This window comes from Scandinavium sp. (assembly GCF_032012665.1).
Classification (GTDB): Bacteria; Pseudomonadota; Gammaproteobacteria; order Enterobacterales; family Enterobacteriaceae; genus Scandinavium.
In genome coordinates this window covers 83,586-128,672 of sequence record NZ_DALZVG010000001.1, presented here as the reverse complement: position 1 = coordinate 128,672, position 45,087 = coordinate 83,586, and the positions used below count along the sequence as shown (strand labels likewise).

The 45,087-nt window shown below is 58.8% G+C and carries 35 protein-coding genes and 1 pseudogene; 19 read left to right on the top strand and 17 right to left on the bottom strand.

All coding sequences use genetic code 11. The annotated features are described in order from the left end of the window. Positions 1-302: 302 nt before the first annotated feature. Positions 303-1,268: an FAD:protein FMN transferase gene (locus RTU33_RS00590; protein WP_312624595.1), complete on the top strand. Its 966-nt coding sequence runs from the start codon at positions 303-305 to the stop codon at positions 1,266-1,268. Here RTU33_RS00590 and dcuR read toward each other — a convergent pair. Then, positions 1,249-1,968 (bottom strand): two-component system response regulator DcuR, encoded by a 720-nt coding sequence (dcuR, locus tag RTU33_RS00585; RefSeq protein WP_312624594.1) that lies wholly within the window; start codon positions 1,966-1,968, stop codon positions 1,249-1,251. The genes RTU33_RS00590 and dcuR overlap by 20 nt on opposite strands. Further along, positions 1,965-3,584, bottom strand: coding sequence for a sensor histidine kinase (locus tag RTU33_RS00580; RefSeq protein WP_312624593.1), 1,620 nt, complete (start codon positions 3,582-3,584; stop codon positions 1,965-1,967). The genes dcuR and RTU33_RS00580 overlap by 4 nt, the downstream gene beginning before the upstream one ends. A 172-nt stretch (positions 3,585-3,756) precedes the next feature. On the opposite strand from RTU33_RS00580, the gene RTU33_RS00575 reads away from it, so the two are divergent. From RTU33_RS00575 to pheP, 4 genes are all read left to right on the top strand, one after another. After that, positions 3,757-4,674: an N-acetylmuramic acid 6-phosphate etherase gene (locus RTU33_RS00575; RefSeq protein ID WP_312624592.1), complete on the top strand. Its 918-nt coding sequence runs from the start codon at positions 3,757-3,759 to the stop codon at positions 4,672-4,674. A 279-nt stretch (positions 4,675-4,953) separates the two neighbouring features. Continuing rightward, positions 4,954-6,027: a YncE family protein gene (locus RTU33_RS00570; protein WP_312624591.1), complete on the top strand. Its 1,074-nt coding sequence runs from the start codon at positions 4,954-4,956 to the stop codon at positions 6,025-6,027. Positions 6,028-6,084: 57 nt separating this feature from the next. Next, the gene (locus tag RTU33_RS00565; protein WP_312624590.1) at positions 6,085-8,280 is read left to right on the top strand and encodes a TonB-dependent siderophore receptor; all 2,196 of its coding nucleotides are present in this window, start codon (positions 6,085-6,087) and stop codon (positions 8,278-8,280) included. A 104-nt stretch (positions 8,281-8,384) separates the two neighbouring features. After that, a complete protein-coding gene (gene pheP, locus RTU33_RS00560) occupies positions 8,385-9,776 on the top strand; it encodes a phenylalanine transporter (protein WP_312624589.1) in 1,392 nt (463 codons plus the stop codon). A 42-nt stretch (positions 9,777-9,818) separates the two neighbouring features. Here the strand turns inward: pheP and RTU33_RS00555 are convergent, their stop codons facing one another. Together RTU33_RS00555 and RTU33_RS00550 are read right to left on the bottom strand one after the other, a co-directional pair. Then, entirely contained in the window at positions 9,819-11,060 is a 1,242-nt protein-coding gene (locus RTU33_RS00555; protein ID WP_312624588.1) for a mechanosensitive ion channel family protein, read from the bottom strand. 64 nt (positions 11,061-11,124) lie between these two features. After that, positions 11,125-12,543 (bottom strand): MFS transporter, encoded by a 1,419-nt coding sequence (locus tag RTU33_RS00550; RefSeq protein ID WP_312624587.1) that lies wholly within the window; start codon positions 12,541-12,543, stop codon positions 11,125-11,127. A 108-nt stretch (positions 12,544-12,651) separates the two neighbouring features. Between RTU33_RS00550 and RTU33_RS00545 the strand changes: the two genes are divergently transcribed. The 3 genes and pseudogenes from RTU33_RS00545 to RTU33_RS00535 all read left to right on the top strand — a co-directional run. Then, positions 12,652-13,521 carry a helix-turn-helix transcriptional regulator gene (locus RTU33_RS00545; RefSeq protein ID WP_312624585.1) on the top strand — a complete coding sequence of 290 codons (870 nt, stop codon included), beginning with the start codon at positions 12,652-12,654 and terminating at the stop codon, positions 13,519-13,521. A gap of 26 nt (positions 13,522-13,547) precedes the next feature. Then, on the top strand, positions 13,548-14,585 hold the full coding sequence (locus tag RTU33_RS00540) for a DUF2157 domain-containing protein (RefSeq protein ID WP_312624584.1): 1,038 nt from the start codon (positions 13,548-13,550) through the stop codon (positions 14,583-14,585). An 80-nt stretch (positions 14,586-14,665) separates the two neighbouring features. Beyond that, positions 14,666-14,758, top strand: a pseudogene (locus RTU33_RS00535) (XRE family transcriptional regulator); the annotation flags it as partial. Between the two features lie 71 nt (positions 14,759-14,829). Here the strand turns inward: RTU33_RS00535 and nfsB are convergent. From nfsB to RTU33_RS00520, 3 genes are all read right to left on the bottom strand, one after another. Next, the gene (gene nfsB / locus RTU33_RS00530) at positions 14,830-15,483 is read right to left on the bottom strand and encodes an oxygen-insensitive NAD(P)H nitroreductase (RefSeq protein WP_312624583.1); all 654 of its coding nucleotides are present in this window, start codon (positions 15,481-15,483) and stop codon (positions 14,830-14,832) included. A gap of 118 nt (positions 15,484-15,601) precedes the next feature. Then, complete coding sequence (locus tag RTU33_RS00525; RefSeq protein WP_312624581.1) at positions 15,602-15,970, bottom strand: MmcQ/YjbR family DNA-binding protein; 369 nt, start codon at positions 15,968-15,970, stop codon at positions 15,602-15,604. Continuing rightward, a complete protein-coding gene (locus RTU33_RS00520; protein WP_312624579.1) occupies positions 15,967-16,548 on the bottom strand; it encodes a TetR/AcrR family transcriptional regulator in 582 nt (193 codons plus the stop codon). Before RTU33_RS00520 ends, RTU33_RS00525 begins: the two co-directional genes overlap by 4 nt. A 192-nt stretch (positions 16,549-16,740) precedes the next feature. On the opposite strand from RTU33_RS00520, the gene RTU33_RS00515 reads away from it, so the two are divergent. The 3 genes from RTU33_RS00515 (at position 16,741) to RTU33_RS00505 (ending at position 19,902) form a co-directional block, all read left to right on the top strand. Further along, on the top strand, positions 16,741-17,841 hold the full coding sequence (locus tag RTU33_RS00515) for an MBL fold metallo-hydrolase (protein ID WP_312624578.1): 1,101 nt from the start codon (positions 16,741-16,743) through the stop codon (positions 17,839-17,841). A 33-nt stretch (positions 17,842-17,874) separates the two neighbouring features. After that, positions 17,875-18,216, top strand: a complete 342-nt coding sequence (locus RTU33_RS00510; RefSeq protein ID WP_312624577.1) for a RamA family antibiotic efflux transcriptional regulator — start codon at positions 17,875-17,877, stop codon at positions 18,214-18,216. Between the two features lie 126 nt (positions 18,217-18,342). Then, positions 18,343-19,902, top strand: coding sequence for an alpha/beta hydrolase-fold protein (locus tag RTU33_RS00505; protein WP_312624576.1), 1,560 nt, complete (start codon positions 18,343-18,345; stop codon positions 19,900-19,902). Here the strand turns inward: RTU33_RS00505 and RTU33_RS00500 are convergent. Beyond that, on the bottom strand, positions 19,888-20,136 hold the full coding sequence (locus tag RTU33_RS00500) for a DUF1158 domain-containing protein (protein WP_312624575.1): 249 nt from the start codon (positions 20,134-20,136) through the stop codon (positions 19,888-19,890). The two genes, RTU33_RS00505 and RTU33_RS00500, sit on opposite strands and share 15 nt — an antisense overlap. A gap of 500 nt (positions 20,137-20,636) precedes the next feature. On the opposite strand from RTU33_RS00500, the gene RTU33_RS00495 reads away from it, so the two are divergent. From RTU33_RS00495 to RTU33_RS00485, 3 genes are read left to right on the top strand one after another with little or no spacing between them, the layout of a single operon-like run. Continuing rightward, positions 20,637-23,348, top strand: a complete 2,712-nt coding sequence (locus RTU33_RS00495) for a cation-transporting P-type ATPase (protein ID WP_409438215.1) — start codon at positions 20,637-20,639, stop codon at positions 23,346-23,348. A gap of 52 nt (positions 23,349-23,400) precedes the next feature. Further along, on the top strand, positions 23,401-24,480 hold the full coding sequence (locus tag RTU33_RS00490; protein ID WP_312624573.1) for an efflux RND transporter periplasmic adaptor subunit: 1,080 nt from the start codon (positions 23,401-23,403) through the stop codon (positions 24,478-24,480). Positions 24,481-24,489: 9 nt separating this feature from the next. Beyond that, positions 24,490-27,585, top strand: a complete 3,096-nt coding sequence (locus RTU33_RS00485; RefSeq protein ID WP_312624572.1) for an efflux RND transporter permease subunit — start codon at positions 24,490-24,492, stop codon at positions 27,583-27,585. A gap of 21 nt (positions 27,586-27,606) precedes the next feature. Here RTU33_RS00485 and RTU33_RS00480 read toward each other — a convergent pair whose 3' ends face one another. The 6 genes from RTU33_RS00480 to RTU33_RS00455 form a co-directional block, all read right to left on the bottom strand. Further along, entirely contained in the window at positions 27,607-28,311 is a 705-nt protein-coding gene (locus RTU33_RS00480; protein ID WP_312624571.1) for an ABC transporter ATP-binding protein, read from the bottom strand. Then, entirely contained in the window at positions 28,298-29,134 is an 837-nt protein-coding gene (locus RTU33_RS00475; RefSeq protein ID WP_312624570.1) for an ABC transporter ATP-binding protein, read from the bottom strand. Before RTU33_RS00475 ends, RTU33_RS00480 begins: the two co-directional genes overlap by 14 nt. Continuing rightward, on the bottom strand, positions 29,127-29,960 hold the full coding sequence (locus RTU33_RS00470) for an ABC transporter permease (protein WP_312624568.1): 834 nt from the start codon (positions 29,958-29,960) through the stop codon (positions 29,127-29,129). Before RTU33_RS00470 ends, RTU33_RS00475 begins: the two co-directional genes overlap by 8 nt. After that, on the bottom strand, positions 29,960-30,970 hold the full coding sequence (locus RTU33_RS00465) for an ABC transporter permease (RefSeq protein WP_312624567.1): 1,011 nt from the start codon (positions 30,968-30,970) through the stop codon (positions 29,960-29,962). The genes RTU33_RS00470 and RTU33_RS00465 overlap by 1 nt, the downstream gene beginning before the upstream one ends. Before the next feature lie 65 nt (positions 30,971-31,035). Then, on the bottom strand, positions 31,036-32,604 hold the full coding sequence (locus RTU33_RS00460) for an ABC transporter substrate-binding protein (RefSeq protein ID WP_312624566.1): 1,569 nt from the start codon (positions 32,602-32,604) through the stop codon (positions 31,036-31,038). 144 nt (positions 32,605-32,748) lie between these two features. After that, on the bottom strand, positions 32,749-33,864 hold the full coding sequence (locus RTU33_RS00455) for a YbdK family carboxylate-amine ligase (RefSeq protein WP_312624904.1): 1,116 nt from the start codon (positions 33,862-33,864) through the stop codon (positions 32,749-32,751). A 134-nt stretch (positions 33,865-33,998) separates the two neighbouring features. On the opposite strand from RTU33_RS00455, the gene RTU33_RS00450 reads away from it, so the two are divergent. Further along, positions 33,999-34,700 (top strand): GNAT family protein, encoded by a 702-nt coding sequence (locus tag RTU33_RS00450; RefSeq protein ID WP_312624564.1) that lies wholly within the window; start codon positions 33,999-34,001, stop codon positions 34,698-34,700. On the opposite strand, the gene entD is transcribed toward RTU33_RS00450, so the two are convergent. Next, positions 34,671-35,333: an enterobactin synthase subunit EntD gene (gene entD / locus RTU33_RS00445; RefSeq protein ID WP_312624563.1), complete on the bottom strand. Its 663-nt coding sequence runs from the start codon at positions 35,331-35,333 to the stop codon at positions 34,671-34,673. The genes RTU33_RS00450 and entD overlap by 30 nt on opposite strands. A gap of 113 nt (positions 35,334-35,446) precedes the next feature. Beyond that, positions 35,447-37,672 carry a TonB-dependent siderophore receptor gene (locus RTU33_RS00440; RefSeq protein WP_312624562.1) on the bottom strand — a complete coding sequence of 742 codons (2,226 nt, stop codon included), beginning with the start codon at positions 37,670-37,672 and terminating at the stop codon, positions 35,447-35,449. Between the two features lie 211 nt (positions 37,673-37,883). Here RTU33_RS00440 and fes point away from each other — a divergent pair, with 211 nt between their 5' ends. The 4 genes from fes to RTU33_RS00420 all read left to right on the top strand — a co-directional run bounded on the left by fes (position 37,884) and on the right by RTU33_RS00420 (position 44,124). Continuing rightward, positions 37,884-39,092, top strand: coding sequence for an enterochelin esterase (gene fes, locus RTU33_RS00435; protein WP_312624560.1), 1,209 nt, complete (start codon positions 37,884-37,886; stop codon positions 39,090-39,092). A gap of 24 nt (positions 39,093-39,116) precedes the next feature. After that, entirely contained in the window at positions 39,117-39,332 is a 216-nt protein-coding gene (locus RTU33_RS00430; RefSeq protein WP_312624558.1) for an MbtH family NRPS accessory protein, read from the top strand. Further along, on the top strand, positions 39,325-43,191 hold the full coding sequence (gene entF, locus RTU33_RS00425; RefSeq protein WP_312624556.1) for an enterobactin non-ribosomal peptide synthetase EntF: 3,867 nt from the start codon (positions 39,325-39,327) through the stop codon (positions 43,189-43,191). The genes RTU33_RS00430 and entF overlap by 8 nt, the downstream gene beginning before the upstream one ends. A gap of 111 nt (positions 43,192-43,302) precedes the next feature. Next, positions 43,303-44,124: a DUF817 domain-containing protein gene (locus RTU33_RS00420; RefSeq protein WP_409438214.1), complete on the top strand. Its 822-nt coding sequence runs from the start codon at positions 43,303-43,305 to the stop codon at positions 44,122-44,124. A gap of 85 nt (positions 44,125-44,209) precedes the next feature. Here RTU33_RS00420 and RTU33_RS00415 read toward each other — a convergent pair. Continuing rightward, a partial coding sequence (locus tag RTU33_RS00415; RefSeq protein WP_312624554.1) for a YadA-like family protein occupies positions 44,210-45,087 on the bottom strand: 878 nt, incomplete at its 5' end.

Sequence of the window (45,087 nt, the reverse complement as noted above, 5' to 3'; positions counted from 1 at the left end):
CACAATCAGTCCCCTCTCCCTCAGGAGAGTGGGAGAAAACCAGACTGGCGCTGTTATTAATTGCGTGCACAATCAGTCCCCTCTCCCTCAGGAGAGTGGGAGAAAACCAGACTGGCGCTGTTATTAATTGCGTGCACAATCAGTCCCCTCTCCCTCAGGAGAGTGGGAGAAAACCAGACTGGCGCTGTTATTAATTGCGTGCACAATCAGTCCCCTCTCCCTGAGGGAGAGGGTTAGGGTGAGGGTCAACCCATCCGGCAAACGCCACCAAAAGAGCCACCACCATGATGAGGGCAACCGCCATGCCAACAGACGATTCGGTTTACAGCTATTCCGCCGTTCTGATGGGGTCGCCCATCCTGCTGAAGCTCTTCTCCCACAACGAACCGCTGGCTTCCCGCGTATTTGGCCTTATCAAACAGTACGAAGATTTGCTGACCGTTAACCGCGCGCAGTCGCAGGTGATGGATATCAATCACGCTGCCGGGGAACGTCCGGTGGCGGTCAGCCGTCCGGTGTATCAGCTGATTAAATGCGCCAAAGCTGCGAGTATGCTGCCCGGCAGCGCGTTCAACCTGGCGATTGGCCCGCTGGTCAAACGCTGGCGCATTGGTTTTAAAGGCGACAGCGTGCCGCCTGCAAATGAGATTGCGGTCCTGCTGGACGTCACCAGGCCAGAAGACGTCGTGCTCGACGATACCGCGCTGAGCGTGTTCTTAACCCGCAAAGGGATGGAAATCGATCTCGGTGCGATCGCCAAAGGCTACATCGCCGACCGCGTGCGCGATCTTCTGCAAAAAGAGGGCGTGACTGAAGGGCTGATCAATCTGGGCGGCAACGTCCAGACGCTCGGCACGCCGCAGGGCTGCTGGAGCATCGGGCTGAAAAAACCGTTCTCGAATGCTGATGCGCTGGTGGGTGCGATGGAAATCGCCAACAAATCGGTGGTTACCTCCGGCACCTATGAACGCTACTTCGAGCAGAACGGCCAGCGCTATCATCACATCCTCGACCCGCAAACGGGTTACCCGCTGGATAACGAACTCGACAGCGTGACCATCATCTCCACCGACTCACTCGACGGTGATATCTGGACCACGCTACTGTACGGTGCGGGCGTGGAGAAGGGCTGCCGGATGCTGAAAGGACGCGAGGATATCGAAGCGATTTTCGTCACCAAAGCGCGGGAAGTGGTGCTTTCTTCCCGTCGCCAGTTCCGCTTTACCCTGCTCGACGACAGCTATCGCCTTATTGACCGTACTGCTTGAGCAGGCCGTACTGTTCCGCCACAAGACGATAGCGATAGACCGGCCGCCCGGTGGCGCCGTAGTGAATGCTGGTGAACAGAATGTTGATCTGCGCCAGCCAAATCAGATACTTCCTGCATGATACCCGCGAAATATTGACCGCATTTGCCAGATCGTCGGTCGAAAACTCCGTGCCCGGATGGGCGTCAATCCACTGGCAAATGGTGCGCAGCGTCTGTGGCGTTAAGCCTTTCGGCAGCTTTTTGCTGTCGGCCACTTCCGGCGTGCCGCCGTGCAGTAGCCTGTCCACGTCAGCCTGCTCGTAATAAGCGTGCGCCCCCATCAGGTTTTTCTTCTCACGCCAGGCGGTAAGCGCCTCTTCAAACCGCGGGAACTGGAAGGGCTTGATCAGGTAATCGACCACGCCGTAGTGAATGGAGGTCTGGATCGTCGCGGCGTCGGCGGCAGAGGAGATCATGATCACATCAATCGCCCGCCCGGAGGCGCGGATCGCCGGCAGCAGATCCAGACCGTTGTCCTGCTGCATGTAGACATCCAGCAGGACCAGATCGATATCCAGCGCGGGATCGTTGACCATCAGCGTAGCCTGCGCCAGCGTGGAAGCGGTGCCGCAGCAGTGAAAACCGGGCACCCGGGCAACATACATCCGGTTCAGCTCGGTGACCATCGCGTCGTCATCAACAATTAATACATTTATCACGCACTCTTCCTTTCACTGTCCCACGGGAGACTGACAAAAAATTGGGTAAACACGCCGGGCTCGGATTCTACCGTAATCGTTCCGCCCAGTTCATCTAACTGCTGGCTGGCAAGGAACAGGCCGACGCCCCGGTTCTCGCCTTTGGTGGAGAAGCCCTTGGCGAAAATGGCCTCCAGATTGGCTTCGGGAATGCCGGGGCCGTCGTCACTGACTTCAATGGTCAGCCAGCCTTGCTGATAATGCATCAGCAGGCTCACTTCGCCTTCTTCCTGCTGGCTCATGGCGTCCAGCGCGTTTTCAATCAGGTTGCCGAGCACCGTCACCAGCACCGTCACCTGTTTTTCATTCGGGTTATCCGGCACCAGGCTTTCATCGGCCAGCTGGAGGCTAAAGCCACGCTCTTTTGCCCGGTTGATTTTGCCGATCAGGAAGCCTGCCACCACCGGTGATTTCACCCGATGCTGAATGGCGCCGATATCGGTCTGATACGTCTGCGCGGTCTGCAATACGTACTCTTCAAGCTTATCGTAACTTTTCATGCTGAGCAGGCCAAGGATCACGTGCAGCTTGTTCATGAACTCGTGCGAGGTGGTGCGCAGGGCATCGACGTAGTTGACCATGCCGTCAAGACGCTGCATCAGCTGGCTGACTTCGGTTTTATCGCGGAAGGTGCTGATCGCGCCAATGACGCGACCCTGGCTGCGAACGGGCACGGTATTGCTGAGCAGCAGGCGACCGTTGCAGCCGAGCTCTCTGTCCTGAATGGGTTCGCCGCTGGCGACCACTTCGGTGAGGTTGTTGAGCAGCTGGGCCTGGCCCGGCTCGCCCTGGGCAATGCTTGATGAGGAGAGCAAAATCTGGCGAGCGGCGTGGTTTATCACCGTCACGCGACCCTGGGCGTCCACCGCCATCACGCCTTCCTTCAGCGACTGGAGCATCGCCTGGCGCTGCTGAAAGAGGCTTGAAAGCTCGGATGGCTCAAGGCCCAGCAGCTCACGCTTGAGCACCCACACCAGAAAACAGATGCCGATGCTCCCGACGACCATGCTGAACAGGACGCTCCAGATCACGCCCCAGCGTCCGCGGCTTATCTGTTCATCCACTTTGCTGAGCGAAATGCCGATGGCCACCACGCCAATCTGCCGGTGATTATCGTCATAGACGGGCGTAAACACGCGTAGCGCTTCGGCCAGCACGCCGTGGTTAATCGCCACGCTCTCGTGACCTGCCAGCGCCGGGTGGAGATCGTCGCCGATAAAGGGTTTGCCGATGAGGGTGTTATCCGGGTGCGAATAGCGAATGCCGCGCATGTCCGTTACCACGGCGAACAGCAGATCGTTGCGCGCCTGCACCGCGTGAGCGAGCGGCGCGATGGGGCTATCCTGCGGCGGCTGAAGCAGGCCCCGTTTTACTTCGGGGGAATCCGCCAGCGTTCTCGCCACCGCCAGCGCCGTTTCTTTTACGCCATCGCGCGTGGCGTTGCCAATCTGTCCGAGCCACAGGGCCCAGACGAGGATCAGCACCGTGCCTACCACGCTGCAAACCATCAACGTCACCAGGGTACTGAGTTTCATCCGCCGCTTTAGCGGGGCGGCGGCGAGGGGGGAATCGCTCATGTCGATCTCACGGCTAACCTCAAAGGGGTAATTATCGCCGCCGGGGCAGATTTTTTAAAGCCGCGTAAAAAAAAGGAAATTTACCATGCGGGCGGGGAAGCGTGACGGCACTCGCAGGCTGTCGCTCAGAATAACCTTATAGTGAATAAGGACGCTAACCAAGGAGGTTGTCATGAGCATTAAGCCAATGAGTTCTGCGATGGAACGTCGCAACGCCGAAACCACCGGGATCGACAAGCTTTCGACCCACGATATGCTGGCGATGATCAACAGGGAAGACCGACTGGTCACCGATGCCATTGCCGCCTGTTTGCCGGAGATAACCCGTCTGGTGGACAACGCGACGGCAACGCTGAGCCGCGGTGGCCGCGTGATACTGGCTGGTGCAGGCGCATCGGGCCGTGCGGCCGTGCTGGCGGCGGGGGAATTTGCGCCGGACAATAAGCACTCGCTGCTGGCGCTGATGGCGGGCGGGCTGCAGTCGATGGTGCAAACCTCGGAGCTGGCGGCTGCAGATTACGATCGCGGGGTAAAAGATCTGGAAGCGATTGCCTTTAGCAACAACGACATGCTGATCGGCCTGAGCATCAGCGGTAAAACGCCGTGGGTCTGGGGCGCGCTGCGCCATGCGTGGTCGTTGGGTGCGAGAGTGGCAATAGTGACTCAGGATGCCAGCAGCGAAGCTGCTCAGTTAGCGGATATCGCCGTCGTGCCGCCAACCGGGCCGGAGGTTGTCGCCGGGTATAACAACCCGAAAGCGCAGCTGGCGCAAAAACAGATCCTCACCATGCTGACCACCGGGATAGCGATCCGCAGCGGGCGCGTTTACAGCAACCTGCGGGTTGACGTGCAGGGTAACACCACGCGCTGGCAGGAGCGGCAGATTGCCCTCGTGATGGAATTGACCGGCTGCCCGCGCGCGCAGGCGAAAGTCGCGCTGGCGAACGGCAACAACCATTGCCGTACGGCAATCCTGAGTATCATGACCGGGCTCGACGCCTGGCGCTCGCGTGAGCTGTTAAGTGACAACAACGACAACCTGCGTTTAGCGTTAATGGAGGCGCAGGAGAAGCAGTTGCACAACGCCTGACAGCCTGCCCGACGGGCCCGGTAAGGCAAACAGCAAAAATCCTCTCCCGAGAGGATTTTTTTTTGTATCAGCCTCCCTCGCCATGTGGCAGGTTGGCCGGGGAGAGGGCATCAGGCCGCACAGCTTACCTGCAGACGACACCTGCTTACCTCCATTCTAAAAACCGCTCAATACCTGATTTCCATCCATTCTCCCCGTGAATGTTTATGCTTGAAGAAATAAAGATAATACGTATAGTTCTCATTCTCTTTTTTATTTATCTTTTGAAGGGAACTTTTCATGAAACGTCAACTCACCGCGATGGCACTGGCCTTCATTCTGGCGGGCTGTGCTGCGCAGAGCACGAAAGCCCCGCAACCCGCACCGCAGCTACAGGCTGCCGCACAAGCTGAGCAGCTGATCCAGCGCGATCTTGCCGATGGCCTGTACGAAATGGCGCTGAGCCCGAAAGGCGATGCGCTGTATGTTTCCAGCGCTGAAGGCTTTAAGGACGTGCAGGGCGGGGTGGTGTATAAGCTCGACCCACAGACGCTGAAGACCCTCGGCGCGAGCCACACGGATCTGAAAAACTTCGGCATGACGATTTCTGACGACGGCCAGACGGTCTACGTCACTAACTCGCTGGACGGCGGCATCAGCGCGCTGAACACCGCTGACGGCAAGGTAAAAGCACGCCTGCTGTTCCCGGAGCGTAACGAAAAAGGGCTGCCGTACGGCGCACGCCAGGTGCTGCTGCATAACGACACGCTGTATGTAGGTGCGGTGGCCGATCCGGCGGTGATTTGGGTGGTGGACGCGAAAACGCTCAAATTAAAAAACCGTATCAAAAACACCGGCAAATGGATGACCGGGCTGCACTATTCGGCCAGTACCGGACGCATATATGCGGCTAACGGCGGTGGGGAAATCCTGGTCATCAATCCACGCAACAACCGCATTGAGCATCGCTGGAAGCCGCTGGGCGACAAACCTGCGCTGCTGCTGAACATCGCCGAAGACAGCGACACCGGCCGCCTGTTCGTTACCGACAACTCAAAAGCCAAAACGACGCTGGTGCTGGATATCCATAGCGGCAAGGTAATTAAGCAGCTGGATATCGGTGATTCGCTTGGGGTGGTGTTTAACCCGAAACGTCACGAACTGTACGTGTCACAGCGCGAATCTGGCAAAGTGCTGAGCCTCGATGCCACCTCTTATGCGGTGAAAAAGAGTTGGGATCTGAAGCCGAATCCAAACAGCCTGCTGCTCTCCGCCGATGGCCAGACGCTGTATGTCACCGTCAAGCAGGCCTTCAATAAAGATCACTCGACCGATGGGCCCGATCGCGTCGTGCGCATCGCGCTGAATCACTAAAAAAACCGGCCCGGCAACGGGCCATTTTGTTTCACTTAGCCTCGTTAAAAGTCAATTATGCACAACACCAACTTTACGGCGTTTCGTAAAACGCTGCTCGCGCTTGCCATTGGCGCGGTTTCACACTCCGCTCTTGCGGCGGACACCTCAACCCCTGGCCCGAAAAAAGGCGAAGAAACCATGGTGGTTCAGGCCACCGAAGGCAGCGATTTTAAAGCAGGCGGCAACGATCTGGTGCCTGCGTTCCTCGACGGACAGGTTGCCCACGGCGGACGAATGGGGATGCTCGGTGAGCAGAACGCCATGGACGTCCCGTTCAACGTTATCGGCTATACCTCGAAGCTGGTAAAAGATCAGCAGGCGAAAACCATCGCTGACGTGGTCAGCAACGATGCCAGCGTGCAGCCCGTGCAGGGCTACGGCAACTTTGCGGAAACCTACAAAATTCGCGGCTTCGAACTCGACGGCGATGATATGACGATGGGCGGCCTGCCGGGCGTGGTGCCGCGTCAGGTGATGGATACCCAGATGCTTGAGCGCGTGGAAATCTTCAAGGGCGCGAACGGCCTGATGAACGGCGCGGCGGGTAGCGGCGTCGGTGGGATGATCAACCTTGAGCCGAAACGTGCGGAAGATGCGCCAAACGCCAGCGTCGGCGTGGATTATACCTCCGATTCTCAGGTCGGCGGCACGGTTGACGTGGGCCGTCGCTTTGGCGACAGCAACCAGTTCGGCGCGCGCGTGAACCTCGTGCATCGCGAAGGTGAAACGGCGATCGATGCCGATAAGCGCCGCACAACGCTGGCTTCTCTGGGGCTGGATTACCGTGGAGATCGCCTGCGTACTTCACTCGATTTAGGCTATCAGAAGAAAACCTTCCACGGCGGCGAGATGGGGCTCAACATCACCGGCGTGAACTTCATTCCCGAGGTGCCGGACACAACGAAAAACTACAGCCAGAAGTGGGGCTACAGCGACATTGAAAGCGAGTTCGGCATGGCGAAGGCCGAATACGATCTGACCAGCAACTGGACGACCTACGCGGCGTTCGGTGGGCAGCACTCCCATGAAATCGGCAGCTACTCGGCGCCGAAGCTGATTGACGAAAGCGGTGACGCCACCGTCGGGCGCCTCGATACCAACCGCATTATCGATGCGTGGAGCGGCATGGGCGGCCTGCGCGGTAACTTCGACACAGGCCCGGTATCGCACCAGGTGAACGTTGGCTATTCCGCGCAGATCAAAACGGATAAAACCGCGTGGCGCATGTCGGCCAACAACCCGACCACCAACATTTACGATAACCACGATGTTGCCAAACCGGACAACGCCTATTTCGGCGGAGACTACTACGACCCGCTGACGACCGCCCGCAGCCGCACGCAAGGTTGGCTGCTGAGCGACACGCTGGGCTTCTTCGACGACCAGGTGCTGCTGACGGGCGCTGCACGTCATCAGAAAGTGGTGGTGCGCAACTACAGCAATGTTACGGGCCTCGAAGATACCTCTTCCCGCTACACCGAAAGCCGCTGGACGCCAACTTACGGCATCGTCTACAAGCCGTGGAAAGAGATTTCACTTTATGCCAACCACACCGAAGCGCTGCAGCCGGGCGATAACGCGCCGAAAGGCGCGGCGAACTACGGCGAAAGCATGGGGATCCTGCATTCGAAGCAGAATGAAGTGGGCGTGAAGATGGACTACGAGCGCGTGGGCGGATCGCTTGCGCTGTTCGAAATCAAAAAGCCGTCGGCATTGCTGAACGGCGACAACAAATACGTGCTGGACGGTGAGCAGCGTAACCGCGGTATTGAGCTGAACGTGTTTGGTGAACCGGTGCTCGGCCTGCGCCTGAACGGCAGTACAACCTGGCTCGATCCGAAGATGACCAAAACCGCTGGTGGCACCAACGACGGCAACGACGCGATTGGCGTCTCCCGCTTCTACGCGGTGCTTGGCGGCGAGTATGACATCAAGCCGATTGAAGGCCTGACCGCAACGGCCAAAGTGAACTATACAGGTTCACAGTATGCAGACGCGGCAAACACTAAAAAGCTCGACAGCTACACTACGCTCGATCTTGGCGTGCGCTACCGTATGCGCGTCAACGCTGACCAGAACGACATGGTCTGGCGTGTGGGCGTGGATAACGTCACTAATGAGAAATACTGGTCCGGTGTGGAGAGCTACGGCACCTACATCTTCCAGGGCGAACCGCGCACCGTGAAGGTGACGATGAGCTACGATTTCTGATGTGACCCTCGTCCCGGCGGGATGACTCGCCGGGGCGGAACTTGCGACATCGTGGATGAAGTGTTAAAAGGTGCCCCTTCTGAAAAATGCGACAGGGGAACGACGTGAAAAACGCGTCATCGGCATCCGGTAATCCGCCAGCGGATGCGGCGTCAGAATCACAACCGACGCTTCAGCGCGGTCTGCAAAACCGCCATATTCAACTTATTGCCCTCGGCGGTGCCATCGGCACCGGACTCTTTCTCGGTATCGGACCTGCCATTCAGATGGCCGGGCCTGCTGTTATCCTCGGCTACGCCATCGCCGGTATCATCGCCTTTTTGATCATGCGCCAGCTGGGCGAAATGGTGGTTGAAGAACCGGTTTCTGGCTCATTTGCTCACTTTGCCTATAAATACTGGGGGCCGTTCGCGGGCTTTCTCTCCGGCTGGAACTACTGGGTGATGTTTGTCCTGGTGGGCATGGCCGAGCTGACCGCTGCCGGGATTTATATGCAGTACTGGCTGCCGGAGGTGCCGACCTGGATCTGGGCGGCAGCGTTCTTCATTATCATCAACGCCGTGAATCTGGTGAACGTGCGGCTGTATGGTGAAACTGAATTCTGGTTTGCGCTGATTAAGGTGCTGGCGATCCTCGGCATGATCGGCTTTGGCCTGTGGATGCTGTTCAGCGGCCACGGCGGGGAGCATGCGAGCTTCGACAACCTGTGGCAGCATGGCGGCTTTTTTGCCACCGGATGGCACGGCCTGGTGCTGTCGCTGGCGGTAATCATGTTCTCTTTTGGCGGGCTGGAGCTGATTGGCATCACCGCTGCAGAGGCTCGCGACCCGGAAACCACCATCCCGAAAGCGGTGAATCAGGTGGTGTACCGCATTCTGCTGTTCTACATCGGCTCGCTGGTGGTGCTGCTGGCGCTCTACCCGTGGGTGAACATTACATCTGACAGTAGCCCGTTTGTGATGATTTTCCATAATCTTGACAGTAACGTGGTGGCATCTGCGCTGAATTTTGTCATCCTGGTGGCGTCACTCTCGGTGTATAACAGCGGCGTCTATTCCAACAGCCGGATGCTCTTTGGCCTCTCCGTTCAGGGCAATGCGCCGAAGTTCCTCACCCGCGTTAACCATCGCGGCGTGCCGGTGAATTCATTGCTGCTGTCCGGAGCCATCACCTCGCTGGTGGTGCTGGTGAACTACCTGCTGCCGCACGAAGCCTTCGGCCTGCTGATGGCGCTGGTGGTGGCCACGCTGCTGCTGAACTGGATTATGATTTGCCTGGCGCACCTGAAATTCCGCAACGCGCAGCGGAGAAAAGGGCGTGAGCCGACCTTCCGTGCGCTGTGGGCACCCGCCAGCAACTATCTGTGCATCGCCTTTTTACTGATGATTTTCGGCCTGATGCTGATGATGGACGATATGCACCTGTCGGCTATTCTGCTGCCCGCGTGGGTGGTATTCCTGTTTGTGGCGTTTAAGGTATTAAGAAAACGCGCCTGATCGCCTGATAAAGAAATCCCGCCATCTGGCGGGATTTCTTTATTACACTGTGACGCCAGAAAGGGACCGAATATCATTCCCGGTCGGCGTCTGGTGAATGCGTAAACCAAACTCTTCCACCACCGCGAAAATATGGTCGAAAATATCGGACTGAATCCCTTCATATTCTGCCCACACTACGGTGTTGGTAAAGGCATATATCTCCAGCGGCAAACCGTTGGCATCGGGTGCCAGTTGACGCACCATTAAGGTCATATCTTTGCGAATTCTCGGATGATTGCGCAGATATTCATTCAGATAAACGCGGAAGGTACCGACGTTGGTCATTTTACGCCGATTAAGAATCGACTCGTCGCTGCCGTGCTCTTCGTTCCACTGACTAATTTCCTCATGACGGCTGTCCATATACGGCTTCAGCAGCTTCGCCTGAATAAGGCGCTGCTGTTCCTGCTCGTCGAGAAAATGAATGCTGGTGGTATCGATATTAATGCTGCGCTTAATGCGACGCCCGCCGGAGGCCGACATACCGCTCCAGTTTTTGAATGAATCAGACACCAGCGACCAGGTCGGAATGGTGGTAATGGTGTTATCCCAGTTACGCACTTTAACGGTGGTCAGGCCAATGTCCGTCACCGCGCCGTCCGCACCGTATTTTGGCATTTCCAGCCAGTCGCCAAGGCGCAGCATGTCGTTGGCGGAGAGCTGTATACCGGCGACTAACCCGAGGATCGGATCCTTAAAGACCAGCATTAAGACCGCCGCCATGGCGCCCAGACCGCTGATTAGAATCGCCGGAGACTGCCCCAGAAGCAGCGAAATAATCAGAATGCCGACCAGAATAGCGCTGACCAGCTTGATCCCCTGAAATATGCCCTTAAGCGGCAGCTGCGATGAAAAAGTGAATTTCTGCGACAGGTTGAGCAAGACGTCGAGCAGCGAGAAAAACGCCAGCAGGGAATAAAGCATCACCCACAGCTGGGCGCAGGTCATCAGAATAGTTGCAGCGTCGCTGCCTTTTTGCAGCCAGAGTGCAGTCTGAACCTGAACGACTATCCCCTGAATCGTAAAGGCGATCCGATGAAATAACTTATTCTGGGTGATGATTTGCAGCCAGAAATGTTGACTCGCCTGTGCGCGTTTTTCGAAGGTGCGCAGTACTATCCTGTGTAATATCACGTGCAGGATAATGGCGGTCAGAAAGATAATGGCAAAAACGATCATCAGCGATGTGGTGTGGTTTATTTCAAGGCCCCATTTTTTCAGGGCAATAATAATTTCCTGCATAACTTCTCCTCTTTATCAGCGGTCATGATGACCGCTGAGAGAATAAGATGCAAATCGACGTCGATTATGATGTGAGCATTGGGCAACGGGTCAAATGGCGGCGGTAGCCCAGCGCCAGTGCCCCAAGGGCCAGCATCAGCACGACTTCAAGCGCCAGAAAGCCGACGATAGCGAGGGTGTAATCTCCCTGTGATGCCAGCGCCAGAAACGCGCTGCCAAGTACCGCAGGGCCAAGGCCCAGCGTCGATTGTTGCAGGGTGCTGAGGATGGCGCTCCCCGCGCCCGCATCCCCTGGCTGAATATCGCGCATGCCAATCCGGTAGAAGCTGTTGACGATCAGCGCCTGACCATAGCCAACCAGCGCCGTCGCCGGGGCCAGCGTCAGGGCATGGGTGCGCATGCCGAAATGCCAGAAGGTGAGCATCAGCAGCACCAGGCCGCTGATTTGTACGGTCAGACCGGTGAGCAGGATACGGCCCATGCTGTAGCGTGCGATCAGCTTCGGGGCGTACAGCGCCGAGACGAAATAGGCGATACCCAGCGCGATAAAGCTGCTGCCCGACTGCCACGGTGCCATGCCGAGGCCCGACTGCATGGTCAGCGCCATGCAGAACATAAAGCCGGACCAGGCGCTGAAAAACAGCAGCGCGATCAGAATACCAAAGCGGATGCTCGGCAATTTCAGCAACCGTGGCGGCAGCAGCGGCGTTTGCCCGCGGGCTTCTTTCACCAGCGCACTGCTGCGCATCAGCCACATCAGCGGGATGAGCGCCAGCAGCATGAGCTTCAGCGCCCACGGCCAGTGCAGCTCCATGCCCAGCGCCATTGGAAACAGCAGGCAGCAGAGGATCGCGGCGAGATACAGCGTGCCCGGCCAGTCGATACCTGAAGGCGTTTCGCTGCGGGTTTCAGGTACGTAGCGCTGGCTTAAGGCCAGTACGATAAGGCAAATCGGCACGTTAATGAAAAAGGCGTTCCGCCAGCCAAGCCCGGCGAAATCGGCCGATACCAGCCAGCCGCCGCCCATCTGTCCGACGATAAAGGCGATACCGCCAATGCCGCCGTACAGGCTGATGGCCCGGGCATGCGCGCTGCCTTTCAGCGTGACGTGCAGCGTTGCCAGAATTTGCGGCACGATAAGCGCCGCGCCTGCGCCTTGCAGCGTTCGGGCTGCCAGCAGCGAGTGAATCGACCCGGCCATGCCGCACAGCAGCGAGGCCACGCCGAACAGCGCTACGCCCCACATAAACAGCCGCCGCCGTCCGTAGTTGTCGCCGAGTTTACTGCCCATGGCGAGGCACACCGCAAAAGCAACGCCGTAGAGGGCGACGATAAGCTCCAGCTGCGTCGGGCTGGTGTGCAGCGAGCGGGTAATCGAATCCAGCGCGACGTTGGTGATAGAGGTGTCGATAAGCGGCAGCATCTGCCCGGTCAACAGCAACAGCAGACCGGCACGACCGGGTGAAACAGCAGACGTATTCATGGTGTTCTCCATTGCGTCATTCAGGGATCGGACGTAGCATCGCTGAATTAATAAACGGGTACCAGTTCCTGCTTATACTGGTACTGACGCTACCCTGCTGGAGGTAACATGTCGCTGATCGTCCCCGTTGAGGCCGCACCCGCACGGCACGATGATAACCGAAAACAGCTTGGCGCCTTTTTACGTGCGCGGCGGGAAAGCCTTGACCCGCAGCGGCTTGGGCTTCCGCGCAGCGGCAGAAGGCGCACACCCGGCCTGCGTCGTGAAGAAGTCGCGATGCTGGCAGACGTAGGCGTCACCTGGTACACGTGGCTGGAGCAGGGCAGGGAGGTGAACCCTTCGACGCTGGTGATGCAGGCGATTGCCCAGGCCTTGCAGTGCAGCGCGCTGGAAACCCGACATCTGTTTGTGCTGGCCGGGCTGCCGCCGCTGGAATCCCTGCAGGCACCGCAGTGCGAAGGCATCAGCGCCGGAACGCGCAGAATGCTCGACAGCCTGATGCCGCAGCCTGCCAGCATTCAGAAACCCAGTTTTGATATCGTCGCCTGGAATGAGAGCTTCTGCCGCCTGATGGGCGTCGATTTCGCCTCAATCCCGGACGAAGATCGCAACTGCATCTATCTTTATCTGACCAACGATGCCTGGCGGACAAGGATTGCGAATCCTGACGTCCTGCCAACGTTTGTTTCTTATTTTCGGGCGGCCATGGCGGAGCATCGCGGTGAACCGGAGTGGGAGAACAAGCTTGCACGTTTCTTTGCCGCTTCTGCTGAATTTGAATCGCTTTGGCGTCAGCGATACGACGTGCGCGGCGTGGAGAATCAGATCAAAATGTTCAATCATCCGCAGTTAGGGATGTTCAGTCTGCAACAAATGTACTGGTATTCCGCCCCGCGTAATGGATCACGATTGCTGGTGTATCTCCCGGTCGATGAAGACGGTGAGCAGGCGCTCGCGTGGCTCGATAAACAGGGTTAATCGCCCGCTTACTTTCAGGGAAAGAGATGAACGTCACCCGTAAACAGGAACGCATTATTCGCCGGGCGCTGGCCGACTGGCAGCAAACGGGCGCACTAAGCCCGGACGAAGAGGCGCGGCTTGCGGCTACCCTTAAGCCACAGCTTTTCGACTGGAAACGCCTCAGCCGCTATGCCTTCTGGACGGCGCTGGCCTGTGTGCTCATCGCGTTGGGCAGCCTGTTTGCCGACAGCTATCTGATGGCGGTGCTTTACTCACTGTTTTCACATTCTGGCCTGCTGCGCATTGGCGTGCCGCTGCTGCTGGGCGCGCTCTGCTACCTGTGGGGCTTCCGGCGCCAGCGACGCGAGAGCCAATGGCACTACAGCACCGAAGCCATTCTGTTTCTCGGCGTGGTCTTTACCGCGCTGATGCTCTGGCAGCTGGGGGAAAGGCTCGATGACGGCAGCGGCCACATTGCACCGCTGTTTCTGGTTGGCTGCGCTATTTACGGCGTGGTGGGGTGGCTCGGCCGTTCGTCGCTGGTCTGGCTGTTTTTCCTGCTCGCGCTGGGCAACTGGTTTGGCGCGGAAACGGGCTATATGTCCGGCTGGGGCGCTTACTGGCTGGGGATGAACTTCCCGATTCGCTTTGTGCTGTTCGGCGGCGTTCTGCTGACGGCTTGTCTGCTGCTGGGCCGTATTCTGCGGGGGCGTAATCTGTTTACCGTCAGCAAAGCGATGGGGCTGACGTATCTGTTTATCGCGCTGTGGATCATGTCGATTTTCGGCAACTATGATGCCGACAGCTGGTACAGCTCAACCCATGCGGAGCTGCTGCCGTGGGCGTTGTTATTTGCCGTCGCCGCTGGCGTTTGCGTGTATATCAGCCTGAAAACCGACGACGGCATGCTGCGCGGCTTCGGCCTGACGTTCCTCGCCCTCAACCTCTACACCCGCTTCTTCGAATACTTCTGGGACGGCATGCATAAAGTGGTGTTCTTCCTGATCCTCGCCGTTTCTCTGGCGGCCCTTGGCAAATATGCTGAAAAAATCTGGCATGCGGGCGGGCAGGAAAATAAGTAGTCCATCAGCTTCACTGGTTTTTTCTCGAACACGCTTCCCGCTTTGCACTTCCGTTCTGCTATGGATTGCCCGATGCGCTAATGGAGGCCAACGTGACGCGTGCCAGCCTCGATACCCTCACGCGCTATGCGCTGGCCTGCGGCGTGGAATCGCCGACCATTCAGCTTTATTAACACTGCCCGAGGGCGCTTCCTGGTAACCTGTTATCCAGGCCCGGCAAACGCAGCGCCGCCGGGCAAAGCCGTTAAATCTCGGTGATCGTAGTGCTCTGCGGCAGGCGGGATTTCGGCAGTTCGGCGTTAAAATCCTCCACGCTGTGACGGCCAACCGGAACTACCACAACGCTGGTAAAGCCTTTTTCGGTCAGGCCGAACTCTTTATCCATCACCGCGGCATCAAACCCTTCGACTGGCACCGCGTCGAGGCCCATTGCGGCTACGCCCAGCAGGAAGTTACCCACGTTCAGGTAAACCTGCTTCTGCATCCAGTGCGCGTCATCTTTCAGCTCTTTACGATGCAGGTCAGCAAAGAACGTGCGGCCTTTATGGTTGCCTGCTTTGGCTTCCGGCGTAGCAAAGCGGCCATCGGCCTCTTCCTGATCGACGACTTTTTCCAGCCAGGCATCGTCCATCGCCGTTTTGGCGCAGAACACCACGACGTGGGAGGCATCCAGCATTTTGCGTTCGTTGAAGACGAAGCCGCCCGCGGCGGATTTCGCCACGCGGGCTTTCCCTTCTTCGGTGCTTGCCACGATGAAGTGCCATGGCTGCGAGTTAGTGCTGGATGGGCTGAACTGCAGCAGGGTTTTCAGATTTTCGGCCTGCTCAGCGGTCAGCTTAAAGCCGGGGTCAAAAGCCTTGGTAGAGTGGCGTTTTAAAGCGATGGAAATGATGTCCATGATAACTCCTCAAGAGATAACAGCCCCTTAGGGCAGATTGATGGGAGGAGAGTACAGGGAGAGCGGGCGTTTGATAAGAGAGAATAGTGCGAAAACACTTGTTGTTTTTAGCTATAAATCAGGCGGGCCGCATCATCTTCTGCTGACGTTTTGGCAGCTTATCCACCACGCAGTGCCAGGAGTCGGTGATTAACCCTTCGATCAGCTCCGGGCTGATATCATCGCCGCCGTAAACGGTTATCCAGTGTTTTTTATTCATGTGATAGCCCGGCCCGATACTTTTATAAATCTCCTGATGCAGCAGCACGTTATCCGGTTTGGCTTTGAGATTGATAATCGGTTGCCCGCGTAGCGTCATGGCAAGCATAAACATTTTCCCGCCGACCAGATAAACGTCACACCCCGGCCCGAACGGCCAGGAGGGTTCGGTGAAGGGAAGCTCAAGGGCGAACTGATGAGCGTGTTTGGCTAATGCCTCGCCGTTCATGCGGGATTTTCCTCGGCCAGGGCCAGCCACATGGCTTCAAACCCGAGTGCGGTTAAGTCGCTGGCGCGCTCCGGCTCGTGGCTGGCAAATTCGATGGTCGTTTCGGCAAGCGATAAAAACAGCGCATCGCCAAACGCCTGAAACTCGGAGGAGAGAAACACGCTGCGCACCGAGCGTTGGCAGAGTTTATGCAGCTCAGGGAACATGTCCGTGACCTGCTGTTTGGTGTCGGCGGTGATTTTCTCGCTCACGGCCATGCGGCGAATGGCTTTGTGGCCGATCGGGTTACGCACGCCCCAGGAGATGTAGCTGTTCCAGATGCAGCGTGTGAGCTCTTTCGGCGTAACGGCATCCGTAATGCCCGCCAGCATGGTTTCACACAACGAACTCTTCAAGTGCAGATAAAGCGCGTTGAGCAGATCGTCTTTCGTGGCAAAGTAGCGAAACAGCGTTCCTTCAGCAACGCCCGCGTTACGGGCGATCAGGGCCGTTGAGGCCGCTATACCCTGCTGGGCAATAGCCGATGTTGCGGCTTCCAGTAAGGCCTGCTTTTTATCTTCACTTTTAGGACGAGCCACTACACTTTACCTCTCCGACGATAAAAAACACCGATTGAAACACGCTCCCTGAAGTACTTCAACGTTGAACGTCAAAAATTGAAAATCGCCTTGACGACTTTCGCTCGCTTTCTATAATGAGTGCTTACTCACTCATAAGCAAGTTTTCTCCTAAGTACGTTCTCCAGGATGGAGCGGTTCTTCGGTTCGGATATGCAGCGTCTTCTTCTAAGTGTGGTCATCATCATGTTAATTGCCAGTGCAGCAAGTTTACCGTTCGTGTTGAATGCCGGTTTTGGCAAAGCGCCGCAGGGCGAACAGCTCAACGCCGTGGAAGGTTCCGCGCACTATCGCGACGGGCAGTTTCATAACCAGCAGCCGACGCCGAGCTGGTCCGGGCAGAAAAGCATGCCGCGCGCTATCTGGGAGTTTTTAACCGAAAAGCGCCCAAACGCGCGTCCGGAGCGGCCGTTGCCGATGGTTAAAACCGATCTCGCCAGCCTGCCGCTTCAGCAGGAGGTCATGATCTGGCTCGGTCATTCATCCTGGTACTTACAGCTTGCCGGGAAACGTATTCTGATCGACCCGGTCTTCAGCAGCTATGCCGCGCCGTTCTCCTTCATCAATAAGGCGTTTGAAGGCGAGTATCCATGGCGTGCTGAAAACATGCCCGAGATCGACCTGCTGATTATCTCTCACGACCATTACGATCATCTGGATTACGCGACGATCAAAGGCCTGATGCCGAAGATCAAACGCGTGGTCACTCCGCTTGGCGTCGGGTCGCACCTGCGCTACTGGGGTATGGACAGCGCCATCATTACCGAAGCCGACTGGAACCAGCAGGTCAAGATAAGTGATGAGCTGGTGGTACACGTGCTGCCCGCTCGCCACTTCTCCGGCCGTGGCCTGAAACGCAACCAGACGCTGTGGGGCAGCTTTATGTTCGTCACGCCAGAGCAAAATATCTATTACAGCGGCGACAGCGGCTATGGCCCACACTTTAAGGCCATCGGCGAGCAGTTCGGCCATGTGGATTTGGCGATCATGGAGAACGGCCAGTATGACCAGGACTGGAAGTACATTCATATGCTGCCGGATGAAACGGCACAGGCCGCCGTGGACCTGAACGCTCGCGCCGTACTGCCGGGCCACGCCGGGCGTTTCGTGCTGGCCAAACACACTTGGGACGATCCGTATAAACGGCTGGCACAGGCGAGCGCCGGGAAAAATTATCGTCTGTTAACGCCGGTTCAGGGTGAGCCGGTGTGGGTCGCCAATCGCGATCAACAATTCCGTGCCTGGTGGGAATAACCACCGCGCAGTTTCACAAGAGGGGAGGAAGGTATGACGATTTCCGCTCAGGTTATTGACACCATCGTCGAGTGGATTGACGACAATTTGCACCAGCCGCTGCGCATCGACGACATTGCCCGTCATGCGGGATATTCGAAATGGCATTTGCAGCGCCTGTTTCTACAGCAAAAGGGGGAAAGCCTTGGACGCTATATCCGCGGGCGCAAGCTTAAGCTCGCGGCAGAAGATTTACGGGATACCGATCAGAAGGTATACGATATCTGCCTGAAGTACGGTTTTGACTCACAGCAGACCTTCACTCGAGTCTTCACCCGCACCTTCAAACAGCCGCCCGGTGCCTGGCGCAAAGAAAATCAAAGTCGTGCGCACTAGCGTATAAAAACAGAGCCTGCGTAAGCGGGCTTTTTTACGCCTGCTTCCTGGAATACTCAAGTGATATTGCAAACCATTCCCATTTGCATTAGCGTGTTGCCCTCTCACAACAGGAACGTTAACGTAATGAAGATGGCGTGGAGTGGTTTACTGATTGGGTTAAGCGCGCTGCCAGCGGCGGCCTGCGAATCCTCTTCTCTTCAGGGAGAGCAAAAGGGCAAATTTGACGCCAGCGGCGAGGTCTGTTTTGCCCTGCCGGAGCTGGGGGAAAACTACGTTCAGGCAACGCTGGTCGGCGTGACAGACGCCCGTCTGCTCGACCGGGACAACCGCCGTATTCGTACGCTGATTGAGGGCGGTCCGGCGGACGGTACTCAGACGCTGCTGTTTTCACTGCCGGTTCATCAACCCTCGACGCTGGTGCTGAACGGTAATGAGGGGGCACGCTGGCATTTTCAGTGGCGTATGAAGGAAACTGAGGCGCAGGCGTTGGCAACCAGCCCGGATCCGGCAAGCCCCACGCTTCAGCGGCTGGCGGCCTCGCTTGCCGCTGGCGGCAACACGGAAGCCTTCTGGCAAAAACGCCAACTTGAAGGCACGCCAATGATTGAACCCGTGGATGCGCAGCACAAGCGCGTGACGTTTCTCTGGCGCGGGGCACGGCAAAACGTATTTTTGCTCGGCTCGCCTGCAGGTGAGCACGATCCGCTGTTCCGCCTGAATGATTCTGACGTCTGGTTTCGCAGCTACGTCGTGCCCGTCGATACCCTGATGCAGTACAAGCTCGCGCCTGACGTACCGCACATCGGTACCGATCCTCACCAACAGCGCCGGGCTCTGTTGGTCAGCGCCCAGGCCGATCCCCTGAACCCCAACACGCTCCAGCCGGACGGCGATCGCTGGAACCGCCATTCGCTGCTGGCGCTCAACCCTGCCCGTTACTGCACGCTGGCCAGGATGAAAAAGCCCATTCAGTATGGTCAGTTGACCCACCATGCGTTCGACAGCGATTTTCTCGGCAATACCCGCGAGATAAAAATCTATCGCCCGCGACTGCCGCAGCCCGCACGCTGGACGCTGCTGCTGTTCGACGGCAGGCAGTATCAGGATGATTATCACTTTGCCAACGTGCTCGACGATCTTATTGCCCGTCACGTGCTGCCGCCGGTGAACGTGGTATTCATCGATACGCTCGATCACACCCGGCGCAGTGCTGAGCTGCCCCCAAATCCGCGCTTTGCCGATTTTATGGCACACGAACTGCTGCCGTGGCTGCACCGTCAGGGGCTTAACCTGCAGCGGCAGAAAACGGTGCTGGCGGGGTCGAGCTATGGTGGCCTGGCGGCATCGTGGGTGGCGCTGCGCTACCCGCGCCTGTTTGGCAACGTGCTGAGCCTGTCCGGCTCTTACTGGTGGGCGCCGAAAGGTGAAGCTTCCGACTGGCTGACGCACCAGTATCAGCAGTCTCCGCGCTATCCGATTCGCTTCTGGCTGCAGGCGGGCACGTTCGAAACCAGCGGCCCCGGCGGCGGCAATTACTCTAACACTCTTGAGTTTGAACAGGTGCTGCGCGACAAAGGCTATCGCGTCAGCTTCCACCCTTACGCCAGCGGGCACGACTATGCAGCATGGTGTGAAGCGCTGGTGGACGGGATGCGTGATTTCGCAGGCTTAGTTCGCCAGTGAGAACCAGCGACGCCAGATAAAGCGCAGGACGAAAAACTCGATGGCACCGAGCAGCAAAAACCAGATGCAGAACAGAATGGTGTAGAGCTGGCTCAGATCCATCAGGTGGAACACGCTGACCAGCTTTTGCGCCACCGTCAGCCCCAGGGAAGGGGCGGGCAGCAGCAGGCAGGAGAGAAAGGCCATCAGCAAAATGCCGCCAGCGGTGATGAGGGGGTCGAGCGGATGTTTCATTATGATGTTAATCGGTAGTTAAAAAATACATTGTCCGGGAAATTCCTCCGTAACGCAATATTCATCTCTTGTGCGATATTTCGCACGGCAAAAAGATGAAATCTCATCTCTCTCTATAAATAAAGTTTTAAATTCGCCAATATAAATTGATATGTAAACTAACGTTATAATTAAGTTAGCAGCTTTACGAACATATAAGTGCTGTATCCCACCAGAGTGGCAATCACGATTGCAGCTGCAATAAATAGTGCCAGGCGGCGTGCAGGGTAGGTTCCTGACATAGATAACCTCGTTTAATAATGGTTTAAAAAGTCGCGGTATTATATCAATCAATAAATTGATGAACGCAGTTTTGAATATTGTCCGGGATTTATTATTGCGTTGGATCAATTTTTTTTCACAGCAAGATAAACGTTATTTAAACATTTTAAATGTCGGCCCGAAATTGACTTCAGGTTATTTGCTTCCGGGAAATTATAAGGAATCGTATTTTGACTAAAATGAATACCTCGCAAAGCCGGCCATCTGGCGATGGCCGCCCTGAACACGCTTATCAGCAAACCTGCGAGCAGGTCCTGAGCGAACAACAAAGCCAAAACGAGGGCCTGATGGCCGCAGAGGCGCAGGCGCGACTGAACGCCGTTGGGCCAAACTCGCTGCCGGAACAGAAAGGCAAACCGGCGTGGCTACGCTTCCTCGCGCACTTCAATGATGTGCTGATTTATGTCCTGCTGGCCGCAGGCGCGCTGACGGCGGCGATGGGTCACTGGATTGATACCCTGGTTATTCTGGGCGTCACCGTCATCAACGCCCTCATCGGCCACCTTCAGGAGAGCAGCGCGGCGAAGTCGCTGCAAAGTATCCGCAATATGCTTTCCAGCGATGCGGTCGTGGTGCGTGAAGGCAAACATGAAACCGTCTCCACTGCCGATCTGGTGCCTGGCGACATTGTCCTGCTGCGTGCGGGCGACCGCATTCCGGCGGATATGCGCGTGCTGGAAGCCCACAATCTGCGGGTAGAAGAAGCGATTCTGACCGGCGAATCCACCGTGGTGGACAAACATACGCAGGCGCTGAGCGGCGAACTGCCGCTGGGCGATCGTACTAACATGCTTTTCTCCGGCACGACGGTCAGCGGCGGAGGCGGGCGCGGCGTAGTCACGGCAACGGGCCAGCAAACGGAGCTGGGCCACATCAACCAGATGATGGCAGAGATTAAACCTTCCCGTACGCCGCTGCTGGTGCAAATGGACAAGCTCGGCAAAGCGATTTTCGTCATTATTCTGGCGATGATGGTGGCGCTGTTTGTCTTCAGCCTGGCGCTGCGTGATATGCCGATGAGCGAGCTTTTGCTGTCGCTGATTAGCCTCGCCGTCGCCGCCGTGCCGGAAGGGTTACCGGCCATCATCTCCATTATTCTTTCGCTCGGCGTACAGGCGATGGCGCGCAAGCGGGCCATCGTGCGCAAACTGCCGACGGTAGAAACCCTTGGTGCAATGACCGTGGTGTGCTCGGATAAAACCGGCACCCTGACGATGAACGAAATGACGGTGAAAGCCATCATCACCGCCGACTGCTGCTACTCCGTGGACGGTGACAGCTACGCGCCAACCGGTAACATCTACCTTGAGGGCAGCAACGAAGCGGTGCTCATCCAGCCCGGAACCCTGCTGGAGCAATATCTGCGCACCATCGATCTGTGCAACGACAGCCAACTGGTGAAGCAGGACAATGGCCTGTGGGGCATCACCGGCGGCCCGACCGAAGGGGCGCTGAAGGTGCTCGCGGCGAAAGCACAGATGGCTGACGTTGACGCACAGCTGATTGCGAAGATTCCGTTTGATTCACAGTATAAATACATGGCGACGCACCACCGCATCGGTAACGATGAGCGCGTGCTGGTCACCGGCGCGCCGGATGTGCTCTTTGCGCTGTGCCAGACCCAGCAGACGAAGCAGGGTGAAACGGCCTTTGAGCGTGAATACTGGGAGAGGGAGATAGAGCGCTTTGCCCGTCAGGGTCTGCGCATGGTGGCTGCCGCGAGCATGCCAGCCCGGCCAGGAAGCACGACGCTTGAGCATTCGGACCTGCAAAACGGACTGGTGTTCCTCGGCATTGCCGGGATGATGGACCCGCCGCGTCCGGAAGCGATTGACGCGATCCACGCCTGCCAGAAAGCAGGGATCCGCGTGAAGATGATCACCGGTGATCACCCGCAAACGGCGATGAGCATCGGGCAGATGCTGGGGATCAGCAACAGCCAGCAGGCGATGACGGGCTACCAGCTTGAACACATGGATGACGCCGAACTGGCAAAGGCCGCCGTCGGGTACGACATTTTTGCCCGCACCAGCCCTGAGCATAAGCTGCGTCTGGTGAAGGCGTTGCAGGGCGAGGGGGAAATCGTAGGCATGACGGGGGATGGCGTGAACGATGCGCCAGCGCTGCGCCAGGCTGACGTCGGCATCGCGATGGGCATCAAGGGCACGGAAGTCACCAAAGAGGCCGCCGACATGGTGCTGACGGACGATAACTTCGCCACCATCGCCAGCGCGGTGAAAGAGGGGCGTCGCGTCTATGACAACCTGAAGAAAACCATTCTGTTCATCATGCCGACCAACCTGGCGCAGGGGCTGCTCATCATCATCGCCCTGCTGGCAGGCAGCGTGATCCCGCTGACGCCGGTGCTGATCCTCTGGCTGAACATGGCCACCTCCGCGACGCTCTCCTTTGGCCTTGCCTTTGAGGCGGCCGAGCGCAACGCCATGAACCGCCCACCGCGTAAAGCGGGCCAGCATGTGATGGACGGTTTTGCCATCTGGCGCGTGGCCTTCGTCGGTTCGATGATTGCGCTGAGCGCCTTCGCGCTGGAAGCGTGGCTTGGCCCGCGCGGACACAGTCCTGAGTTTATCCGTACCGTGCTGTTGCAGATGCTGGTGGCGGCGCAGTGGGTCTACATGATCAACTGCCGCAGCAGCAACCGTTTCTCCCTCAACCGCGGCCTGCTGCTGAACAAAGGTATCTGGCTGGTGACCGGGGTTCTGCTTCTGCTCCAGCTGGCCATTATCTATCTGCCGTTTATGCAGATGATGTTTGGCACAGAAGCGCTGCCGCTGCGCTACTGGGGGATCACTCTGGCGATGGCGGGGGCGATGTTCTTCGTGGTCGAAATCGAAAAACGCCTGACGCGCCGCTTCCGTAAAACGAGCTGAACCTGTCTTAAGCGCCTCCTCGCAGAAGGGGAGGCGCAAACCGGAGATCCCGATGAACAAAATTTTTCGCCACGCCTTACTGGCCTGTGGTCTGGCCGTCTGCGCACTGAGTACGGCGATAGCCAGTGCGATTCCGGTGCGTCTGACCACCGTTGAACAGATACCACACGCCGTCGAGCGGCAGATCCCAGGTCGCATTGAAGCGATCCATACCGTCGCCATTCGTGCCCGTACCGAAGGGATGATTGAAAAAATGCACTTTCGGGAGGGGCAGTACGTTAACGCAGGCGATCTGCTGTTTGAACTGGACAGCGCTTCCCAGCGCGCCGCGCTGTCGCTCGCCCGGGCGGAGCTGAAAAGTGCGCAGGCTTCTCTGCGCCAGGCGCAACAGCTGCTGGCCCGCTATCAGAGCCTCAACAACAGCCAGGCCATCAGCCGCAACGACGTGGACACCGCCCGCATGCAGCGTGATGTGGCCGCCGCCGCCGTAGAACAGGCGAAAGCCCGCGTGGAGTCGCAGAGTATTGCCCTTAGCTATACCAAAATTATTTCCCCGGTCACCGGTCGGGCCGGGCATGCCAGCGTGCATCAGGGGAGCCTGATTAATCCTTCCAGCGGCGTGCTGGTCGAGGTGGTGCAGCTTGACCCGGTGCGCATAGCCTTTGCGCTGGACGAACAAACCTTCTGGCTGAAAAGCGGACAGCACGTGGACGTCAACGCGCTGAAGGCGGCGTGGATGCCGCAAATCCAGCTTAACGGCGAAAGAACGTCCGGCACGCTCACCTCGGTGGATAACCGTATCGACCCGCGAACCGCCAGCGTGACCCTGCGGGCTGAGTTTGCCAATCCTCAGCATCGCCTGCTGCCGGGCGGCAGCGTGGATATCTGGCTGCGTCCTCAGGAAAAACAGCCGACGATGATGATCCCTGCCGCCGCCGTGATGCAGGATGCCAACGGCTTTTTTGCCTGGTCCGTGGACGACAGCGGTCATGCGCAGCAGCGCCGACTCACGCTTGGCGCGCAGCAGGGACAACAATTTATCGTCATCGACGGGCTGAAGGCGGGCGAGCGTATTGTGACTGAAGGCGCGCAGCGCATGCGTAACGGCGTCGCCGTTCAGCCGCTGAGCTAAGGAGAGACGATGCTGACGTTTTTTATTCGCCGTCCACGCTTTGCGATGGTTATTGCCCTGCTGCTGACTTTCGTCGGTGCAGTTGCCCTCAGGCTGCTCCCGGTGGAGCAGTACCCGCAGATCACGCCGCCGGTGGTGAACGTCAGCGCCAGCTGGCCCGGCGCCAGCGCATCGGATGTGGCCGAAGCCATCGCCACGCCGCTGGAAACCCAGCTCAACGGCGTCGATCACATGCTCTATATGGAGTCCACCAGCTCGGATGAAGGCACTTACAGCCTGAGTATCACCTTTGCAGCAGGCACCGATGCAGATCTTGCCGCCATTGACGTGCAAAACCGCGTTTCGCAAGCCGTGGCACAGCTTCCGGCTGAAGCACAGCAGAACGGCGTGCAGGTGCGTAAACGCGCGACCAACCTGATGATGGGCGTGAGCCTTTACTCGCCGCAAAGCAGCCTGACGCCGCTGTTTATCAGCAACTATGCCAGCACCCGCGTACGCGAAGCGCTGGCGCGACTGCCGGGCGTGGGCCAGGTGCAGATGTTTGGTGCGCGCGATTACAGCATGCGCATCTGGTTGCGGCCTGACCGCATGAACGCCGTGAATATCACCGCAGATGACGTCGCCCAGGCATTACGCGAGCAAAACGTGCAGGGCGCAGCGGGGCAGGTCGGTACGCCGCCGGTATTCAACGGACAGCAGCAAACGCTGACGATTAATGGCCTCGGGCGGCTTAATGAAGCGGATGAGTTCAGCAATATCATTCTGCGCGTGGGGGAGCACGGGCAACTGGTGCGTCTGGGCGATGTGGCGACGATTGAACTGGGCTCGCGCAGCTACAGCTCCGGGGCGCAGCTCAACGGGCACGACTCTGCCTATCTTGGCATTTACCCGACGCCTTCCGCGAATGCGCTTGAGGTGGCAAAACGCGTTCGTGCCGAGCTGGAGACCCTTTCAACCCGCTTCCCAAACGATCTGAAATATGAAGTGAAGTTCGATACCACCCGGTTTGTGGCTGCCACCATTGAGGAGATTGCTTTATCGCTCGGCCTGACGCTGCTGGCGGTCGTCATTGTGGTATCGCTGTTCCTGCAAAGCTGGCGCGCCACGCTGATTGTGGCGCTGGCTATTCCTGTCTCGTTAACGGGCACCTTTGCCGTACTCTGGTGGCTTGGCTACAGCGCCAACACCCTGAGCCTGTTTGCGATTATTCTGGCGCTGACGATGGTGGTAGACGACGCCATTGTGGTGGTGGAAAACGTCGAAAGCCTGATGGCGGACGGGCTCGATCGCAAAACCGCCACGGCGAAAGCCCTGGGGCAAATTGCCGGGCCGGTGATCGCCACCACGCTGGTGCTGCTGGCGGTATTCATGCCGGTGGCGCTGCTGCCGGGGATTGTCGGCGAGCTTTATCGTCAGTTCGCGGTCACGCTTTCTGCCGCCGTGACGCTCTCGAGTCTTGTCGCTCTGACCCTGACGCCAGCGCTCTGCGCGCTTCTGCTGCGCCCGCGTCCGGCACGTCCGGCGGCGATTTATCGCGCCTTTAATCGTGGTCTGGATGCCACGCGCAACGGCTACCAGCATTGGGTGAAGGCATTGACCCTTCGTCCATGGCTGGCTCTTCTGGCGACGACGGTCGCGGCGCTGGTGGTGACGTTCAGCTTCCTGAACATGCCGAAAGGGTTCCTGCCGCAGGAGGATCAGGGCTACTTCTTTGCCAACGTTCAACTGCCGGAAGCTGCCTCGCTTGAACGTACTGAAGCCGTGATGAACGAGGCGCGTGAAATGATTCGACGCCACCCGGCGGTGGCCGACGTCATTCAGGTTTCCGGCTTTAACATCCTCAACGGCACCAGCGCATCCAACGGTGGATTCATGTCGGTGATGCTCAAGGAGTGGCAGCACCGTGAGCCGCTGGAGAGGGTAATGGGCGAACTGCAACGCCAGCTGATGACCTTGCCGGGGGCGACGATCATGGCCTTTGCGCCGCCGACGCTGCCGGGGCTCGGTACCGCATCCGGCTTCGATCTTCGTTTGCTGGCGCAGGAAGGGCAAACTTCGGCAGCGCTTGAGCAGACGCTGCAAAAGATCCTCTTTGCGGCGAATCAGCATCCACAGCTGAGCCGGGTATTCAGCACCTGGAGCAGCACCGTGCCGCAGCTCTCTCTTAGCGTTGATCGTGAGCGCGCAGCCCGGCTGGACGTGCCGGTATCGCGGATCTTCAGTACGTTGCAGACCGCATTCGGCGGCACCCGCGCCGGAGACTTCAGCATCAACAACCGCGTGTGGCACGTGGTGATGCAGAACGAAATGCAGTGGCGCGAGCGTGCAGAGCAAATCAGCGATCTCTACGTGCGCAGTAACAGCGGGGAGCGGGTACGTCTGAGCAATCTGGTCACCATCACGCACGTTGTGGGGGCACCGTTCCTGCAGCAGTACAACCAGTTTCCGTCGGTGGCGGTGAGCGGATCTGCCGCGGAAGGCGTGAGCAGCCGCACGGCAATGGCGGCGATGGAGCAGATTCTGGCGACGAATCTGCCGCAGGGCTATGACTATGCCTGGAGCGGCATGAGCTGGCAGGAGCGGCAGACCGGGAGCCAGGCGGTATGGATTGTGCTGGCGGCGGTGGTGATGGCGTGGCTGTTCCTCGTGGCGCAGTATGAAAGCTGGACGCTGCCGGGCAGCGTCATGCTCTCCGTGCTGTTCGCCATCGGCGGGGCGCTGATCTGGCTCTGGTTTGCCGGATACGCCAACGATGTGTACGTGCAGATAGGCCTGGTGCTGCTGATTGCGCTGGCGGCGAAGAATGCGATCCTGATAGTTGAGTTCGCCCGAACCCGGCGCGATGACGGGGCGTCGATCGTCGAGGCGGCATGCGAAGGGGCAACGCGACGTTTCCGTGCGGTGATGATGACTGCCGTGTCGTTCATCATTGGCGTGCTGCCGATGATGCTGGCGAGCGGGGCGGGTGCGCAAAGCCGTCGGATTATCGGCACTACGGTGTTCAGCGGCATGCTGGTGGCGACGGTCATCGGGCTGATATTTATCCCGTCGCTGTACGTGCTGTTCCAGCGCATGCGCGAGTGGGGGCATAAGCGGGCAGGCTAAGCTGCCCGCTCAGGGCCAACGTCAGGTCATCCGGTGCTCGCCGTTTAGCAGCGCCGGACGGTCGTAAAAGCGCTGGATAACGCCATCGGTCATATACGCTGCGCGGTCAGACATATGGGCGATGACGTCCGCGTCGTGGCTGACCAACAGGTAGGTCATGCCATGCTCGGCCTTCAGCCGGTTCAACAGGTTGAGAATTTCCGCCTGCACCGACATATCCAGCGCGGAAGTGGGCTCGTCCAGCAGCAGGATTTGCGGGCGCAGGAGCAGGGCCCGGGCAATCGCCACGCGCTGGCGCTGGCCGCCGGACAGCTGATGCGGATAACGCTGTAGCGCATCGGCAGGCAGGCCAACCTGTTGCAGGGCGGTTTTCACCTTGTCGTCGATGTGGGCTTCTTTCAGGATTTGCAGCGGCTCGGCCAGCGTCCGGTACAGGGTGTGGTTCGGGTGCAGGGAGGCGTAAGGATCCTGAAAGACCATTTGCACATTCCGGCGCAGCGCGCCCTGGAAACGCATGCCCGGCGTGAGCGCGTTGTCGAACAGACGCACGGAGCCTTGCCAGTCGCGGTTCAGCCCGGCCAGCACGCGCAGGATTGTCGATTTACCACAGCCGGAAGCGCCAATCAGGCTGAAGGTCTCCCCGGCGTTTACGGAAAAATCAGCGCCCGACACGGCCACTTTGCTGCCAAAGCGGACCTGCAGCTGGCTAAGTTCAATCAGTGCCATGGTTCACCTCCGTATAGCTGCGGCTGCGATCCAGCGTCGGCAGCATCTGCCCGAACGTGCTGGCGTCAGGGCGACAGGTCCACAGCGTACGGGTGTAAGGATGAGTGGCTTCGGGCAGCCTGCCTGCGGGCATATCATCGACCTTTTCTCCCTGATACATCACCATCACCCGGTGGCAGTGTTGCGCGACCAGCGGCAGATCGTGACTAATCAGCAGCATGGCCATCTGGCGCTGCTCGCACTGGCCGACCAGCAGATCCAGAATCTGATGACGCAGGCGCGCATCGAGGGCGGAAGTCGGTTCATCGGCAATCAGCACCCGTGGATTGTTGATGAGCGCCATCGCGATCATCACCCTCTGGCCCATACCGCCGGACAGCTCTCCGGGATAGCGGCTTAGCACCGTGCTCTCCAGGCCGACCGCATGAACGATTTCCTGCACGGCTTCTTTACGCTCGCGGCGGCTGAGCTGCTGATGCAGCGTCAGGGCTTCTTCGAGCTGGTTAAAGATGGATTTTACCGGGTTCAGGGCATAGCGCGGATCCTGAAGCACCATCGCGATATCGTTGCCGCGCAACCGTTGCCAGTCCCGGGAGGAAAGGTTCAGCACGTCATGACCGAGTACGTTCAGGCGCCGTGCGCTGACGATGCCCGGTTTACGCACCAGGCCCATCAGCGCCCGGGCAGTCATGGATTTGCCCGAGCCGGACTCCCCCACGATAGCCAGCCGCTCGTTGCCAAGGCTGAAGCTCAGATTGTTGACCACGCGTGTGCCGGAGTAATCGACGCTCAGGGCGTCAATGGTGATTAAGGGATCAGTCATGTTGTGGCTCCAGGACATCGCGCAGGCCATCGCCCAGCAGGTTGAAGGCAAGGCTCGCCAGCAGAATGGCGGTGCCGGGAATGGCGGCTATCCACCACTGGTCAAAAATCACCTGCATGCCGTCGGCGATCATCGCCCCCCATTCCGCCATCGGCGGGCGGGCACCCAGGCCGAGAAAGCCGAGCCCGGCGGCGGCAAGAATAATCCCTGCCAGATCCAATGCCAGGCGCACAATTGCCGACGGCAGGCACAACGGAAGAATATGTCCCACCAGCAAACGCCCGCCTCGAATACCCATCATCTCCGCCGCCGCGAGGTAATCGCTGTGGCGCAGGCGCTGAATTTCGCTGCGTGCCTGGCGGGCGTAGGCAGGCCAGGTGGTCAGAGCCAGCGCCAGGGCGCCATTGACCAGACCGGGGCCGAGCATGGCCACAAAGGCGAAGGCCAGGATAAGCCTTGGCATCGACATCACGACGTCGGTAAAGCGCATCAGCACGCGCTCCACCCAGCCGCCGTAGTAGCCGGAGAGGATCCCCACCAGCAGGCCGACCGGCAGGGTAATCAGGGTCACCAGTCCCACCAGGCCCAGCGCCGGACGCGTGCCGTAAATCAGCCGCGAAAACAGGTCGCGCCCGTAGCTGTCGGTGCCGAACCAGTGCTGAGCACCAGGTGCCTGTAAACGGGCGGCGGCGTCCTGCCAGTTGGGATCGAGTGGGGAAAGCAGAGGCGCAAACAGCGCAATCAGCAGCAGCAGGGTGATAACCAGCAGGCCGAAGAAGGCCGCTGGGGAGCGGCGCAGGCGTCGAAGAAAAAGAGAGCCAGGCATCAGCGTATCCTCGGATCGGTCAGGCGCACCAGCAAATCGGTGAGGTTGTTGATCAGCACAAAGCAGACGCCAATCAGCAGCGTGCCGCCCATAATTGCCGTGGTGTCTCCGGCGAACAGCGCGGTGGTCAGGTAGCGGCCTATTCCGGGCCATGAGAAGACCGTTTCGGTCAGCACCGCGCCCTCCAGCATGCTGGTCCAGGCCAGTGCAATCACCGTCAGCAGCGTGCCGCGAATATTCGGCAGCACGTGGCGAAGCAGAATGCTCATCTCGCCTGCCCCTTTGGCCCGGGCCAGCAGGATGTACTCTTTGTTCATCTCGCTCAGGCAGGCTGAGCGCGTCAGGCGAGTGATGCTTGCCAGCGCATAGTAGGACAGCAGCAGCACCGGAAGCACCAGGTGGGCGAAGGCGTTTTTGAAGGCGGCCATATCGCCGGACAGCCAGGTATCAATCAGCACAAACCCGGTTCTCGCGTCCACCGTGTACTGGTAGATATCATCCAGCCTGCCCGGCCCGGCGCTCCATTGCAGCCTGGCGTAGAACAGCGCCAGCATCAGCAGCCCGAGCCAGAAAATAGGCACAGAATTGCCCAAAAGCGTAAAGGTTCTCATGGCTAAATCCCACGGTGTGCCGACGAAACGGGCGCAGAGTACGCCTGCGGCAACGCCCAGCAGAGCGCCCAGTATCAGGGCAAGCGTGGCAAGCTCCAGCGTTGCGGGAAAGACCGACAGCAGGTCGTGCAGCACGGGCTGCCCGGTGCTGCTGGCAATACCTAAATCGCCGTGTGCGAGATTGACCAGATAGTGCCAGAACTGCAGCGGTAGCGGCTGATCCAGCCCAAGCTGGTGGCGAACCTGATCGTAGGTGGACTGGCTGGCGTGATCGCCAACGATCTGCAGCACCCTGTCGACCGGCGACAGCGCGGAGAGCGAAAAGGTGATCAGCAGCAGCCCGAAGAGCGTCAGCGCCAGGGTCAGCAACGACTGGAGCGCGCGAGTGATGTGTGGCATGAAAGCTCGTTATCTCTGGATGTGCAAAAGCCCCTCTCCGCACCGAAGAGGGGGAAGGGCGGCGGCTATTTGGTTACGCGGTCATACCAGACCATATCGGCGTTCAGGCCCTGTTGATAGCCCTTGACGTTGTCGCGGATCACTATCTGGGTTTTGCCCTGGTCAACAAAGACGTAAGGGGAGCTCTGCTGCAGTTCTTCCTGCATTTTTGTGTACAGCCCAAGCCGCTTGGCCGGGTCAGGCTCGGCAACGGCGGCCAGGGTTTGCTGATTGAGTTCAGGAATTTTCCAGCCGTTCAGCCCCGCGACGGTGCTGGACTTACCGTCGTTCCACGCGAAGGCGCTGGCGTTGGAGTGGGCATCGAAGTAGTCAGGGATCCACAGGCGAATAGCGGCCTGATGCTGTTTGGCACGCACGCGGGCGTAGACCTGACTGCCTGCGGCAGGAAGAAGATCGATTTTCACGCCGCCCTGCGCAAAGCTTGCCTGCATTGACTGGGCAAGGGTGATAAACGGCGGCTTGTTTTCCACATCCAGAGTAAAGTGCGCGTCTTTGATGCCCGCTTTCGCGAGGATGGCTTTGGCCTTCGCCGGATCGAATTTATACGGATTGTTCTCCAGCGCCCCCGGGAAGCCGATTGGCAGGAAGCTCTGATGCACGAAGTACTGGCCTTTCAGCAAATCTTTGGTGATCCCTTCATAGTCCACAAGCCAGCGCGCGGCTTCCCAAAGCGCCGGGTTATTCAGCAGCGGATTAGCGCTGTTGCCGGTGTTAAACGCCAGGTAATTTTGTTCCGCAGAGGGGATGCTCAGCACTTTTATCCCAGGCTTATCCTGCAGGGCGCTAATCTGATCGGCGCCCAGGTCGCGGGCGACATCCGCGTCGCCCTGCTGGATCAGCAGCCGACGCGAGGCCGGATCGGGCACGTTCTTGATGATGATGTTTTTCAGCTTCGGCGCACCGGTTGGTGAGGTATCGTTGGCATCCAGCACGATTGCCTGATGTGGCTGATAGACGCGCATTTTCCACGCGCCGCTGCCTGCCGAGTGCATCTTCAGCCAGGCGTTGCCAAAGTCACCGACTTTCACGTTCGCCGCCACCAGCTTCTCATCAACGATGGAGGCAATCGGCGTGGAGAGAATGTTCAGCGCCACCGCCGGGCTGACGTCCGCCGTCCAGTGCAGTTGCAAAGTATGGTCGTCAACTTTCTTTAACTGGCCGTCGATATTGCCTGCGTCCCAGCCCAGTACGTTAAGGATAAAGGCGGGGGATTTGTTCAGCTTCACTGCGCGGGACCAGGAGAAGATCACGTCTTCCGGACGCAGCGGGTTCCCGGAGGCGAATTTAGCATCCGGCTTCAGCTTGATCGTCAGGGTCTTTGCTGCCGCGTCGGCTTCCCAGCTGGCTGCCAGGATCGGCATGATTTTCGCCGGGTTATCGCGATCGGGTTGGACCAGGCGCTGATACAGGCTCGGCACGGTCTGGATGCTGGAGAGTTCGTTAGCTTCCGCAGGATCGAGACTGACGATATCGTCCAGGCCCTGAGCGACGACCAGCGTATTGGGCGGCGTGGCGGCATGAGACGCGGCTGACAGCGCAGCCAGCAGCAGCAAAGGCAGAATTTTTTTGGTCATGACAATCCCTGAAAGAGTGAGGTGTTGTGTTTTTTATAAGCCCCGCTACGTTAGCGCCGCGGGCGAATTCAGGTAAAGTCAAAATTCAGCTTAGCTTATGCATAAAATGCATAAGTGTGAATGAGATAGTATAAGGCGCGCAGGTTAAGCCGCCCAAATTTCACAATGCTTTTCCACAAGGGCAATCAGCGAGCCGCCGGATGAGATAAATTCGCGCATGCGATAGGCTTCGCTGTAGCCCTGCTTCACCTGCCGCTCCAGCGCCTCTATGGCGCTACCCGCTCCGGCCTTGTCGGCCCAGGGCTCTACCTTTTCCAGCAGGCGCTGAATATCTTCGGCAATCGGACGCTGCTCCCCGCTATGAACGTCCGTCAGCACGCCTGAAAGCCCATAGCGGCAGGCCTGGAAGCGGTTAAATTTGTACAGCAGGTAGTCCTGCTCCTGATGCTTAAACGGACGTGTTTCCAGCAGCCAGCGGGCGGTAGCCTGAATCAGCCCGGCAATATTCACCGCGTGCGCGAGGGTCAGCGGCGTGTCCATCACCCTGACCTCCACCGTGCCAAAGTGAGGGCTCGGGCGAATATCCCAGTGCAGATCCTTAATGCTGTCGATCATGCTGGTATAGCTGAGCCGACGAAACAATCCTTCGAAACCCTGCCAGTTTGCCACCCACGGCATCGGGCCCATATCGGGGAAAGCGGAAAAGACGTTCAGACGTGAAGTGGCAAATTTACTGTCTGCGCCCTGCAAATATGGGGACGCGGCGCTGAGCGCAATCAGGTGCGGAACGTAGCGCGAGAGCCCGTGTAGCAGGTAAATCGCGTCATCTCCGCTGGCGCAGCCAACGTGCACGTGCTGCCCGAACACCGTTGCCTGCTTGATGAGGTAGCCGAACTGTTCCAGCGTGCGCAGGTAGCGTTCGTTATCGCACACTTCCTGACGCTGCCACTTCTGAAAAGGATGCGTCCCGCCGCCGCAAATCTGCACGTGCTGGCGCGAGGCGGCCTCGAGCACCGTCTGGCGAATCGCCGAAAGCTGGCTGCTGGCCTGATGGATGTCGTGGCACACCCCGGTGGCGATTTCCAGCATGCTTTCGGTGATGTCGTGCTTAATCTCCCCGGCGGCGAGCGCGCCCTGCGTCTGCGCAATCAGCGCAGAGGAATCCTGGCTGAGATCGTAACCCGGCGGGTTAACCACCTGCAGTTCCAGCTCAATGCCAAGGGTAAACGGTTCGGAGACGTGAAAGTCGGGAAGTGACATAGCGAGATCCGGTAGCGGCTTTTTGTCAGTATAGGAGACAAAATGCCCCTGGCCGCCAGATTGCCGGCTGGATTTGGCCGAACCGGCGGCGCGCATGCTATAACCATCCTCAACAATATGAGCGGGAGCACATCGTGGCGGAGTTAAACGAGTACGGACAATGGGTGGGCGATATCGTGCCAGACTGGCACGGTGCCAGGGAGCTTGAGCGGAAAATGCTGGCAGGCCGAAGCTGTCGGCTTGAGCCCATCATCGTGGCCCGGCACGCCGCAGATTTATACGAGGCATTTGCGCTGGCTGAAGATGAACGAGACTGGACCTGGCTTGGCAGCGTGCGTCCAGTCTCCATTGCAGCAACCGAAAGCTGGCTCCAGGCCAAAGTGGATGACAGCGGGCTGGTGCCGTATGCGGTGATTGATGCACGCAGCGAACGCGCGGTGGGCGTGGTGTGCCTGATGGCGATCGAGCGCGCCAACGGTACGGTAGAAATCGGCCACGTCAGCTGGTCGCAAAGAATGAAGCGCAGCGTGATAAGTACCGAAGTGGTCTGGTTACTGTTGCAGGAGGCATTTGCCTGCGGCTACCGTCGCGTGGAGTGGAAATGCGATGCGCTGAACGTGGCCTCGCGTCGGGCCGCCGAGCGTATCGGTTTTACCTTTGAAGGACGCTTTCGCCAGCGGATGGTGCGCAAAGGCCGCAACCGGGACAGCGACTGGCTGTCAATCATCGACGGTGAATGGCCCGCGGTGGATGCCGCGCTGCGAAGCTGGCTTGCGCCGGAGAATTTTGATGCGGCAGGCCAGCAGCTACACAGGCTGGAGAGCTTTCGCCAGTAGCGTGACGATCTCCTGCCCGCGCTGAAGCCAGCTGACATCGCAGCGCTGCCCGGCAAGGGTGGGCGAAAAGGTGGAAGAGAATTGCAGCGTCACGTGTTGTGCATCAAGCGCAACCACCTGAGCTGAGGCAAATCCGGGCAGGTCGGTTGTCATAAAAGAGAAGGCTTTGAAGGCGCTTTCCTTCGCGCTGAAGGCCAGCGTTAGCGCCAGCGAATGCGGCAAGCCGCTGGCGTGCAGCATCCTTTGTTCTTCCGGTGTGATAATGCCGTTGGTCAGTTCCTCACACATCGCCTCGCTAAAACAGGTTTCAAGATCGACCCCGACAGGCTCCCGCGATACCACCGCCAGCGCGGTCGTTCCGCAGTGACTGATGCTGCCGTAAAAGCCATCCGGCCACATGGGCTGGCGATGAGGGCCGATATCCGGAATCTGCCGACTACCGTGCTCCTGCAACGCATGAAGCGCCGCCAGCCGTCCGGCGAGATGTTCGGCTTTGCGTTTGCGTCCGGCAGCCTGAAGTTTAGCGTGATGGGGAAGCCAGAGCAGATCGGCGTCGGTAAAGGTCTGCGAATCGAAATCGATTCGGTGAAGGAGGTGAGCGGCAAGCGGGAAGGTGCTGTGGTGGGTTTTCATTTTGTGGAACTCCCTCTCCCTGACCCTCTCCCAAAGGGAGAGGGAAATTTTCGGTGCGGACGGGTTTCTCCCTCTCCCTTCGTGAGAGGGCTGGGGAGAGGGGAAACTCAGGATCAGAAGTGCGTATTCACGCTCATATAATAAGTCCGGCCGGACTCGTTATAGGTTTCTGCACCCGCGCCATACATATAGCCCGTCGCGCCGCCGGTGGTCTGGGCGTTACCCGCACGCCAGTGGCGCTTGTCGAACAGGTTGTCGATCCCCGCCGTGAAGCTGACGTTTTTGGTGGCATCCCAGGTGCCGCTCAGGCCAACGATGCTGTACGGACTGACTTCGTTCAGCTCGCTGCCCGTCACCGGTTGCCCTTTGTAGTTGTACTTCTTCGGCTGCTGCTTGCCGTACCAGGTGAAGGTCGACTGGACGGACACGTCCTGCACAATCTGCCAGCTCAGGGTCGAGTTCAGCGTGTATTCCGGGATGATCGACAGACGGTCGCCGGTCTCCTTGTTCTTACTTTGCAGCATATAGGTGATGTTGTTGGTCCAGTTGACGGTCTCGGTCACCGGCACGTTCAGCGTCCCTTCCAGACCTTCCACCACCGCTTTTGGCACGTTCTCCCACTGATAAAGATCGGTGCCAGCGCCGTTGGTGGATACCGGCGAATAACCGGCTTCAATCTTGTTGCGGTAGTCGTTGCGGAACCAGGTCGCGCCAGCCAGCCAGCCGTCATGCTTAAACTCCAGCCCCACTTCTTTGTTGATGCTGGTTTCGGCCTTCAGGTCATCATTCCCCTGCAGATAGCAGCCGCTGGTGCTGGCGTAGCAGCCCTGGCCTTTGCTGTAGAGAATGTAGTTCGGGTTGGTCTGATACAGGCTTGGCGCTTTATAGGCGCGCGCGATGCCCATCTTCAGGGTGAAGTCATCACCCAGGCCCTGCGACAGGTTCAGGGACGGACTCCAGTTGTCGCCGACGATGCTGTGGTGATCGAAGCGCAATGCTGGCGTCAGCATGGTGGAGTCGGTCACTTCAACGTTGTCTTCGGCAAACAGCGAGAAGATCTCCGCCTGCGAGTACGGGCTGCGATTGGTGCTGCTGAAGCCCGGAATTGGCCCGCCCATAAAGGTCTGGGTGTTCGACCCCATATCCTTCATCTTCTGCTGGTTCCACTCGGTGCCGAGCGTCAGCGTCTGGTTGAAGACAAAATCGACGGGCAGGTTGATTTCACTGTGCAGCAGCACGTCGGACAGATCGATATCAACAAACTTGTTGGAGTTAAAGATCCCTTCGGTGCCACCCGCCAGGCCTTCGCCTTTGCGCGAGTTGCGGGTGTGCTCGTACTGCGCCCAGGTGCTGGTGGTGACGCCGTTATCCCAGCCGCCGTTCCAGGTGAGGGCGTAATTCTGACGGTACAGACGGTTGGTCTCTTTGCCGTAGTTTTCCTTCACGAAGTTATTGGTGTTGGTGTTCTGGGTGTCGCCTGCATAGAGGTTATTCTGGCGGTTGTAGCCGGCTTCCAGCTCCAGGGACTGCATGGGAGCAAAGTCCCAGCGCAGCTGGCCGTTGATGGCCTTGTTTTCCACTCCTTCGCGCCCGGCGGGCAGGGTGTTCTGGTAGATGCCGGTACGCTCTGACTGATGACCCTGATTGATGTCCCATGCGTCGGCCTGCGTTTTGTCCAGGTTGCCGTAGAGGCGGAAGCTGAAGTCGCCGCCCATCGGCCCGGTCAGGCTGAAGTTGGTGCGCTTGGTGGAGCCTTCGTCTTTATGCTCCGGCAGGTTCATGTAAGTGTCCCAGGAGCCGTGCCACTCGTTGCTGGATTTTTTGGTGATGATGTTCACCACGCCGCCTGCTGCGCCATTGCCGTAGCGGGCCGCGGCTGGACCACGAATGACTTCAATACGTTCGATCATCTCTGGCGGTACCCAGCCGGTATCACCGCGGGTGTCGCGCTCGCCGCGCCAGCCCAGACGCACGGAGTTGCGGCTGGTGACAGGTTTACCGTCGACCAGAATCAGGGTGTTTTCCGGGCCCATACCGCGAATATCAATCTGGCGGTTGTTGCCACGCTGGCCGCTGGTGGAGTTCCCCGTCAGGTTCACGCCCGGCATGGTACGAATAATTTCGGACACGTCGCGAGCGGGAGGATTTTTGCGGATCTCATCCGCGGTGATGGTGGATACGCCCGGCGCCTGCAGGTTCTGCTGTGCGGCGGTCACAACCATCGTTTCTTCTGCGTCTGCTGTGCTTGCCTTTGCGGTCTCTTCAGCGTGCAGCGGTAAAGCCACCCCGTAAATGCCCAGATTGACCAGTAAGGTCAGGGACTTAAGTTTGTTATTCATTGTGAGTCAACGTCCTGCTGTATGGATAAAAACCTCGTCATACTTCGAGCTGCAGATGCGTTGGCTGCAACTCGAATTATTTAGAGGTTACGAAAGTGAACATAACGAAAACGCGCGCCAATACGCTATTGCAAATGCAAATAGTTATCAATAATATTATCAATAAATTTTGGCGTGTAACAAATAATTCCACAGATATCGCGGGGTTAACGTGGCGGAAACGGTGGCAGGGAGTGCAGAGTGGTGGGCGCGCATCGAGGGGCCTCAGTGGCGTCGGGAAGGAGAGAACTGCCACGTCACGTTTTACTGGCGAGATCCGGCGGGAGATGAGCGTCATTCAGCCATTCAGCGGGTGTGGATCTACATCACCGGCGTAACGGATCACCACCAGAACGCGGTGCCGCAGACGCTGTCCCGTCTACCGGGCACCGACGTCTGGCAGTGGCAAACCTGGCTCCCCGTCAGCTGGCGCGGCAGCTACTGTTTTATCCCCACCGATCGTACCGATGACTTTGCGGCGGCGCTGTTCAACGGCGAAGCGCCCGATCGTCAACTGCTGCGTGAGGGCTGGCGTAAGCTGTTGCCGAACGCGGTGGCCGATCCGCGAAACGCACACAGCTGGCGCGGTGGGCGAGGGCATGCCGTGTCGGCGCTCTCCTTGCCGGAAGCCCCCGTTCAGCCAGGCTGGGATCTGCCTGACGTCTCTTATGCACCGCCGGTTTGTATCCAGTGGCGCAGCCAGCGTCTGGGTAACATTCGCCGCGTCTGGGTTTACACCACGGGCGAAGCGTCCTCTGATGAACGTCCGCTGGCGCTGCTGCTCGACGGCCAGTTCTGGGCCGAAAGCATGCCGGTCTGGTCGCCGCTTGCCCGCCTTACGCTGGAGGGGCGGCTTCCACCCGCTGTCTACGTCCTGATTGATGCCATCGATACCGCACACCGCAGCGCCGAGCTGCCGTGTAACCAGGATTTCTGGCTGGCGTTGCAGGAAGAGCTGCTGCCGCAAATCCGGCGCATTGCACCGCACAGCGAACATCCTGAACGTCGTCTTGTGGCCGGGCAGAGCTTTGGCGGTCTGGCGGCGATGTATGCCGGGCTGAGCTTTCCGCAGCAGTTTGGCTGCGTGCTCAGTCAGTCCGGTTCCTACTGGTGGCCCACGCGCGGTGAGCCTCACGGCGGCGTAATCCCTGAAAAACTTTCCCGCGGAGAATTGTCGCCGCGCGGCCTGCGCATCTGGCTGGAAGCCGGGCGTCGCGAGCCGGTTATCTTTAAGGCCAATCAGGCCCTCTTCCAACAACTACAACGTACACAGCAGCCGGTTTTCTGGCGTCAGGTTGACGGCGGACACGATGCGCTGTGCTGGCGCGGCGGCTTAACCGCAGGGCTGATTGCGCTCTGGCAGCCGCTGCTCCCGGCATAACGCGCTTTACGACAGGAGTTTGGTATGCAAATCAGTAACCCTTTCGATGATGCGCAAGGGCAGTTTTATATTCTGCAAAATGCGCAGCAGCAGTACAGCCTGTGGCCGCAGCACTGCGCGTTGCCCGAAGGCTGGCATGTTGTCTGTGAACCCCAGAGCGCGGAGGCCTGCAACGCCTGGCTGGCGGCTCGCTGGACTACTCTGAACCCCGCCCATTTTGCCGGAGCTCGCCATGACTGAACGTTTACCGCTGGTGGCCGCGCAGCCGGGGATCTGGATGGCGGAGCAGCTTTCCACGCTGCCGAATGCCTGGAGCGTTGCCCATTACGTTGAGCTTGAAGGCGAAATGGATGCTGCCCGGTTTGCCGAGGCTATTGCCCTCGGGCTGGCGCAGGCCGACACGCTGAAAATGCGCTTTAGTGAAGATAACGGCGAGCTGTGGCAATGGGTGGACGACAGCCTGACGCACGATGCGAGCGCAGTGCTGGATTTACGCCACCAGGCCGACCCCCATGCTGCCGCAATGGCGGTGATGCAGGCTGACCTGGCGCAGAACACCCGCGTCGACAGCGGCAACCCGCTGGTATGCCATCAGCTCATCCGCGTCGGTGACCATCGCTGGTACTGGTATCAGCGCTATCATCATCTGCTGGTGGATGGCTTCAGCTTCCCGGCCATTACCCGCCAGATCGTGCAGATTTATGCCGCATTGCTGCGTGGAGAAACGCCGCCCACCTCGCCGTTTACGCCTTTCGCGGACGTTGTGGAGGAATATCAGCGTTACCAGCAGAGCGAAGCGCGCACGCGCGATGGCGCGTTCTGGGCTGAACAGCGCAAACAGCTGCCTCCGCCAGCCTCGCTCTCCTCCGCGCCATTATCTGGCCGGGCGACCAGTACGGAGATCTGGCGGCTTAAGCTCACCGCGGACAAACAGGCCTTCAGCCGTTTAGCGACCACACACACCGCTCAGCGTACCGATCTGGCTCTGGCGCTGGCCGCGCTCTGGCTGGGACGCCTGTGCGGACGCAACGACTACGCGGCGGGTTACATTTTCATGCGCCGCATGGGCTCTGCCGCGCTGACCGCAACGGGGCCGGTGCTGAATGTATTGCCCCTGGCGGTCACCATCAGGCCGGAAGAGACCTTACCGGAGCTGGCGGATCGCCTGGGGGCGCAGTTGAAAAAAATGCGCCGTCACCAGCGCTATGATGCGGAGCAAATTGTTCGTGACGCCGGCAAGGCGGCAGGTGAAGAGCCGCTGTTTGGCCCGGTGTTCAACGTCAAAGTGTTTGATTATCAGCTCGAACTCGACGGCGTGCATGCCACCACTCACACTCTGGCGACGGGTCCGGTGAACGATCTGGAGCTGGCGCTGTTCCCGGACGAGGAGGGCGGCCTGACAATTGAAGTGCTGGCTAATAAACAGCGCTATGACGAATCAGAACTGCAACAGCATATTGCCCGACTGCTGGTGATGCTGAACCAGTTTGCTGCAAATCCTGAACTGCGCTGCGGCGAAGTTGAGATGGTGTCAGACGAGGAGTATCAGCGTCTGGAGCAGATTAACGACACGGGCATGATGCTGCCGGAAACCACGCTTAGTGCGCTGGTGGCGGCCCAGGCCGCAAAAACGCCGGATGCTATTGCGCTGGCAGATGCCCGTATGCAGTTTACCTATCGCGAAATGCGCCAGCAGGTTGTGGCGCTGGCAAATGTGCTGCGCGAGCGTGGCGTAAAACCCGGCGACAGCGTTGCGGTCGCATTACCGCGTTCGGTTTTTTTAACCCTCGCGCTGCACGGTATTGTGGAAGCGGGCGCGGCCTGGCTGCCGCTGGATACGGGCTATCCGGACGAGCGTCTGCACATGATGCTGGAAGATGCCCGCCCCTCGCTGCTGATTACCTCCGACGATCAGCTAAGCCGTTTCCCGGGTATCGACACGCTGTGCTACACCGCGCCGTTGCCAACGGGAGATGATTCTCCGCTCGTACTTTCGCGCTCCGAACACACCGCCTATATCATCTTCACGTCGGGCTCAACCGGCAGGCCGAAGGGCGTGATGGTCGGCCAGACGGCGATCGTCAACCGCCTGCTGTGGATGCAGGACCACTATCCGCTGAATGCCAGCGACGTGGTGGCGCAAAAAACGCCATGCAGTTTTGACGTCTCGGTGTGGGAGTTCTGGTGGCCGTTTATCACCGGTGCGAAGCTGGTGATGGCCGAGCCGGAGGCGCACCGCGATCCGCAGGCGTTACAGCAGTTCTTCGCCGATTTCGGCGTGACCACCACGCACTTTGTGCCGTCGATGCTGGCGGCGTTTGTCGCCTCGCTCAACGAAGAGAGCGTGGCCTCGTGCCGCACGCTGAAGCAGGTGTTCTGCAGCGGCGAAGCGCTGCCTGCCGCGCTGTGTCGGGAGTGGGAACAGCTCATTGGTGCGCCTCTGCATAACCTGTACGGGCCGACGGAAGCGGCGGTGGACGTCAGCTGGTATCCGGCCTTTGGCCCGGAGCTGGCGGCGGTGAAGGGCAACAGCGTGCCGATTGGTTTCCCTGTGTGGAACACCGGTCTGCGCATTCTGGACGCGCAGATGCGCCCGGTGCCGTTTGGTGTGGCGGGCGATCTCTATCTCACCGGCGTCCAGCTGGCGCAGGGCTATATGGGCCGTCCGGACCTCACGGCCAGCCGCTTTATTGCCGATCCGTTTGCCCCGGGCGAGCGTATGTACCGCACCGGCGACGTTGCCCGGTGGCAGGATTTCGGCGCAGTGGAGTATTTAGGCCGCAGCGACGATCAGCTAAAAATTCGCGGGCAGCGCATTGAGCTTGGCGAAATCGAACGCATGATGCTGACCCTGCCAGAAGTGGCGCAGGCCGTGGCGCACGCCTGCGTGCTGAACCAGGCTGCAGCAGTGGGCGGCGATGCGCGTCAGTTGGTGGGTTACGTGGTGTCGGAATCGGGGCTGCCGCTGGACGGCGACATGCTGCTCGAAAATCTGCGCGGCAAGCTGCCGCCGCATATGGTGCCGGTGACGCTAATTTCACTTTCAGCGCTTCCGCTAAGCGCCAACGGCAAGCTTGACCGCAAAGCACTACCGCTGCCGGAGCTGGCGCAAAAAGCGCCGGGTCGTGCGGTGGAAAGCGCCGTGGAAATTGCTGTTGCTGAGGCATTCAGCGTGCTGCTCGGCTGCGAGATTAATGATGTGGACGCTGATTTCTTCGCCCTCGGTGGCCATTCGCTGCTGGCGATGCGCCTTGCGGCGCAGCTGAGCCGCACCTTTGCCCGCCAGGTGACACCGGGACAGGTGATGGTGGCTTCCACGGTGGGCAAGCTCAGCGAGTTGCTGGAGTCTGTGGACGACGCACAAGCGCAACGCTTAGGTTATGAAGCGATTTTGCCTCTGCGCGAAAGCGACGGGCCACGCCTGTGGTGCTTCCATCCGGCCTCGGGCTTCGCGTGGCAGTTTAGCGTACTGGCCCGCTGGCTGAGCCTGCGCTGGTCGATAACGGGCATCCAGTCGCCGCGCCCGGATGGCCCTATGGCCCACGTGACGACGCTGGATGAACTCTGTGAAAACCATCTGCAAACGCTGCTTACACAGCAGCCTCACGGCCCGTATTACCTGTTTGGTTACTCGCTCGGCGGCACGCTGGCGCAGGGTATTGCTGCCCGGCTCCGCCAGCGTGGTGAAGCGGTCGCTTTCCTCGGGCTGCTGGACACCTGGCCGCCGGAAACGCAGAACTGGTCGGAAAAGGAAGCCAACGGTCTGGATCCGGAAGTGCTGGCAGAGATTAACCGCGAGCGCGAGGCCTTCCTTGCCGCACAGCAAGGTCAGGCGTCCGGTGAGCTGTTTACCGCTATTGAAGGCAACTATGCTGATGCGGTGCGCCTGCTGACCACCGCCCACAGCGTGAAGTTTGACGGAAGGGCAACGCTGTTCGTTGCCGAACGCACGCTGACGCCGGGTCAGGATCCGCATCGCGCGTGGGCACCCTGGGTGAACGAACTGGATGTGTATCGCCAGGACTGTGCCCACGTGGATATCATCTCCCCGCAGGCGTTTGAGGCGATTGGCCCGGTGCTGAAAGAGGTGCTTGGCTAATCCGTTTTTGGGCAGCCGTCTGGCTGCCCGCTATCCTTATTTCGCGCCTGTGGCACAATGAGCACTTTCCATACTGGACCGGGAGTAAGGGAAGTGCTCAGTCGTCTCGATCTGTTTTTGATTCACCCGCCTGAAACGGCGCTACGCGGTGTTAAGAAGGCCGGGCTGGAGTTTATCTGGTTTGGCGTAAAGGAGCTTCGCGCCTGCCTGTTTGCCGGACTCTTTTTCCTGGCAATTTTCTGCGTGCCCCGCAGCGGACTTCTGGGCCTGTCTCGCTACGATCTGCTGCTGCTGATTGCGCTCGCCATTCAGCTCACGATGTTTTTCACCCGCCTTGAAAGCCTGGATGAAATCAAAGCCATCACCCTGTTTCACGTGCTGGGCTTTGCGCTGGAGCTATTTAAAACGTCATCGGCGATTGGTTCCTGGCACTATCCGGAAGCGGGCTGGAGCAAAATCGGCGGCGTGCCGCTGTTCAGTGGGTTTATGTATGCAGCGGTGGGTAGCTACATCATTCAGTGCTGGCGGCTGTTTGACCTGAAAATCCTCCATCATCCGCCAATTCTGCATGCGGTTTTGCTTTCACTTGCGCTCTATGCCAACTTTTTCACTCATCATTTTTTCGGTGACTACCGGGGGTATATCGCGGCGGTAGCTTTAGGCATGTATGCCCGCTCAACGGTGATTTTCACTCCTTACGACAGACCATACAAAATGCCGCTGTTGGTGGCTTTTGCGCTAATCGGTTTTTTCATCTGGCTGGCGGAAAATATGGGCACTTTCTTTGGCGTCTGGCGCTATCCCAATCAGCTGGGAGCCTGGGCGACGGTGCACGTCGGCAAATGGGGATCGTGGACGCTGCTGGTGATGATGACCTTTACCATCACGCTGTTTCTCAAAGACATCAAAAAGCGAATCCATGTCGCTCAATAAAACCTTGAGATGCCGGGTGGCGGCTACGCCTGACCCGGCCTACGCGCGGGCCCGGTAAGCGCAGCGCCCCCGGGCAAAACTGATATTACCAGCCGTAGCTGACGCCGCCGCCAACCACGAAGTTCTGCTGCGTGTCGTCAGAAACCGAGGCTTTCACCACCACGTGTTCTGCTGCCCGGGCCGAGAAGCCAACGGCCAGCGCGCTTTCGCTGTCGGTTGTGCCGACCCCTGCGCCAACGCTAAAGGTCTGGCCCTGAATTACCTGAGGAATGTTCGCCATCGCCGCCACGCCGGAAATGGCGGCCGATGCACGCTGGCGGTTCTCATCCACCTGGTTTTTCAGCTTGCCAAAGTTCGCTGAATTCGACGCCTCAAGTTTCTCGATGCGCTGCTCGTGATTAGCAATTGCCGCGCTATTATCCGCTACGCGATGGTTGGTTGCCTGTAATGCCTGACGGTTGGCTTCGGTGTTGGCATAAGCGTCATTGGCCCGGGACTGGGCATCACTACCCATTGCCTGGGCTTGTTTCAGGCCTGTGTTCAGCGTATTGATATCAGCAGTATTGGCGTCTGTCTGCTGCACAAACTCTTCATGGCTGCTTTCAGCGACTTGCGCATTGACCATAGTGCGGTACTGAGCGGCATCGACCTGATGCTGGTTTGCTTCATGCTCAGATTTTGCAGCATTGAGAGCATCGCTTTGTATTTGTGTGCGTTTAAGGTTGCCCTCGAGCAGGGCCTGGCCTTTTTCGTCGTTGAATTTTTTGGCTGAAGTGCGATAAGCATCCTGCAGCGCTTCAGTTTGCTGAGCGGTGCGCTCCTGATTAGCCCTGGTTAACGCTTCGCCTTTCAGCTGTGCGAAGCGCTGACGATAAGCGTCCTGTAGCGCTTCAGTTTGCTGAGCGGTACGCTCCTGATTAGCCCTGGTTAACGCTTCGCCTTTCAGCTGTGCGAAGCGCTGAC

What these genes read in the sequence shown, in the direction of transcription:
- nfsB (WP_312624583.1), bottom strand. Translation starts at nt 15,483, where the DNA reads ATGGACATCATTTCCATCGCTTTAAAACGCCACTCTACCAAGGCTTTT.
- RTU33_RS00490 (WP_312624573.1), top strand. Translation starts at nt 23,401, where the DNA reads ATGAACAAAATTTTTCGCCACGCCTTACTGGCCTGTGGTCTGGCCGTC.
- RTU33_RS00570 (WP_312624591.1), top strand. Translation starts at nt 4,954, where the DNA reads ATGAAACGTCAACTCACCGCGATGGCACTGGCCTTCATTCTGGCGGGC.
- entF (WP_312624556.1), top strand. Translation starts at nt 39,325, where the DNA reads ATGACTGAACGTTTACCGCTGGTGGCCGCGCAGCCGGGGATCTGGATG.
- RTU33_RS00475 (WP_312624570.1), bottom strand. Translation starts at nt 29,134, where the DNA reads ATGACTGATCCCTTAATCACCATTGACGCCCTGAGCGTCGATTACTCC.
- RTU33_RS00430 (WP_312624558.1), top strand. Translation starts at nt 39,117, where the DNA reads ATGCAAATCAGTAACCCTTTCGATGATGCGCAAGGGCAGTTTTATATT.
- RTU33_RS00465 (WP_312624567.1), bottom strand. Translation starts at nt 30,970, where the DNA reads ATGCCACACATCACTCGCGCGCTCCAGTCGTTGCTGACCCTGGCGCTG.
- RTU33_RS00480 (WP_312624571.1), bottom strand. Translation starts at nt 28,311, where the DNA reads ATGGCACTGATTGAACTTAGCCAGCTGCAGGTCCGCTTTGGCAGCAAA.
- RTU33_RS00575 (WP_312624592.1), top strand. Translation starts at nt 3,757, where the DNA reads ATGAGCATTAAGCCAATGAGTTCTGCGATGGAACGTCGCAACGCCGAA.
- RTU33_RS00515 (WP_312624578.1), top strand. Translation starts at nt 16,741, where the DNA reads ATGCAGCGTCTTCTTCTAAGTGTGGTCATCATCATGTTAATTGCCAGT.
- RTU33_RS00590 (WP_312624595.1), top strand. Translation starts at nt 303, where the DNA reads ATGCCAACAGACGATTCGGTTTACAGCTATTCCGCCGTTCTGATGGGG.
- RTU33_RS00525 (WP_312624581.1), bottom strand. Translation starts at nt 15,970, where the DNA reads ATGAACGGCGAGGCATTAGCCAAACACGCTCATCAGTTCGCCCTTGAG.
- RTU33_RS00485 (WP_312624572.1), top strand. Translation starts at nt 24,490, where the DNA reads ATGCTGACGTTTTTTATTCGCCGTCCACGCTTTGCGATGGTTATTGCC.
- RTU33_RS00550 (WP_312624587.1), bottom strand. Translation starts at nt 12,543, where the DNA reads ATGAATACGTCTGCTGTTTCACCCGGTCGTGCCGGTCTGCTGTTGCTG.
- RTU33_RS00540 (WP_312624584.1), top strand. Translation starts at nt 13,548, where the DNA reads ATGAACGTCACCCGTAAACAGGAACGCATTATTCGCCGGGCGCTGGCC.
- RTU33_RS00460 (WP_312624566.1), bottom strand. Translation starts at nt 32,604, where the DNA reads ATGACCAAAAAAATTCTGCCTTTGCTGCTGCTGGCTGCGCTGTCAGCC.
- entD (WP_312624563.1), bottom strand. Translation starts at nt 35,333, where the DNA reads ATGAAAACCCACCACAGCACCTTCCCGCTTGCCGCTCACCTCCTTCAC.
- RTU33_RS00580 (WP_312624593.1), bottom strand. Translation starts at nt 3,584, where the DNA reads ATGAGCGATTCCCCCCTCGCCGCCGCCCCGCTAAAGCGGCGGATGAAA.
- RTU33_RS00440 (WP_312624562.1), bottom strand. Translation starts at nt 37,672, where the DNA reads ATGAATAACAAACTTAAGTCCCTGACCTTACTGGTCAATCTGGGCATT.
- RTU33_RS00545 (WP_312624585.1), top strand. Translation starts at nt 12,652, where the DNA reads ATGTCGCTGATCGTCCCCGTTGAGGCCGCACCCGCACGGCACGATGAT.
- RTU33_RS00555 (WP_312624588.1), bottom strand. Translation starts at nt 11,060, where the DNA reads ATGCAGGAAATTATTATTGCCCTGAAAAAATGGGGCCTTGAAATAAAC.
- RTU33_RS00455 (WP_312624904.1), bottom strand. Translation starts at nt 33,864, where the DNA reads ATGTCACTTCCCGACTTTCACGTCTCCGAACCGTTTACCCTTGGCATT.
- RTU33_RS00495 (WP_409438215.1), top strand. Translation starts at nt 20,637, where the DNA reads ATGAATACCTCGCAAAGCCGGCCATCTGGCGATGGCCGCCCTGAACAC.
- RTU33_RS00500 (WP_312624575.1), bottom strand. Translation starts at nt 20,136, where the DNA reads ATGAAACATCCGCTCGACCCCCTCATCACCGCTGGCGGCATTTTGCTG.
- RTU33_RS00565 (WP_312624590.1), top strand. Translation starts at nt 6,085, where the DNA reads ATGCACAACACCAACTTTACGGCGTTTCGTAAAACGCTGCTCGCGCTT.
- RTU33_RS00510 (WP_312624577.1), top strand. Translation starts at nt 17,875, where the DNA reads ATGACGATTTCCGCTCAGGTTATTGACACCATCGTCGAGTGGATTGAC.
- RTU33_RS00470 (WP_312624568.1), bottom strand. Translation starts at nt 29,960, where the DNA reads ATGCCTGGCTCTCTTTTTCTTCGACGCCTGCGCCGCTCCCCAGCGGCC.
- RTU33_RS00505 (WP_312624576.1), top strand. Translation starts at nt 18,343, where the DNA reads ATGAAGATGGCGTGGAGTGGTTTACTGATTGGGTTAAGCGCGCTGCCA.